This window comes from Desulfosalsimonas sp. (assembly GCF_055149105.1).
This window is the reverse complement of the sequence record NZ_JBSRLA010000007.1, coordinates 1-57671: the sequence shown is the minus strand read 5'-3', so window position 1 is coordinate 57671 and position 57671 is coordinate 1. Positions and strand designations below refer to the sequence as shown.

The window sequence follows — 57671 nt, the reverse complement described above, 5'->3', positions numbered from 1 at the left end:
AAAACACAAAAAAAGGGCTACGGTCAGAACCGTAACCCTTTGATTTTATTGGTCGGGGCGGCAGGATTTGAACCTGCGACTTCCTGCTCCCAAAGCAGGCGCGCTGCCAGGCTGCGCTACGCCCCGTAAATTTTCTGGCGCCGTTCTACCATCCTTTTGCCGGGCATGCAAGGCAAAGAAATCAACTTGACGCCGGCTTTCAGGAACCATGCTGCAAAAAATTCATGATTCCCGCAGCAAGCGCCCGGGCCAGGGATTCCAGGTAGGCCTGGTTTTCCAGTTTTTCGGCCATTGTCGGATGGGTGATGTATCCGGTTTCATAGATCACCGCCGGCATGTCCAGGCCATGAAGAAGCGCCATGGGGGCCTGCACCACATCAGCATCACCCGGCATTTGAATTTGATCGATCTGCGCCCGCAGATTTTCGACCAGCAAAGCCGATGCCCGGACATGCCTGTGCTGGATTCTGTCCCATTTACGGGGAATTGTGCTGTCATGATCCGCGGCTGCCGGCCCCTGATCCCCCCCGGGCGGCAGATCGTAATAAATGCAGTGTTTGTTGGCCGCTGAGTTGGTGCTTGCCCCGGTGTGCAGGCTGATGAGCACATCTCCCTGATGCCTGTTGGCCAGAGAGGCCCGCTGATCAACAGAGATGCCGTAATCATCTGTTCGGGTCATGATCACCTGCGCCCTTCCGTCCAGGACAGCTTCAAGCTTTTTGGCCAGCTCCAGGCACACCTGTTTTTCCAGCTGGCCGCCCGGGCCCTGCCCTCCTTTGTCATTGCCCCCATGACCGGGATCCACAAACACCACCGGCATATCCGCGGACCAGACCGGTGCGGCCCCGAAATATCCGTTGACAATTGCCGCTAAAACCAGAAGACAAACAAAGCCGGTCAGAAACGCCGGGCGCTGAAAACAGCAAGATTTATTGATTTTTGAATCTTTCCGCACCTTAATTTTCCTTGACACTATGGGCAATTAATATTATTTTAACAGGATACACATTTTAATTATGCTATAATTTCGGATAGTTGGTACTTGCCCGGACCCTGTGCGGCTTTCCTCGGCTCCGATGTCGGGATATTTATGCCCGCTTCCGGCATGCTATGGATGTCAATGGCAGACCGCCAATTCTGTTTACCGAAACCAACGCTGAAAATAAAGAAAAAATGTTTGCGAGAGTGGCGGAATTGGTAGACGCACTGGACTTAGGATCCAGCTCTTGAAAAAGAGTGGGAGTTCGAGTCTCCCCTCTCGCACCAATCCGATAACTTTCTTTCCGCAGAAAATGCGGGAACAGAATCTCAGACCCATATGGCTGGAAAGGAACATCATGCAGGTAAAAGTTGAAGACGTAAGCAGTGTCAAAAAGAAAGTCCACGTGGAGCTGCCCCGGCAGCAGGTCACCGATAAACTCGATGAAGCCTATAAGCAGCTCAAAAAAACCGCAAAGCTCAAAGGCTATCGTCCCGGCAAGGCCCCGCGTTCCGTACTGGAGCGGCACTTTAAAAAGGATGTGCATGCAGACGTGGCCTCTTCACTGGTCCAGGAATCGTTTCCCGAGGCTATAAAGGAGGCCGACCTGATGGTGCTGGAAACCTCGGATGTGGACGCTCCGGATCTTGACCCGGAAAGCGACTACAAATATGCGGCCACAGTGGAGCTCAAACCCGAGCTGCCAGAGGTGGAATACAAGGGCCTGAACCTGAAAAAAACGGTTTACCGGGTGGATGAATCCGAGATCGATTCCCAGATCGAGCGTCTTCGCCAGCACCTGGCCAGGTATGAACCCGTGGAGGAACAGCGCCCTGTGGTCAAGGATGATTATGTTGTCATTGATCACCAGGGATTCAAAGACGGCCAACCCGCAGATGACGCTCCCCTGACAACCGATGACACCATCAAGCTGGGGGCATCGGGTTTTCCCGAAGATTTCGACAAGGCCATCGAGGGCATGCAGCCCGGCGAGGAAAAGGAAATTACAGTAAAATTTCCCGAAGATTACCAAAAACCCGAGCTGGCCGGACAAGAAATCACATATCATGTGACTTTAAAGGAATTGCGCCAGGAAATCCTGCCGCCCGTGGACGACGAATTTGCCAAAAACTTCGGCGAATATGAAACCCTTGCGGACCTTCGCGCTGAAATCCGCAGCCATCTGGAACAGGGCTACCAGAAGCGGACAGACCAGGAACTGCAGGAACAGATATTCAATCAACTGCTCACCGAAGAATTTGAAATTCCCGAAGTTCTGGTGCGCTCTGAAATGGATGAAATCATCCGGGATGCAGAAATGAAATTCTCACAGAACGGACTTTCCATGGAGCAGCTGGGCCTGACCCGTGAGCACATGGAAGCCCAGTACCGGGGAGTGGCTGAACAGCAGGTACGGCGGCATCTTCTGCTCAACAAAATCATAGAGCAGGAAAATCTGGAGGTCACCGATGACCAGCTGGAGCCGGAATATGAAAAAATCGCCGAGTCCACCGGACAGCCCGCAGACATGATCAAGTCCTATTACAAGCAAAATCCCGAGCGTCTTGACGGTTTTAAGCATGCATTACTTGAAAAACAGGTCATCGATCTTATTATTAATCATGCAAACATCGAAGAAGTGGAACCCGAAACCGAAACCACGGATGAAAGCTGATGGCACCGTAAAAATTTGATTTCAGATGGTGCCGTAAAAAGTTCAATATCAAGGCTTGCGCAATTTCGAAGAATGCAGAGTGCTTAGCCGTACGTGAAATTCTGAGAAATTGCGCGTAACGCAGATATTGGACTTTTTACGGCGCCATCAAATCTTAACCTGTTAACAAGGAGGCATTACCTTGGCGTTAATCCCCATGGTCGTCGAACAAACCAGCAAGGGCGAACGGGCCTATGACATATATTCCCGGCTGCTAAAAGACCGGATTGTGTTTCTGGGCACCCAGATCAACGATGAAATCGCCAATCTGCTCATTGCCCAGCTGCTTTTTCTCGAATCCGAAGATCCGGACAAGGATATCAATTTCTATATCAATTCCCCGGGCGGATCCGTGACAGCCGGTCTGGCGGTGTATGATACCATGCAGTATATCAAGCCCGATATCGCAACGGTCTGCATCGGGCAGGCCTCTTCCATGGGCGCGGTACTGCTGGCGGCCGGTGCCGCTGGTAAAAGATACTCCCTGCCCAACTCGCGCATCCTGATCCACCAGCCCCTGGGCGGTGTTCAGGGACAAGCCGCGGATATCAAGATCCAGGCAGAGGAAATACTGCGTCTTAAACAAAGACTCAATGAAATCATTTCATTTCACACAAAGCAGGATTTTTCAAAGATTGAAAAAGACACGGACCGGGATTTTTTCATGAGCGGTCTGGAAGCGTCCGAATACGGGATCGTGGACCACGTAATCAACAACCGTGACGATCTCGATAAAATCAGTGATTAAGGAGGCATTACATGTCATCATATAAGGGCGGAGAAGGAAACGACAACCTCTTCTGCTCATTTTGCGGTAAAAACCAGCAGGAGGTCAAAAAACTGATTGCCGGCCCTGCGGTTTATATCTGCGATGAGTGCATCCAGCTGTGCAGCGAGATTATTGAAGAGGAAAACATCAAGGACATTGATATTTCCGACCGGATACTCACGCCCGCTGACATTAAAAACCAGCTCGATGAATACGTGATCCAGCAGGATCATGCCAAAAAGGTGCTGTCTGTTGCGGTTCACAACCATTACAAGCGGCTGGACTCGAAACTGGCCACCGATGAGGTGGAACTGCACAAAAGCAACATCATGCTCATCGGGCCAACCGGCTGCGGCAAAACGCTTCTGGCCCAGACACTGGCCCGGTTTCTGAATGTGCCGTTTACCATTGCTGATGCCACCAGCCTCACAGAGGCCGGCTATGTGGGCGAGGATGTGGAAAACATCATCCTGGCGCTGCTGCAGAATGCCGATTACGACGTGGAAAAAGCCCAGCGCGGCATTGTCTACATCGATGAAATTGACAAAATCGCCATGATGTCCGACAATCCCTCGATTACCCGGGACGTGTCCGGCGAGGGCGTGCAGCAGGCTTTGCTGAAAATCATCGAAGGCACCCAGGCAAGTGTTCCGCCAAAAGGGGGGCGCAAGCATCCCCAGCAGGATTTTGTCAAGGTGGATACAAGCAACATTCTGTTTATCTGCGGCGGCACATTCACGGGCCTGGACAAAATTATCGAGCGCCGCACGGGATCTCACATGATGGGCTTTGGCGCCAATATTGTCAGCCAGCAGGACCGCTCCACCAGTGACCTGCTGCAGATGGTGGAAACCGAGGACCTGATCAAGTTCGGCCTGATCCCGGAATTCATGGGTCGGCTGCCCATTGTGGCGACCTTGCAGGATCTCGACGAGCAGGCCCTGATCAAGATTTTGACGGAACCCAAAAATGCGCTTATAAAGCAGTTCCAGAAGCTGTTTGAAATCGAGGGCGTCAATTTGCGCTTTACTGACAGCGCCCTTGCCGCCATTGCCAATCAAAGCATGAAGCGAAATTCCGGCGCCCGGGGGTTGCGGGCCATTATCGAGTCCACAATGCTGGATATTATGTACAAGCTGCCCTCAATTCCCGGTGTAAAAGAATGTGTGGTGGGCGAAGAAGTTGTGCTCAACAGGGAGGAGCCGATACTGCTCTATGAGCAGGAATCCAAGAAACAGGCATAACCGTCCCTGCCTGAACACATCTTCTTTCCTCCTCCTTTCGCGTTTTCGATCCCAATGTGCAAAACCGCCGACAACCGGCGGTTTTGCACCAAACCCATGAAAGTGTCATCAAATAAACTTATGATCAATATACCCAAGATATTCAAAACCAGCGATCACCAGGAAGGCGGTGCGGTACTGCCGCTTCTGCCCCTTCGCGATATTGTGGTGTTTCCCCATATGGTCTCGCCGTTATTTGTGGGCCGGACCAAATCCATTAATGCGTTGTCCGAGGCCATGAACGACGAGGAAAAATACATTTTCCTGGCCACCCAGACCAATCCGGGAGAGGATCACCCCAAGCAAAAAGACATCAACCGGATCGGGACCGTGGCCAAGGTGCTCCAGATGCTGCGCCTGCCCGACGGCACGGTCAAAACCGTGGTGGAGGGCAAACATCGGGCGAGAATAACGGATTTTGAAACAAACGAAAGTTTCTTTAAAGTCCACCTGGAGCTTCTCGAAGAGCCTGACCTCGAGGAAGGCGAAAGAGAGGCATACCTGCGCAACGTGGTGGATGCCTTCAAGGCCTACACCCAGCAAAACAAAAACATATCCAAGGAAACCGTTGAGACCATCTCCAATCTCACCGATCCGGTGGAGCTGCTCTACACCGCTGCGGCCCAGTTTTCCTTCAAGGCCCGGGACAACCAGCAGCTGCTTGAAACCCAGTCGCTGACCGAACGGCTCACCTATCTCATCGAGCTGATCAATCAGGAGACCGTAATCCTCCAGACCGATCAGCGGATCAAAAACCGGATCAAAAAGCAGATGGAGCAGAGCCAGAAAAACTACTATCTCAACGAGCAGATCCGGGCCATTAAAAAGGAGATGGGCGAAGACGAGTCCGAGGACAACGAGTTAAAAGAGCTCGAAGAGCGGATTGAAAACAAAGAGCTGCCTGAAGAGGCAGAGGAAAAAGTCCGCCACGAGTTTAACAAACTCAAGCGCATGACGCCCATGTCAGCCGAGGCAACGGTGACCCGCAATTACATTGACTGGATTCTGAGCCTTCCTTGGTTTGAAAAAAGCGAAATTTCAGAAGACATTGACGAAGCCGAAAAAATTCTCGACGAGGACCATTACGGGCTGGAACGGCCCAAGGAGCGGATCCTGGAATACCTCGCGGTTCAGGCCCTGGTGAAAAAAATCCGCGGCCCGATCCTCTGCCTGGTGGGCCCGCCCGGGGTGGGCAAGACATCCCTGGCCAAATCGGTCTCCCGGGCCACGGGCCGGGAATTTGTCCGTCTTTCGCTTGGCGGCGTACGCGACGAGGCGGAAATCCGCGGCCACAGGCGCACCTATATCGGCGCCATGCCCGGCAAGATCATCCAGAGCCTGCGCAAGGCCGGTGCCAACAATCCGGTGTTCTGCCTGGATGAAGTGGACAAAATGAGCATGGATTTCCGGGGAGATCCCTCCGCAGCCCTGCTTGAGGTGCTGGATCCGGAGCAGAATTACGCATTCAACGATCATTACCTGGATATGGACTATGACCTGTCTGATATCCTGTTTATCACCACGGCCAACACCCTGCCCGATATTCCCGTGCCCCTGCAGGACCGGATGGAAATCATCCGCCTGCCGGGCTACACCGAATATGAAAAGTACAATATCGCTGAATTGTTTCTGGTGCCCAAGCAGATCCGGCTAAACGGCCTGGACGTGGAAAATGTCAAATTTTCCAAAAATGCCGTTTACACCGTTATCCGCAATTATACCCGGGAGGCCGGGGTTCGCAACCTGGAGCGCGAAATCGCCTCCATCTGCCGGAAAATCGCCCGCAAAGTGGCCAAGACCGGTGCGGACAAGGTCATCCATGTCAATTCCAGGTCCGTGGAAAAATACCTGGGACCGGTCCAGTACCGGCGGGGGCAATTAGAGGAAAAAGACCTGGTGGGCATTGTCACCGGTCTCGCCTGGACCCAGTTCGGCGGGGAGCTGCTTTACGTGGAAAGCGCCATTATGCCCGGCAAGGGCGATTTCAATGTCACCGGCAAACTCGGGGATGTAATGAAGGAATCGGCCAGGGCGGCCATCAGTTACGTGCGGTCCCGCTCCGGTCAGTTTAACATTGACCCGAAATTCTATGAAAAGTTCGATATCCACATCCATGTCCCCGAAGGCGCCACGCCAAAAGACGGACCGTCGGCGGGCATTGCCATGTGTACATCCATTATTTCCACCCTCACCCGTCTGCCCGTGCGCCGGGATCTGGCCATGACCGGCGAGATCACCCTGCGGGGCCGGGTGCTGCCTGTGGGCGGCCTGAAAGAAAAAATCCTTGCAGCCCACAGGGCGGGAATCCACAACGTGATCATTCCCGCAGACAATGAAAAGGATTTAAAGGAAATCCCGGCCACCATCATGCGCCAGATCCAGATTGTACCGGTGCAGCACATGGACGAGGTCATCGGCCGGGCCATTGTGGTGGAGGAAGGCAGCTATCTGTACCGCCGGGATGACAACGATGCGGAATTTCCAGACTTTCCGCCCCGGGATCCGGGAAAATCGTCCGACAATGACCGGCCGGCCATTGCCGATATTTAAAAACGCAAAACATGATTGCTTTTTGGCTTGACAGCGTCTTTGATAGTTGGTAGAAAGCAGATTCTGTTTGACGGTGATTTTTTTCAATGACCGGCCGCAGACAGGGGATCTCCGAACCGGAGGCCCGACAGGAACTGGACAAGGGGGGCGGGTAGCTCAGTTGGGAGAGCGACGGCCTTACAAGCCGTAGGTCACAGGTTCGAGCCCTGTTCCGCCTACCATTTCCTGGAAAAAAATGAATTGCCGTTATTCGGGGGCGTAGCTCAGTTTGGTTAGAGCGCCGGCCTGTCACGCCGGAGGTCGCGAGTTCGAGTCTCGTCGCTCCCGCCACAAATCAAAAAAAGGGGTGCTGTTGTCAGCACCCCTTTTTTTGTTTCCCTTACATCGTCTATTTCCGCAAAACGGGGCTTATATGCAGGACATTACCGAAAAACTGGCCCAAGCGGTTTTACAGCAACTGGAAGCCGGAATTGTTTTAAGCAGGGAGGTGATGCATTACCTGGAGTCCATGACCGGGGTATCCACCGCCCGGGATCTGGAACCGGAACTTGAATCCGGGGACGACTCTGAGTTGTGCAGCCTGCTGGAGCTGATTTTTTACCCGGACCGGGAAGGTCAGTGCGCCATAGAGCCTCTGCTTGAGAGGATGGAACCGGCAGAAGACGATATAAACCGGCTGCAGCAGAGCCTTTGTGAAAAAAACATCCACACCCTGCTGATATTTCCGGACAACACCATGACAAAAGCCATACCCGTGCCCCGGGACAGCCTGATGACCTACATCCGGCGCCTGAAGCTGAGCCGGCGCATGGACGATCAGGTTGTCTCTGCCATAAACCAGCATATTGCCGACCGCCGCGACGTCCTGCTGGCCCGTGTGATGCTGAGAAACAGCCGGATGGTATTTTTACCGCAGGTGGTATCGTTTTTGTGCAATTTTTTCCGCATCATGCCGGAAAAGGCGCAGGACTGGAAGGCATCCCTGGAATTGGCCATCCCCCTGCTCGAATCAGCAGCACCGGACACAGATATTTATACCCGGCTCATGGATCAAAAGCGGCATTATGCGGAAATGATCAAAAGGGCGGAAAACGCATCTGAACAATTAAAACAGGTTCCAGTGGAGGCTTTGATCATGCGGGGCACAAGCATTGCCAGCATAGGCGAGGACGAAGCCCGCACCCGGATGGCGCTCATTGACGAAACAGCCCTTTATGTATTCGGCCAAACTGAAATTGATGAATTTCCAGGTCCGCCGCTTATTCTGAACTTTTAGCCACTGATGGCGCCGTAAAAAGTCCAATATCTGCGTTACGCACAATTTCTCAGAATTTCACGTACGGCTAAGTACGCTGCATTCTTTGAAATTGCGCAAGCCTTGATCTTGAACTTTTTACGGCGCCATCTGAAATCTGACTTTTTACGGTACCATCAACCACTGCGTGACCGGTTTTTACCACATATTTCTGACTTCCTCCGCCTTCTGCCGCGCCTGGTCGGCCAGGGCGGAACCATCGGCAATGGCTGCGGCTTTCTTGTAGGCGTCTATGGCCTTGTGGTATTCATGCTTCCGGGTGTAGGCCCGGCCCAGATCCATGCAGATTCTGGCCGACTTTGGCGCGTTTTCTTTTGCCCGCTCCAGATATCGCACAGCCTTGTTTATATCACCGGTGGCCATATACACCTGCCCCAGACCGTGTAACGCTTTGGGAAAGTCATACTCCAGATCCAGGGCCTCGTTGTAATATTTTTCCGCCTTTTCGTATTCGCCGGTCTGGTAATAAATGTAGCCCAGATTGGTCAGCGGGTAAGATGGGGTGGTATAGAGCAGATCGTCTGCCACTTGCTCAAAGCATTCAGCAGCCTTATCCCACTGCTCAAGGGCGATGTAGGCAGCACCGAGATTATTGCGGGCCGGAGAATATTCGGAGCGCAGTTCCAGGGCCCGCTCCAGGTGCGAAACAGCCTTTTCCGGATTCTCCTTTGCCAGATAGGTCAGCCCCAATGCATTGTGAACACGCGGATCATTGGGATTTAAATGTTCGGCTTTCAACAACTCCCGCAATGCCCGGGTATAATTGCCGTCTGCCATATAGGCCTCCCCGAGGTTGCGGGCTGCATCGGCCTGCTGCTTCTTGGCCGTGGAAGCTCCGGTATGGGCACAGGCGCAAAACATGATACTGATACAAACAATCCCGAGCACCTTCACAAACGCCTTTGTTTTTTTTTCCATAGCCAGTTTCTTTCCTTTGCTCTTTTTCCTGGCAGTGATGTGTGGTCAGCGTATCCGGATCACGGAAATATCCTGCTGATCAAAATATGTAAGAAACTCCCGGGCAACCGGTACATCTGAGAGCAGTACCCGTTTTTCCCGGCCCTTATCCCGGCTGCTTACCAAAACTCCGGGCACCTGGAGGGAAATATTGTGAATACGGGGGCGATTGGCTGTCCAGAAAATGGGGTCATGCATGATTTCCAGATTCAATACATCCCCGAGCTGATCCAGAATCGCCGCCGGTTCAGAGCCTGACTGTATCTGCAGTATCCGAAAACCTGTTTTCTCAATGGCTTGAACGGCATCTCCCTGCAGATCTCCGTAATCAATCAGCATTTCTGCATTTTCCCCAAGTGACAGCAGGTTGGCCGTAGCCCGGACCTGAAAGCCGGCATAGGGAAAACAGACCTCAATGTCTTCATGATAAGTGTAGCCGAGCTTTTCCACCAAAAAACGCACCAGCCGGTCCGGACGCCGGGTCTGAACGGCCGGCGGCTCCGGGCGGCGGGCATTGGACGGCTCAGTATCATGGAGAATCCAGCCGGACTTTTCCGGGGTTTCCACCCAATCCCGCACCTTTACAGCCCGGGATTCGAGATAGGCGGATACAGACGCGGGGGTTTTCATCTCCGGATCAGAGAGAATATTTAAATAAATCGTGTCCCGGCCTTCCGACGGCTGATAAATGAACTGGCCCCGCAATACCGTGCTCAACCCTTTATCGTCGATTTCCATCCGGTTTTGATAACCATCGGGGTCCAGCTTTGGTATGAGCTTTTCCAGCAGCCAGGTCAGCGCCGGCTGTCTGGGGACAAACAACACCTCCAGGTTCCGCCAGTAGACCTGGAGCACGGCCTGATCGCCGGGGCTGATCCACTGGCGCCGGGTCAGCAGAAACTTTCTGCCATCAGATAATTCAAGCACCGGTGTTTTTGAAAGATCCAGGGACAAGTCCCTTTCCCCGGATCTGGGGAAAAAATAACGCCCCTGGTTAAAAATGCGCACATCTAAAATTTTCGCCGCCTTGGCCAGTACGGACAAGTCTGCAAACCACTGAACGGAAACCGACGTCCTGCCGGTTTTGGCATCGTTTTGGCTTTCTTCAATGGTATCGGCACTGATATTGGCGGCCCGGCCGGGCATGACGGGGTTATCTTTGTCAGAAGGCGCCGGTCCAGCCGAAGGCCGGGCCTGATCCATCACATCGGAATACCACGGCTTTTTTTTGATTTCCGGATCCGGCAGGCGGATCCGGGCACCGGCCCGCACCTTATCCGGGTCCTTGATTTCCGGGTTCATCATCTTAAACAGGCGCATGCCCCGATTGTAACCGTCTGAGCCATACCGGCCAAAGCGCTCGGATATGAGCCGGGAAATCCAGTCTCCGTATTGAACGGTATAGGGATCGGCAAATTGTTTGAGATTTTCAGACAGGCCGGTGATGGGAATGACCGGGATGGTCACCTGACCGGTCTCCTGGCCTGTCAGGGTCCCTGGCGCGAGGATGCGCAGCGGAATCAGAATCTGCTGATCCGGGTATATCAGGTCCATATCCCGGATACGGGGATTGATCCGCTTGAAAATATCGAGAAATTTCGGAAAATCCTTGTGTGCAATATCTCCCCGCTGCTTCAGAAGCCGGATAACATAATCATCTCTCTGCACCACATAAGGATCACACAGGATCTCCTTGTCCCTGTCCCGTTCCACCACGTAATGCTTCTGGTAAAACACCGCAAGGCTGCTGCCGGGAGCGAAAAACAAAATCACCCCGCAGAGGAGTACCGGCAGCATGCACAAGGCAAACAAACGATGCGGTTTCATCCGGATCACACCTTTTTCAAATCAAGGCGCATGGCAATATCTTCAGCAGTTCTTTGAACAAAATGGGACAAATCGTCTCCGGACAAGGGGCGGCCGGGCCGGGGAACTTTGTCCAGATCTTCAGGACAGACCAACTCCGGCGCATTGACCAGTTCGTCCCTGGGCATGATCCCGTATTCCGCGGGAAAGTTGTTGTCAAAATACATCTGCTGGAAATCGGCAAATTTCAGTGCATGTGCGGTTGAGTCCAGTATTGCGGTTTCGTCCGCGGCAATTTTGCCGCTCTTTTTGGCCGCCACCAGACCCGCCAGACATTCCCCACCGTGGGTGCAGACCACGTGGCCGTTTCGATTGGCCCGCAGCTGCCAGTCCATGATCTGCTGTTCGGTTACCTCCTCCACAAAAACCTTTTGCTGCCCTGCCCGCCTGTTGTATTCGGCCACCAGCCGGATGACCCGGGGCATGGACACGGGGTTTCCGATCATGGCGGCCTGGGCCACGCTGGGCTTGACCTGCACGGGCTCAAAACAGCGCTTTTCCGGATCCGGCTCCAGGTAATACTTGTAAACCGGGTTGGCATGCTCGGACTGGACCCCGATAATCCGCGGCAGATCCTCTATGATGCCCAGATCATGAAATTTGAGAAAGCCGCTCATGATAGCCGTAATGTTTCCGGCATTGCCCACCGGCGCCACCACGGCCTTGCCGGCCATGTCGTATTCAAAGCCCTGGGCGATCTCGTAAGAATAGGATTCCTGACCCAGGATACGCCAGGCATTTTTGGAGTTGAGCAGGGCCACGTTGTAATGCTCGGACAAGTGCTCCACGATTTTCATGCAGTCATCAAAGACCCCGGGCACTTCAAAGACCATTGCCCCGCTGCCCAGGGGCTGGGAAAGCTGCTGGGGGGTGACCCGCTTGTGAGGCAGCAAAACCGCGGACTTGACATCCGGGTGCAGAAACGAGGCATAAAGGGCTGCGGCTGCAGAAGTGTCTCCCGTGGAGGCGCATACCGCCAGTACGTCAGACACATATCCCTGCTGGAGCAGATAGCGGATATAGCTAAGGGCACTGGCCATCCCCCGGTCCTTGAAAGAAGCACTCGGGTTCTGGCCGTCGTTTTTAAAATAAAACCGGATTCCGGCTTTTTTCTGGAGCCGGGCGTTTGCCTCAACAACCGGGGTATGGCCTTCGCCGAGCCAGACTGCGGCACCCAGGGGCAGAACCGGACCGATCAACTCATGATACCGGTAAATGCCGTTTAAGGCGGGGATATTGAGCATCCTGCGGTAATCAAAAATCCGCCGCCACATGGGGCCGGGAATCTTTTTTAACCGCTCAAAATCGGTATCATAGAGCAAAAGCACATGCCCGCAGTCCGGGCAGGTATACAGCAGATGCCGGATGCCGAACTCCTTTTGACAGTTGAGGCATCGATATATCAAATCGCCGCCCGGCCCGGGAATCAGGTAGGGCTGAATGTCTTTGGGAAACTGATCGAGTCTCACAGGGTAATTTTTTCCTTGCCGCCCATATACGGCCGCAGGGCTTCGGGGATCACCACGCTGCCGTCGGCCTGTTGATAATTTTCCAGCAATGCAGCCAGTGTTCGGCCCACCGCCAGTCCGGAACCGTTTAGGGTGTGCACCAGTTCCGTGCCCTTGCGCCCCTTGCGCTTAAACCGGATACCCGCCCGGCGGGCCTGAAACGACTCAAAGTTGCTGCAGGACGAAATTTCCCTGTATTTCTGCTGGGCCGGCATCCAGACCTCGATGTCATAGGTCTTGGCCGATGCAAAGCCCATGTCTCCGGTGCACAGCAGCACCACCCGGTAGGCAAGCCCCAGGGCCTTTAAAACGGATTCAGCGTCTGAAAGCAGCTTTTCCAGCTCATCATAGGAATTTTCCGGGGCCGCAAACTTGACCAGCTCCACTTTATTAAACTGATGCTGCCGGATCAAGCCCCGGGTGTCTTTGCCGTAAGAGCCGGCCTCGGCCCGGAAACACGGGGTAAAGGCCGTGTAATAAACGGGCAGATCGGTTTCGTCAAGGATTTCATCCTGATGGATATTGGTTACAGGCACCTCGGCGGTGGGGATCAGAAAATAATCCCGGCCCTCGAGCTTAAACAAATCCTCTTCAAACTTGGGCAGCTGACCGGTGCAGGTCATGGAGTGGCGGTTGACGATAAACGGCGGCAGCACCTCTTTGTAGCCGTGCTCCAGGGTGTGCAGGCTGAGCATAAACGATATCAGGGCCCGCTCCATCAAGGCCGCATCGCCCATGTAGAGCGGAAACCGGGCCCCGGCAATCTTGGCGGCCCGTTCAAAATCCAGGATTCCCAGGTTCTCCCCCACGGTCCAGTGGGGCAAAGGTTCGAAATCAAACTCCGGCGGCCGGCCCACATGCCGGACCAGGGCGTTGTCATCTTCATCCCGGCCTTCGGGAACACTTTCATGGGGCATATTGGGAATCCGGATCATAATCTCGTTGATCCGGGATTCGTATTCGGCCAGGGACTGTTCGAGGGTCTTGACCCGGGTGCTGACCTCTTTCATCTGGGCAATCTGCTCATCTGCGCTTTGCCCCTGCTTTTTCATGGCCGCGATCTCATCGGAAACCACATTTCTGCGATGGCGCAGTTCCTCGAGTTCAGCCAATATCCGGCGGCGTTTCTCATCAGCGCCGGCAAAAGTTTCCAGATCCGCAGTATCCCCCCTTTTGGAAAGGGCATTGCGGACATCATCCAAATTTTGCCGAACATACTTGATTTCCAGCATAAGATCCCTATATTAAATATTTTAGATAATTCTTGGAGATTTCTTAATGATGGCAAACTTTAATTAATTACCATGACCCTGCCAATTCGTCAATGATTATTGCAAATTGCACGTTTTTAAGCTATGGTGTTTCAGCGGTTACCAGACTTGGAGAATGGTTATGGAAGATGTCAAAGACAAAAAACTGGCCCTTCGCAGAGAAACCCGGGAGCGGATCACTTCTTTAAACAGCCGGGAACTGGTGCAAAAACAGGCCCGGATCGAAGAGCAACTGCTGGAGTTTGCCAATTTCCAGGAATCTGAGATGGTGCTGTTTTATTTGAGCCGGGGCGTGGAAATCGACCTGTCGCGCATCATTGAGGCATGCCCGCGGCTTGGCAAGGAAGTGGTACTGCCGCTGTTTGATCACAAAAAACGCACCGGCTGCCGGCTGTTTAAGATCACCAGCATGGAAACAGAGCTTAAAGCCGCATCCGGACATGAATTTGAACCCGATCCTGACCAGTGCAAGCCGGTTTCCTTTGACAACATCGACATTGCCCTGATTCCGGGCGTCGCCTTTGATGAAAAGGGCGGGCGCCTGGGTGACGGCTCAGGACGGTATGACCGGCTGATTCCCCTTTTGCCCAACACCGCCCGAAAAGTCGGGCTTGCCCTTGAAAGCCAGGTCTATGGGGTGCTGCCCATGGAATCCCATGACAAAGCCGTTGATATTATCATCACTGAAAATCGTATCATTTATAAAATATAGGCTTTCATGAAACCTGTTGTCGCCATTGTAGGCCCTCCCAACGCGGGCAAATCCACGCTGTTCAACCGGCTGACCAAAACCCGCAGCGCCCTTGTTGACGATTTTCCCGGCGTAACCCGGGACCGTCACTACGCTGCTGCATCCTGGAATGATGTGGATTTTGACATTGTGGATACCGGTGGCTTTTTTGCCGCAGACAAGGACGCATTTGCCCAAAAAACCCATGACCAGATCCGCCAGGCCATTGCAGACGCCGATGCCCTGATTCTGCTGTTTGACGGTGCAAACGGCATTTCCGCCTTTGACCGGGACCTGGTGGACCTGGTGCGCGGATTTTCAATCCCTGTTTTTTTTGCGGTCAACAAAATCGATCATCCCGGCCGGGAAGAGCATCTCTACGAGTTTTACGCCCTGGGCGCAGAACCCCTGTATGCCCTGTCCTCTGCTCACGGACACGGGGTTGCCGGACTGCTCGACGACGTGACCGCCGCCCTGCCGGAAACCAAAACAGAAGCGGAAAGCGAGCCGGTCCGCATGGCGGTTGTCGGGCGTCCAAACGTGGGCAAATCATCGCTGATCAACCGGATCATGGGAGAAGACCGGGTTATTGTCAGCGAGCAGGCCGGCACCACCCGGGATTCCATTGACACCCTGTGCCGGGTCAGCGGCCGGCCCTACCTGCTCATTGACACCGCCGGGGTCCGCAGAAAATCCAGGGTCAAACAAAAAATTGAAAAGTATGCCATCATCAAGGCCATGGAAAGCCTGGACCGCTGCGACATCGCCCTGATCATGCTCGATGCGGCCGCCGGCATCACCGAACAGGACGTGCGCATTGCCGGATACGCCTTTGAAAAGGGAAAGGCCTGCATTTTTCTGCTCAACAAGTGGGACCTGGTGGAAAAATCCGACCGGGTTTTCAAGCAGATCAAGGAAGATATCCGCTATCAGGCCAAGTATTTGAGCTTTGCCCCGATTCTGACCATATCCGCGTTAACCGGCCGGCGGGTGCCCAAGATTTTTGAATTCGCGGATGCGGTATACGACCAGTACACCCGCCGCATCGGCACCGGCCCCTTAAACCGGATCATCGAGGCGGCCACCACCCGCACCGAGCCTTCCATGCACCACGGCCGCCGCCTGAAATTCTATTACGCCGCCCAGACCGGCACCCGGCCGCCTACGTTTGTCTGTTTCGTCAATTACCCGGAAGGCGTGCATTTTTCCTACCAGCGCTACCTGATCAACCAGATCCGGGAAGCGGCCGGCCTGGACATGGTGCCCATCCGGCTGTGGCTGCGAAAACGCGGCGAGCAGCGACCACGCAAGGCCCCGAAAAAGAAATCCGTCAAGACAAGATAAACCAACCAAAAATCCGGACGTATGCCCGCATATGTCCGGCAAGGTGTCTGAATTGGACCTGTTTGATTACCAGTCAGAAAAGTCAAACGCGGCCCACCGCCCCCTGGCCGACCGGATGCGCCCCATGGATCTCGATGAGTTCATCGGCCAGCAGCATGCCGTGGGGCCGGGTTCGCTGATTGGAAACGCCATTGAAAACGACCGGATCTTTTCCATGATCCTGTGGGGCCCGCCGGGCACCGGCAAAACCACCCTGGCCCGGATCATGGCGGCCCGGACCCAATGCCATTTCATCCAGTTTTCCGCCGTGTTAACCGGGGTCAGGGATATCCGGGAGGTCATTGACACGGCCCGGAACCAGAAAAAATACCACAACCGCCGCACCCTGCTGTTTGTCGACGAAATCCACCGTTTTAACAAGTCCCAGCAGGACGCGTTTTTGCACCATGTGGAAAGCGGGCTGATCACCCTGATCGGGGCCACAACGGAAAACCCCTCCTTTGAGGTCATCTCAGCGCTGCTTTCGCGCTGCCGGGTCATTGCCCTGGAGCGGCTCTCGGATGAAGAAATCAAAACCCTTGTCATGCGCGCCCTCTCCGATACCAAGCGCGGGCTTGGCGAGACGGGCCTGACAATCACGGATGAGGCTGCAGGCCATATAGCCGCCATTTCGGACGGAGACGGCCGGGCCGCGCTAAATGCGGTTGAAATTGCGGCCATGGACCTGGTGGGCGAAGACGGACAGGAAAGCCCTGTGCAGATCAGCCTGGATCACGTGGAAAAGGCTTTGCAGAGAAAGTCCCTGTCCTATGACAAGGCCGGGGAGGAACACTATAACCTGATTTCCGCATTTCACAAAAGCCTGCGGGGAAGTGATCCGGATGCCGGGCTTTACTGGCTGGCCCGGATGATGGCCGCAGGAGAGGATCCTTTCTACATTGCCCGGCGCATGGTGCGGTTTGCCTCAGAAGACATCGGCAACGCAGATCCCCGGGCCCTGACTGTGAGCATGGATGCCATGGAGGCCTACCGTTTTCTGGGCTCGCCGGAAGGCGATTTGAGCCTGGCCCAGGCTGCCGTGTATCTGGCCACCGCCCCCAAAAGCAACAGCATCTACACCGCATGGGGCGAGGCCAGACAAATGGTGGAAAAAACCGGGTCCCTGCCCGTGCCCCACCATATCCGAAACGCCCCCACAAGGCTGATGAAGGACATGGGCTACGGCCGGGGATACCGCTATGCCCACGACTACAAGGACGCTTTTGCCCCGCAGGACCATCTGCCCGACCAGCTCAAAGACTCCCTGGTTTACCATCCCACGGACCGGGGCGATGAAAAGCTGATCAAACAGCGGCTGGACAAATGGCGGGAGATGAAAAAACAGCAAAAAAAATGACAGCCCGCCCGGGCGGGTTTGGATCCTGCAGCCCGAATACCAGCGCCGGGGCCGGTTATTTTTTCAGCCGCAGCCTTGGGGTCTGGATACCGAATACAGCCAGCTGGATCCAGGCCATGCCCAGGCGCAAAAGCGCCACATCATCGGACTTGATCTTCAGCCGCAGGTCCTGCTTGACATGAAATCGTTTAAAAAAACTGCTTTCCAGCACAAACCGGCGAAACATATCCACATTATAGGCTGCCATAAACGCCATTTTGCCCTTTTGCCCGTCCGGGCCCTCCCCGCCCCAGGGGTCCTGGGAAAAAAGCCGCATCACCTGGGCCCATTCAATGGTCATTTGGTTGTAAAACGCCGCGTTCTGGTCCGCCTCCCATGATTTGGGGGTATGCGTGCGGCCTTCTTTGATGCCGCAGCAGAAATCCGGCGGACGGAGATAATGTATCAGCTTTGGCACGCCTTCCTTGAAATGCAGGGCCTGCTCCACGGGAAAGGCCCGGCAGGTCTGGGGGCGATCCGCATACACCCGGCATCCGGCTTCCGTGAGAAACGGGCAGGTTTTTTCCGCGTTTTCCGCCATGGCCAGCAGCACATGCGGGAAATGGCTGCCCTCGCGCAGCACCACGTGGGTATGGGTGTCAATGAATTCATCAGAGGATATGCCCAGGCTGTTTTTCAGCCGGATCACGTCATAGGGATAGAGATACAGGTTAAGGTTTCTGCAGCACTGATTAAAGCACGGCACCCCGGGATGGCAGTCAAGAGTAAAGGTTTCGTTTTCAGACAACTGGCGGCCGGGAATTTGATCGGGGTCTTGTTCAAGATATCGCATGGATGGGCACCTTGTCGTGGATCAGCATATCCGCCACGGTTTTTTTTGATTTTTCGGAAATTCCGAGTTTCTGTTTCAGGTCCTGTTCCAGCCCGGACATGCGGATGTAAAAGGGGGTCCGATCAAAGCCATGATAGGGCAGATGCCCGCACTGGCTGTCAAAGGCGGCGCATCCGTGATAAAAAACCATCCTCTGCCGCCCGGGCGGCTCCAGTTCGTGGGGAATGCCGTGGAGCCGGCAGATCATGGGCCGAAATGCATAAAGCACGCACCAGCCCTCCCGGTTTAGCGGGCACATCATGCGAAAGGGCGCGTCTGCGCCATTGCTTTGGGCACGCCGGAGCGCGTCTGCATATTGGAGGGCACTTTTTTTGATATCTGCGCGCATGGGCCCGGAAAGCTGCTCAAAACCCTTTCTCAGAAAAATATATTCCAGAAAGGTATGATGATAAAACCGGGTCAGGCAGCAGTTGTCGGCGCATCCGGTGCAGGAAAATCCATACCCGGCAGCAGCCTGATCATACTGCCGGTCCATTTCCGCATAAAGGGATTCAAGCTCTTTGACAACAGAGTCAATGCGCGGGTCTGCAGCCAGGTCTGCTACCGGAATCTGCCGCTCCATATGCATTACACCAGGGGCGTGGGGATAAAAATTTCATTATACAGCCGCAGCACGTAACGGTCGGTCATGCTGGCGATGTAATCGCAGATGATTCTTTCCACTGGCGTGGATTCAAAATAGCCCTCCTCCATTTCCAGACCGGTCATTTTTTCCCTGAGCTGATCCGGGTGATTGAGGAAATAGACATAGAGCTCGGATATGAGTTTTTTGGCCTTGATAAACTCGGCATGCACCGGCTCGGAACGATAAACGTTTTCATAGAGAAACTGGCGCAGCTCGCTCATGGCGGAAAACACCTCTTCTGAAAAAGCCAGTTCCAGATGATCGTCCAACACGCGGCTGGAAAAGATCAAATCCCGGATCATGGTGGTGGCCCGCTGGGCGTGGGTGCCTCCCAGGGTTTTGACACAGGCTGCGGGAATATCATTTTGGCGAACCACCCCGCTTCGCACGGCATCATCGAGATCATGGTTAAGATAGGCGATGATATCGGCAAACCGCACGATCCTGCCCTCAACCGTGGCGGCCATCTTGCCGGGATCGGCCGGAATGATGTCGCCAAACCCCTTGGAGTGCTTGAAAATCCCGTCTCTGACCTCACGGGTCAAATTCAGGCCCCTCCCGTTTCGCTCCAGCACGTCCACCACCCGCAGGCTCTGCTCGCTGTGGTTGAAATCCGTACTGAAAATCTCCTTTAACGCGGTTTCCCCGGAGTGACCAAAAGGGGTATGGCCCAGATCATGGCCCAGGGCCACGGCTTCTGCCAGGTCCTCGTTTAAGCGCATGGCCCGGGAGATGGTGCGGGCCACCTCTGCCACCTCAAGGGTATGGGTGAGCCGGGTGCGGTAGTGATCGCCAAGGGGGGACAAAAACACCTGTGTCTTGTGCTTCAGGCGCCTGAATGCATTGCAGAACACAATCCGGTCCCGGTCCTGCTGAAACACGGTTCTCACCGGGCAGGCCGGCTCGGGCTCCCTTCGCCCGGCAGATTCGGAAGCCTTGACCCCGTAAGGCGAGATAAAGGCGTCCTCCCGCTTTTCAAAATCTTCGCGTATGGTCATATTGCCCGGGTCCCAAAGCATCGCAAGTACCCTAAACAATCAGTATTTAATGATTTTTGGATTCAAAAACAAATAGCCATAATTTGTCGCACATTCGGACCGGTTTGTAAAGAGCCGATAAAGGGCCCGGCCCCGGTTCACTGAAACAGGTTGCGGTTGGGGACACTGCCCCGTGCGGCATCAGATGCGAAAAAAGCGTCGATTTCCCTGCGGGCCGCATCCATATCTTTGGCCCGGCGCACTTTTGAGGAAAACTGGTGGCCGTAGACAAAATTGGCGGCAAAATAAACAATCCATTTGCGAAAGCGCCGCATGGCATTGACCGGCTCATAGTAATGCGCCAGCAGATCCAGCATCCGGTGGGCGCATTCGGGATAAGTCTCTTCGTCAGGCACAAAGCCCCCGGTCCATTGCGCAAAAATCCAGGGCCGGGCCAGGGCCATGCGGCCCAGCGCCACCCCGTGGCAGCCGGTTTTGTCAAGCATGGCCCGGCAGTCTTTTTCCGAAAACACCTCTCCGTTGCCAAATACCGGAATATCCACCGCCTCTTTGACCGCCCGGATATAATCCCATTTCGGCGGTCTGGCGCGCAGATCCGGGGCCACCCGGGGATGAAAGGTCAGCGCGTCTGCGCCTGCATCGGCCAGACGACGCGCCATGTCCACGGCAGGGCCCGGATCATCCTGCCAGCCCGTACGGAATTTTACCATAACCGGGATATCGACCGCCCCGCGCAGAGCAGCCACAATATCAGCGGCCCTGTCCGGCTGCCGCAGCAGGGCCGCGCCCGCACCCTGCTTGCATATGGCGGCCACGCAGCAGCCCATGTTGACATCCACCCCGAAAAACCCCTCGGATTCAATCCGCCGGGCCGCCCGGGCCATTGTATCCGGGTCTGAGCCGAAAATCTGGCAGACCAGGTTTGGCAGTTCAGATGTCCGCCACTGAAATACGGGCGATACCCTGGGATTTTCCTGGGGCAGCGCTTTTGCGCTGCACATCTCGGTAAACATGAGTCCGTATCCCCCGTACCCGGCAGCCAGGTGCCGGAAGGCCACGTGGGTGAGACCGGCCATTGGCGCCATCAGCAGGCGCGAGTCCACCTGCCGGCCGCCGATATGGATGGATCGGCTCAGATCTGCTGTCAGTTGTGTCATTGATTTCCTGTTTTCATGGTTCGTCCCGGTTTTTTGAAGCAGTATACCACGACCGGCATGAAAACATAAGGGGACAATAAATGATAGAATGGCGGGATGGAAAGGAGATAAAAAGATGCCCGGAGCCAAACCGGCTGATTTGGCCCCGGGCAGTGGTTGCAGCCGGCCTACCAGCACCGGCCTCCCCTGTGGTAACCCCGTCCGCCGTAGCCGCGGGTTCCAACAGGTGCATTAATGCCGCGATCCCGGGCCTTTGCCCGGATCTGCTCCCGAATACTGTTCATTTCCTGCTGCAGCCGCGCGGCCTGCTTCGGGTCCGGATTGCTATTGGCCATCAGCGCATGATACTCCCCGCGCTTGCCTGCCAGTTCATTGCGAAGATCCGCGGTTTCATCAAGAAAAGCCCGATGCTGCGGCCCGAAGTTTTGGCTGTTATAACAGGGACCTGCATTTACTCCGGGTCCGTAGCCCTGATTGTAGCCGCCACGGGCGCCGCCCCAGGGCCCGGCAAATGCCACGCCTGCAATCAGACCGACCATTGCCAGCACTGTGAATATGGTAGCTGTCTTTTTCATCATTTTCTTTTCCTCCTTTGGGTTGTTGGGTTTTACAGTTTTTTTCACAAATGATCTGTTTGACAACATAGAAGCAACAGGTGTGCCAGTCTTTTAATAAACACAAAACCATTTGTTTTTTTTATAAAAACAAAGACAGACAAATCAAAAAAACATATTGCCATGGATTTTTCACAAATTTTTGTATATATTTTATACAAATCTGTAAAAAATATACTCACCAGGGGGCAAACAGGCTTTTTGCAAAGATTTAACTAACCGGTATTTTAATATATTTTTGCATTCGCCGCACAGGGCATTAAATTTGCTTTCATAAAATATGACCAACAAAAAGCACATAGGCCTCTACTCTTCCCCCTGGATGATTATCAGTGCGGCAGCCATCCTTCTGGTCATCGTAGTGTCTCTGGCCGTGAGCAACCACAACCGCGAAAAACAATACATGTCCCAGATTCTGCTGGAAAAAGGCGCTGCGCTGATCAAATCCTTTGAAGCCGGCACCAGAACCGGCATGCGGGCCATGGGCTGGAATGAAAACCAGGTTCAGTACCTGCTCCGGGAACTTGCTGATCAGGCTGATGTTCTCTACATTGCGATTACCGATACCAACGGCCGGATCCTTGCCCACAGTGATCCCGAACAGATCAATACCCGGTTTTTCAGCAAAACCGGCGATCAGGAGGTCCCGGATCCGGGAGAATCGGCCAAATGGCGGCTGACTGAAACACAAAACAGAATGCCGGCATTTGAGGTTTACGACTTTTTCAACCCCCTTTCCGGCCGAAATGCAAACCGCCGGCACCTGGGTCACATGCGCCAGTTTTCACCCCGTCCGGGCCGGGCTGAACAAGGCCGGTCCTGGCGCATCCCTGACAATTCTGAAGAAAACAAACAGATCATATTTATCGGATTTGACCGCACCCCGTTTATCAAAGCCCGGCAGCAGGACATAAAAATCACCGCCATAATTTCCTCAATACTTTTAATCCTGGGTTTTACAGGCATGGCCATCATGCTGATTACCCGCAATTACAGGACCACCCGGCAGCGGCTCCAGGATACCAGCGCCATGGCCGATCAGGTGGTGGCAAGCCTTCCCGTGGGCCTGATGGTAACCGACGCCCAGGGCGTTATTGTTTTGCACAACCCGGCAGCCGAATCCATCACCGGCCTGGATGCCGGATCCGTGCGCGGACAAGCTGCAGCCGAGGTTCTGCCGAAAAACCTGGCCCGGCTGATCTGCCGGCAGCAAACAGATGCCCAAATCATGGAGCATGAACTTGAATGTGTTTTTTTGCCTGGGCAAAAGCGAATTCCTTTGAGTGTGAGTTCTACGGGCATCATCAACGAAGACGGCGCCTTTATCGGCAGCATGGTGATTTTACGGGATCTCACCGAAATCAAGGATTTGCAGGAGACCATCCAACGCAAGGAAAAGCTGGCGGCAGTCGGCGAGCTGGCCGCGGGCATCGCCCATGAAATCAGAAATCCCCTGAGTTCGGTCAAAGGCATGGCCACTTATTTCAAAGCCAGGTACGCACAGGACCCGGAAGCACGGGATGCCGCAGCCGTCATGATCCAGGAAACCGACAGGTTAAACCGGGTGATTTCCGAGCTGCTGGAATTTGCCCGCCCCTCGGAAATCAACGCCCGGCCCGCGGACATCAACCCGGTCCTGGACCACTCCCTGCGCCTGGTGCGCCAGGACGCAGCAGAGAAAAACATTGATATCCAGCTTGTCAAAGGCCGGGACCTGCCGGCTGCAGACATTGATTCAGACCGGTTTATCCAGTGTCTTCTCAACCTGTACTTAAACGCCATTCAATCCATGGAAAGCGGCGGCATCCTTAAGGTGACAAGCAGCCACGGCGCAGAGAAAAACATCATCATCCAGGTTCACGACAACGGCCCGGGCATTGCCCGGGCGGATCTGGCAAAAATATTTGATCCGTATTTCACCACCAAGGCTTCAGGTACCGGACTCGGGCTGGCCATTGTTCATAAAATAGTGGAAAGTCACAACGGGCGCATCACTGTTAAAAGCTCCCCTGAGGAAGGCACGGTTTTTACCATCACCCTGCCGGCTTCGGCCAATGCGGAAACAAAAGAGGCATGACAAATGGAAGACAAAAACCCTGGCGAAATTCTGGTGGTAGATGATGATCCGGGCCATCGCACCACCTTAAAGACCATATTGAAAACCTGGGGCTACCGCGTGAGCGAGGCAGACAACGGCCGGGCCGCGGTGGACCACGTCAGACAAAGCCCGTTTGAGCTGATCCTGATGGATGTCCGCATGGCGGTGATGAGCGGCATTGACGCCCTAAAGGAGATCAAGGCCTACAATCCCGCCATCCCCATTGTCATCATGACGGCCTATTCATCGGTTCAGTCCGCAGTGGAGGCCATGAAGGCCGGGGCCTATGACTATCTGACAAAGCCTTTGGACTTTGACGAACTGAAGCTAACCATTGAACGGGCCCTTGAACACACCCGGCTCAAGCACGAAAACCAGAACCTGAAAGCCCGGCTGAAAAACCTTGCAGACAGCCGCCAGATTGTTTCGGCCAGCCCGCAGATGAAGTCCCTGCTCGATATGGTGGCCACCATCGCGCCTTCCGAGGCCACGGTTTTGATCACCGGGGCAAGCGGCACCGGCAAGGAACTCATTGCCCGGGCGGTTCACGCCAACAGCAGCCGCAGCAGCGGCCCCATGGTTTCGGTCAATTGCGCGGCCCTGACAGAGTCGCTTCTGGAATCCGAGCTTTTTGGTCACGAAAAAGGCGCATTCACCGGGGCGGACAAACGCAGGGAGGGACGGTTTGTCCGGGCGCACCAGGGCAGCCTGTTTTTAGATGAGGTCGGGGAAATGTCAATGGCCATGCAGGCCAAGCTCCTGCGGGTGCTCCAGGAGGGCGAAATCCAGCGCGTGGGCGGGGAAAACCCGGTTGCCGTGGATGTCCGGATTCTTGCGGCCACAAACAAGGACCTGGGGCAGATGGTGGCAGACGGCCAATTCCGGGAGGATCTGTTTTACCGGTTAAACGTGGTCAATCTCCACATTCCGCCCCTGGCCGAACGCACTGACGACATCGCCGCACTGGCCCAGCACTTCATCAACCAGTATGCCGGGCGGAACCGCAAGGCCATCAAGGGCTTTACCCCCAGAGCCATGGATGATCTGCTCAAATACCCGTGGCCCGGAAACGTCCGGGAACTGGAAAACGCGGTGGAACGCGCGGTGATCCTGTCGCCCGGCGAATACATCACGGAAAAAGACCTGCCCTTAAACATTTCGCAAAACAGCGGCCGGCAGCACCCGCAAGCTTCCACGCAAGCCGGTGCTGCCGGCGCTGATGAGGGCAGCTCCCTTGGCGAAATGGAAAAATCCGCCATTGCCGGCGCCCTGGAGCGCGCCAAGGGCAACAAGAGCGAGGCGGCCCGGCTGCTGGGCATCACCCGGAGAACCCTTTACAACAAGCTGGAAAAATACGGTCTCGGGTAAAGCCGGCAGCCGGGCCCTTTGCTCTGCGCCGGCAGCCGGGCCTGTTATGCGCCGCCGCCCTGTGCGGCCGCACTGCGTCCCGGCGCCTGCTTGTCTCCGCCAATGTCTTGTGCAAACAAGGCCATGCCCTTTTTCATGGCGCAGAAATCACCGCACATGGTACAGGTCTCGGCCTTTTCCGGGGCCCGGGAGTCCCTGATCCGCCTTGCCTCTTCAGGAAACATCAAAAGGCTTTCCAGATCCTGCCACTGCATGTCCCGCCTGGCCAAAGCCGCCATTTTCTCGCTTTCCCGCTGCTCCGGATATTTGGAGATATCGCCGATGCGGGCCGCCAGACGCGTGGCGCGCACCCCCTGACGGACATCTTCGGCATTGGGCAGGGCCAGGTGCTCTGCAGGGGTGATGTAACAGATCAGATCCGCCCCGTAGCGCGCAGAGCTGGCCGCACCGATTGCAGCGGTGATGTGGTCCAGGCCCGCGCCGGTATCGGCCGGAATCGGACCGAGCACGTAATAGGGGGCATTGCCTGACATCCGCTTTTCAAGCATGATATTGCCCTCGATTTCATCCATGGGCACATGGCCCGGGCCCTCCACCATCATCTGGCAGCCCGCGTCCCGGCCGATTTCGGCAAGCTCGCAGTTGACCACCATCTCTGCCACCTGGGCACGATCATGGCTGTCATGGATGGCCCCGGCCCGGATCCCGTTTCCAAGGGAAAGCACGGCGTCATATTTTTTCATGATCCCGCAAACCCGGTCAAATTGCTCGTATAAAGGATTTTCCCGGCCGGTTTTCTCCATCCAGGCCACCATGAACGTGCCCCCCTTTGAGGCCAGGCCGCCGTAGCGGAATTTCTGCCTGCGCAGCCGCTCGATGGTGTAGCGGTTGACCCCGCAGTGGATGGCCATGAAACTCAGACCGTCTGCAAGCTGTTTTTCAATGAGGTCAAACAGGTACTCGGGATCCAAGCGCGTGGGATCACCGGTTTTGCGTATGGTGTCGTGAAATGCCTGATACAGGGGCACGTTTCCCACCGGCAGGCTCGTGCTGTCGATTACCGCCCGGCGGATGGCGTCGAGATCGCCTGCGGCAGACAGCTCCATAAGGGTGTCTGCTCCCTCTGCTTCGGCCACCCGGGCTTTTTCCGCCTCCAGGGCGATATCGCAGATATCCGAGGATGTGCCGATGGAAGCATTGACCTTGGTGCGAAGGCCGCTGCCGATGCCCACCACCTTCTGGCCGGGCCGGGCGGGATTGTTGGGAATCACGATCCGGCCGGCTGCCACCTGACTGACAATCTGGTCCACGGGCAGGTTTTCGTCTTCAGCCACCTGCTGCATCAGGGGAGTGACCCGATTTTGCCGGGCCAGTTCAAGCTGGGTTTCCATGTTTTCTCCTTTTTAAAACAATTTTGATGAGTTCGGAAAAAATCGGCCCCGCCGATTTTCCGGTTCAAACAAAAACCCCGGCCAAATAAAAAAGGGCCCCGACCGGAGGTTTTCCTCCCGTCGGAACCCTTTGCCATCGGATTCCGATATCGCCTGTTGCAGGCACGTCTTCTGGCTTGCCGGATATCACCCGCCCCCGGGCCTTCCCGCAGGGGTTTAAGCCTGCAGTGGCCGCATCATTGATGCGAAAAGACGGTATTTCCGGTTACAGCGCCGGGTGCGCCGCGGATTTGCACCGCGTTCCGTTTGCCTGAACCGCAACATTTGCTGTTTCTGACTGTCGAAACATTTATAGCCCCTTTTGCCGCAGGTGTCAAGCCCGGCAAAAAGAGACAGAAAAGGATATATAAACAACCGCCCCGGCTCTCAATGGCCGGGAATATTTTGTTTCATGCTATTCCCGCGCCTCGATTTCCTCCCAGATCTTCTTCATGGTGTGTTGGACTATACGTTTCCGGTCGCGGTAACTGGTGTGGAGCAGGTCATGTGACTTGTGGGAACACGGTTTGCCCAAAAAGTCGTCATACAGTTTAATGATAAGCGGATTGTTATGGGACTGGCGCACGGGCGCTTGGCGATCTATATTATAGAGCGCTGCCTGGCGTGCCTGCCAGGAACTCTGGTATGCGTGTTTGCTCCGTGGCTGTCCACCGCCGCCCATGCAGCCGCCCGGACAGGCCATGACCTCCACGAAATGGTAATCTGCCTCTTTGTTTTTGACGGCCTCCACAACCTGCCTGGCACCCCGGAGGCTGTGGGCAATGGCAACCCGCACCGTGGGATTGCCTTCGCCCATATCAATGGTGGCCTCGCGGACGTGATCGAGTCCCCGAACCGCCTCCATCTCGATGGATTCCAGCTCAAAGCCGGTTACCTTCTTGTGGACCGTTCGCAGGGCAGCCTCCATGACACCGCCGGTTGTGCCGAAAATGGCCGCGGCCCCGGTGTATTCACCCATATAGATATTGTCAAAGCCCGAGGGTTCAAGCTCCGAAAGCTTTGTCCCTTCCCTTTTCAGCAACCGGGCGAACTCCCGGGTGGTGAGCACCACGTCCACATCCGGGACACCGTCGCGCATGAACTCCGGCCGTTGTGCCTCTTCCTTTTTTGCCGTACAGGGCATTATGGAGATCACCCGCATCCGCTTTTTGTCCACGTTCATTTTTTCCGCCAGGTAGGTCTTGGCGATAACGCCGAAGCACTGCTGGGGCGATCGGGTGGTGGAGATGTGGGGGCGCAGCTCCGGGTAGTTTTTCTCGGCATAATTGACCCACCCCGGACAGCAGGAGGTGAACATGGGCAAACGGCCGTTTTCCCCGAGCCTGCTGAGGAGTTCGGCGCCTTCCTCCATGATCACCAGATCGGCCGTGAAATTGGTGTCCAACACCACGTCCGCCCCAAGGTTTTTCAGGCCCGTGATGACCTGCCCCTCCACGTTAGCTCCCGGGGGCATGTGGAATTCCTCGCCCAGGGCCACCCTGAGGGCCGGGGCAAACTGGAATACCGTCACCACCTCGGGGTCGTAGAGGTAATCAATGACTTTTTCCGTGTCATCTTTTTCCGCAAGGGCCCCTACCGGACAGACCAGGATACATTGTCCGCAACTGACGCAATCCGAGTCGCCCAGGGGCAGCTGATCCCTGACGCTTATCTCCGTGGCCAGTCCCTTTTCCTTTATAACAAGCACGTCCGCCCCCTGGATTTCCCGGCAGACGGTTACACACCGGAAGCAGCGGATGCATTTGGACATGTCCCGTTCTATGGCGGTGGAGGAGCTGTCCTGTGTTCGCTCAAGGTAGAAGTGCGGGTAGTGATACCGGGTCTTCTGGAGTCCCACGAACTGTGCCACGTCCTGGAGCTCGCAGTTCCCGTGGCGGATGCAGGTGGCGCAGTCCTGGTTATGGTCGGCCAGAAGCATTTCCACCTGGAGCCGCTGTCTGGACCTCACCGCAGGAGTACGGGTGAGCACCGACATTCCTTCTTCCATGGGTGTGGTGCAGGATGTAACGATCTGGTGGTGAGGATCGTTTTTCCTCTGGATGTCGACCAGGCAGACCCGGCAGGTGCCCGGGACATGCCGGATGTCGGCCATCTCGCAGAGGGTGGGGATAAAATGGCCGGTTTTTTTGGCCACATTCAGCACGGTATCGTCGGCATTGAATTCAACCTTTTTGCCGTTGATATATCCAATCATGAAAAGCTCCTTATTGTTCGGTAATAACGGAATAGACCCGGTAGCAGCGCATGCACCGGCTTGCCTCGTGATACGCCTCATCAATGGAGATGGGTTCTTCCACCTCCTCGAAGATCCTTTTGCGGATTTCAGGATCCAGCTCCCTGACCTTGACCCGGTACTCGTGCTTGATGGGAATGGAGACGCCTTTTTTGATCATGGGCTGTATGGCATGCACCAGCCCGGACATCCGCAGGTCCGGGTTGAAACGAACCCGGCCGTGGGTAAGATAATTGTCGATACTCTCGGCACCACGCTCGCCCTGGGCCATGGCCTGGATAAGGGTGGCCGGTCCGGTGACGCAGTCGCCGCCGGCAAAGACCCCCTTGCGGGTGCTCATAAGGGCATCTTGTTTCACATCGATCATGCCCCACTTGTTGAAATCAACATTATCTTCGGGCAAAAGGAACCCGTGCTCGACCTGCTGGCCGATGGCCGGCACAACTGCATCGGTTTCAAGGCTGAATTCCGATCCCTCCATTGGTGTCACCGACCGCCGTCCGCTCTTGTCGGGTTCACCCAGTTCCATTTTGATCAGTTCCATACCCTTTACCCGGCCGTTTTCCGAAATGATTCTGGTGGGATGGGTAAGGAAATGGAAAATCACACCTTCTTTTTCCGCCCCCTCCACTTCCTCCTGGTCTGCGGGCATTTCGTTGCGGCTCCGGCGATACACCAGGTGGACTTCCCTGACCCCCATGCGCAGGGCCGACCGGACACAGTCCATGGCCACGTTGCCGCCGCCCACCACCACCATTTTCTCCCCGAGATCCATGGGGATGCCCCTGTCAATGTAATCATGGTTGATTTTAAGGAGCAGGTCGACGCCAAAGGCGTATCCTTTCAGCTTCGGGTCTTCTCCGATGGCTCCCATGGCCTTGCCCTTGTGAGTGCCCACCCCTAAAAACACCGCTTGATATCCGTCTGCGTAAAGGCTTTTCAGCGTAAAATCCCGGCCCATTTTCCGGTCGTAGAAAATCCTTCCGCCAAGGGTCTCGATGATACCGGTTTCCTTGCGCAGAACTTCCTTGGGCAAGCGGTATTCGGGAATTCCCGTGGCCGCCATTCCTCCCGGCACGGTTTTGGCCTCAAAGACGTCGACCGGATATCCCTTGAGCAAGAGATGATATGCCGCTGAAATGCCGGCAGGCCCGGCGCCGATGACCGCCACTTTCAGGTCGTCGGGTTTCTTTTCAGGGACCGAGTAGGCGGAGAACCAGTCGTTGGTGGTGTATTTTTCGTGATCAGCAACAAATCGCTTGAGCACCTTGATGCCAACGGCCTCGTCCACCTGGGTCCGGCGGCAGGCCATTTCGCAGAAGCGGACACAGACCCGGCCGCAGGTGGCGGCCATTGGGTATTTCTGAAGAATGACGCCCAGGGAGTGGGTGAACTTTCCGTCCTTGATATAGTCTATGTATCGCGGAACATCCACCCGGGAAGGGCATGCCTCGATGCAGGGGGCCGACAGATAAGTGGCCCCCGGCTGCCTGGCGGCGCCGTTTCGGTTCTCTATCTGGTGGAGGATCTCTTCTCTGAAATATCGCATCATTTCCAAAAGGGCCACAGTGGCTGTCTGGCCCAAACCGCACATGGAGGTTGATTGAATATGCTCGGCTATTGTCTCGATTTCATCGAGGGCCGATGCAGCGGCCTGGCCTGCGGCCATGGCCTCCAGTTTCGATTTGATGATCTGCGTGCCCACCCGGCAGGGTGTGCACTTGCCGCAGGATTCCCTGGCCACCCGTTCCATGTGCTGGAGCGCTGCATCCAGCAGGTCCACATCCTTTTCAAAGATGAAAAATCCGTGGCCGCCGAAAAATGCCTTGATTGGATTGCCTGGATTGAACTCGTCGAAATCCCGGAAAGCAGGATCTTCTTCGATTTCGTATATCTTCCGGTTCCGGTTGTCTATGACGTTGCCGTCCCAGGCCCCGAAAATGACCTTTGCCATGCGTGCCTCCGTATTGATTTGTTTAAAGAATTGGTTTCATAAACTATTATTTGGTTATCCGGTTAACTCCGGTTGCTTTACCATCTTTTATCTTCGTGCCCTTCGTGTACTTCGTGGTTCCAGTTCACACCACGAAGTACACGAAGAGCACGAAGAAATCAGAGGACCATATGGATGCCGGCTGCGACCTGGAGTTATTACTGGAGCGAACCGGATAACCAGGTATCTGGATTCATAAATTGCTGTTTTTCTGCATCGCCCGGTCGAGATAGATCTGGCGGGCCGCCGGAAACGGGCTGAGCGCGCGGTCAAAAATCCCGAGGGTATAGGCGATGGTCAGGCCGTAATTGGCCATGGGAACGCCGGATTTTCGTGCAAAAAGCTGTCTGGCAAGCATCTCCCGGCGGTTCCACATGCAGGCCCCGCAGTGAATGACAAGCTGATACCCACTTAGATCACCGGGGAAATCGTGGCCCCGGACAAAGGAAAATTCCAGTTTTCCGCCGACATATTCAGTCAGCCAGTTCGGGATCTTTACCCGTCCGATGTCTTCGTCAACCGGGTGGTGTGTGCATGCCTCGGCGATAAGAACATGGTCGCCCGGCCTGAGGGTTTCGATTGCCATTGCCCCTTCCACAAATGCCTCAAGATCTCCCTTGGCCCGGGCGAAGAGGATGGAAAAACTGGTCATGGCAATGGAATCCGGGGTGTCTGCCGCGACTTTGAGAAATGCCTGGGAATCGGTCACCACCAGAACAGGCGGGGTTTTCAAGAGATCCAGGGCGGCTGGCAGCTCGCTTTCTTTGACGACCATGGACAGCGCATTTCCGTCAAGAAGATCCCTGATCGACTGGACCTGGGGAAGGATCAGGCGTCCCTTAGGCGCTTCAATGTCGATGGGAGTGACCAGGATCGCAAGATTGCCGGGGGGGACAAGGTCAGCCACTATGGACGGTGCCTGCAGAAAACTGTCAGGGACCACTTTGATCAGGGCCTGCCGGAGATCGATCATCCCTTCGCCCCGGGTCGCCACTGCATGGACCAGGGCAATTCCCTGATCGGAAAGCTGCCGGCAGTACTGCTCGCCGGCTGATGACAGGTCGGATTTATTAAAAACCAGGATAACCGGGATTTCCCGCTGCTGCAGTTCCTTCAGGATCTCATCCTCAAAGCGGGTCCATTCACCGGCCGGGACAACCAGTATTGCCACATCCGTACGATCCAGTATCGCCCTTGTCCGGCTGACGCGCTGCCGGCCGAGGTCTCCGGAATCATCAATGCCCGCGGTATCAATAAAAAGAACCGGACCGATGGGAAGAAATTCCATGGGTTTTTCAACCGGGTCGGTCGTTGTTCCGGCAATATCGCTCACAATGCTGACCTGCTGACAGGTCAGGGCGTTGAGAATGGAACTTTTGCCCACATTTCGCCGGCCGTAAAGGCCGATATGCAGACGAAAACCTTTGGGCGTTTTGGCCATGCAGGCCCTCCTTTTCACTTTATTGCTATATAAGCAAAGCCCGCGTTCATGGAGCAGGATGAAAGCGGGCTTGTTCATACCATGATGATCCTGGCTCAAACGGATCAGAAATAAAAATCCCGTGCATCGCTGGTTTGAATTTGTTCAATCCTTTGGATAAGTTTGCGGCGTGTTGCATTGTCATCGAGCTGTGCAATTTCGTCATCGATCAGCTTTTTGCCCACAGCATGTGTCCTTTCCGACGCGTAATCGGTCAAATACTCGCTAAGCGTGGTCAGGGCATTGGGTGTGCAGAATCGTTTTATGAAACCGGGTATGGAAAATTCCATAAAATGTTCGCCCGTCCGCCCCAGGCGATAGCACGCTGTACAGAAACTCGGCAGGTATCCCTCCTCCAGAAGTTCGCGCATTATGGTATCAAGGGGCCGGATATCGCCGAGGGCAAACTGTTCGCGATCCATTTCCTGCACATCGCCGGACTCGGTGTAGCCGCCGATTTCAATCCGGCTGCCGGCATCGATCTGACTTACCCCGAATCCGAGAACAGTGCGGCGGACCTCGGCACGTTCACGGGCTGTGCAGATCAATCCCGTATAAGGGACAGCCAGGCGGAGCACGGCCACAAGATGATAAAAATCATCATCACTCACCAAATGGCCCTGTTGAAGATCCATGTTGCTGGCCGGCTGGAGGCGGGGAAAGCTTATGGTATGAGGGCCGACCCCGAAAGCGGCCTGGAGGTGGAGCGCATGCGCCACCAGTCCGAGTACCTCAAAGCGCCAGTCATAAAGTCCAAAGAGCGCCCCGATTCCCACATCGTCGCAGCCGGCAGCCATTGCCCGGTCCAGCCCGCCAAGGCGCCAGAGATAATCGCTCTTGCGCGTCCCCCGGGGATGTACCCGGGCATAGGTCCCGTGATGATAGGTTTCCTGGAAAATCTGATAAGTCCCTATGCCGGCTTCATGTACGATCCTGTATCCTTCTTCATCGAGCGGGGCGGCATTGATGTTGACTCTCCGGATTTCGTCGTGACCGCCCCGTGTTTCATAGACTGTCCGGACCGTGCGCGCGATAAAGTCGGCATCGTAGCGGGGATGTTCTCCATATACGAGGATCAGCCGCTTGTGGCCGACGGATTCCAGGGCTTTGACCTGTTTGCGGATTTCGCTGTCATCGAGGGTCCGCCGGACGGCTTCCTTGTTGCTGGATCTAAAGCCGCAGTAGGAGCAGTCGTTTATGCACTCATTGCCGATATAAAGCGGTGCGAACAAAACGATGCGTTTGCCGTAAACCCGATCTTTGAGCTCACGGGCGGTGTCATAGATCTCCTGTTTGAGATCAGGATCGCGGACAGCGAGCAATGTGGCTGTCTCATCCAGGTCAAGCCATTGCCTGTCAAGGCTCTTGGCCAGTATTTCCCGGATCCGGGAAGGCTCCGGCGCCGGTTTTTTCAGCAAGGTTTCAAAAAGGCCTTCATCGATAAAATCAATGCCCGGCCTTGCGTTGATGTTCATAATGTTTCTCCTGTTGCCATTCTGGCATCCCGGTTGGGCGAATCGCCGCGGCCGGTGCCGACATATCGGCCGATATTTTCTATCCGGAAGCGCTGTTCCGAAGATTCCAAAAGGCATGCCTTTGCCGGATAGATTTCATAATCGGCCCGATGGACCGCCGGCGTCATGTTGGGCATAAGCACGTTCGCTCCGCGCCGAAGTCCATGTTCGCGGCCGTTTTCTGTATTGACGGTGGCAAGGGCGGTGGTGCTGGCAAGGTTGCTTCGCGGGCAGGCAAGGCGGGCAAGGGCCATCATCTTGTAGGTCATTGTCTCGCTTGCCGCCACCCGTTCATGGGCGAAGTCATCCTGCAATTCCCCTCTGCCGAGGGGGGTTGATTCATGTTTAATCCATGGACCGATGCCGATCATATCCAGATCAAGTTCTGCAAACATCAAAATATCGTTTGCCAGGTCCATATGGGTTGAGCCGGGCAGTCCGACCAGGACCCCGCTTCCGACTTCGTAGCCGAGTTCCCGCAGCCACAGCAACTGGCGGAAACGTTCTTCCAGCCCCGGCGCGCCGGGATGGAGTTTGGCATAAAGCCCGGCATTGCTGGTTTCAAAACGCATCAGGTATCGATCCGCGCCGGCATCGCGCCAGAGCGCAAAGGCATCCCGGCCGCGTTCGCCCAGGCTCAGGGTCACCGCCAGGCCGGTTTGTTCCTTGATGGTCCGCACCAGCGACGCCACCCAGTGATCCGAACACCCCGGGTCCTCACCGCTCTGGAGAACAACCGTTCCATAGCCCAGATCCTTGGCCTGACGGGCGCAGTGAACGATCTCGTCAGGATCCATACGATATCGGCGGATTTTTTTATTGGCCGACCGAAGCCCGCAGTAAAAGCAGTTTCGCTGGCAATGGTTTGAAAATTCGACAAGGCCGCGCAGATGAACAGCATCACCTACATTCTCACGTCGTATCCGATCCGCCGCATGCCAGAGCATTTCCAGGCGATCTGTATCATCTTCCTGCAACCATGCAGAAATATGGCTCTTATCAAGTTCCATGACGATCTATGACTTTCCTGTTCATTATCCCTCGATGCATGGCCACAAAGATCATCATGGTGCGGACCTTTGCTTTTCCTCCGCTTCTGATGACTCCGCAGATGGGTGCCAGCGGTGCTGAAATCCGCCTCACCCTTCCGGCAGCATATCTCCGTATTGGATAAAATTGCGGTGCATTTCAAAGCAGCGCGTGAGATCATGGGGAATGTGGCCCAACGGTGCTTCACGGATATACTGATGCAAATAGTCCCGGTACCGGGGATGAGCGCAGTTGTCAATGATGGTTTTCGCGCGGCGCAATGGTCCCAGGCCTCGCAGGTCGGCAAGCCCCTGTTCGGTGACCACGATCTGTACCGAGTGCTCATTGTTGTCTATATGCGGACACATGGGCACTACGGCCGAAACCTTGCCCCCTTTGGCAGTTGAGGGCGTCATGAATATGGACAGATAACTGTTCCTGGTAAATTCCCCGCTGCCGCCGATACCGTTGACAATATGGGTTCCGCAAATATGAGAGGAGTTGACATTCCCATAGATATCCAGTTCAAGGGCCGTGTTCAGGGCAATAACCCCCAGGCGCCGGATCACGCCGGGGTGGTTTGAAATTTCCTGGGGCCGAAGCACGATCCGGGAGGCGAAAAAGTCCATGTTGTCCACGATTTCCCGAAGTTTGGCGGCAGTGACCGTCAGACTGCATGCGCTGATTCCCCGGATTTTGTTCTGGATCATAAGATCAATCATGGCATTCTGGCAGACTTCGGAATACATGCAGAACCCTGGAATATCCGGATTGGCGCCCAGGGCTGCCATTACACTGTTGGCCACGTTGCCCGCCCCGGCCTGCAGCGGCAGCAGGGTCGGGGGTATCCGGCCGGCACGCATTTCATTCAGCAAAAATTCAACAACGTTTTCGGCAATGCCGCGGCTGATTTCATCAGATCCGGAAAAATCCGGCACGGCGTCAGGCTCGTTGGTTTCCACAATGCCGATGACTTTTCGCGGATCCACCGTGGCATAGGGCACACCGATCCGGTTTAAGGGTTCATAGATCGGGATTGGCGTTCGGTGCGGAGGCAGCGGCATCGTATAGATGTCGGCAAACTCCCGCAGCCGCTGGGATTGGCCCTGATTGATCTCAATGACCACCTGGTCGGCATGGCGCAGATAAGTCGGGGAGGCGCCTATGGAGGTGGTCAGGTAGATCCGTCCGTCTGAGGTGATTTCCGTGGCCTCCACCACAGCCATGCGGATGCCGCCGAAAAAACCTTCGGTCACCATCTGGGGGACATGGGAGAGATGATGGTCCACATACTCAACTTCCTGGCGGTTGATCTGCCGGCGCAGGGTGTCGCCGGACTGATAGGGCGCCCGCCATGAAACGGCCTCTGCCCGGGCCAAATCTTCATCAATGCACCGCCCGCTCGAAGCCCCGGTCAAAACCCGGACCTTGAAGGGTTTTTCCTGCTCATGCTTCTTTCGGGCACGGGCGGCCAGCGCCAGAGGCACCGACTTTGCCCCGCCGGCCGGGGAAAAACCGCTGAACGAAATTGTATCTCCATGGCAAATGTCCGCAACAGCTTCTTCAGGTGAAAGCTTTGGAAAATTCATGAACCATATCCTCCTTTCTTCAGTGAATAGGAATGTAAAAAAAATTCACATTGCAAAAAATGGGCCATAGGAAAGCCGCGAGACAAGGACAGCCAGGACCCATGGAAAAGGGAAACAAACAGATTCAACCACCCTGTTGTGCTCAAGGGTTAAACAGTTTTTTTTTACACCCTGTAAACAGATGTGCCGCTACACAGAAGCGCCCGAGCCGACAACGCCAACTTTTTTGATGACACGATGAGCCCCTTTTGACACCTGTGTCACGGCCCTGGTGAAAAGAGACAGAAAAACTGTTTTCAACCGCTTTTAATTCCTGCTAAAAGAAGGGTCGTATGCTCCATGAAATTATAAAAAATGTGAAAACAATAGATTATCCAAATGACACCTGAAAATCTGCAACAATTCATCCGGGTTTTGGATGACGAAAAACAGCTTCACCGGGTCAGGGCCGAGGTTGATCCCCGCCTGGAGATCACTGAAATCGTGGACCGGGTGAGCAAGGCCGGCGGCCCTGCCCTGTTGTTTGAAAACGTGCGCGGCTCGGATTATCCCGTGCTGATCAACGCCTTTGGCAGCTACCGGCGCATGGAACTCGCCCTCGGGGATCAAAGCCCGGCACAGATCGCCGCCCGGGTTGAAAAACAGCTCCATCTCCGGCCGCCGGGCGATTTTAAGGAAAAAATCCGGATGCTTTTTTCCTTAAAGGAAATGGCCGACATTCTGCCAAAAAAGACAAAGCGGGCGCCCTGCCAGCAAAACATGGCCACCTCGGGCCCCCTGCTCGACAGCCTGCCGGTGCTCACCTGCTGGCCGGAAGACGGCGGTCCGTTTATCACCCTGCCCCTGGTGGCAACAAAGGACCCGGAAACCGGAATCCAGAACCTGGGCATGTACCGGATGCACAAATACGACAATACCTCCACCGGCATGCACTGGCAGTACAACAAGGACGGGGCCCGGCATTTCAGAAAATACAGGGAGCGCAAGGAAAAAATGCCCGTGGCAGTGGCCCTGGGCGGGTCACCGGCGGTGACCTATGCCGCCACCGCCCCCCTGCCCCCGGAGATCGACGAGCTGATGTTTGCCGGGTTTGCCGCCTCCCGGCCGGTTTCAGTGGTAAAGGCCAAAACCGTTGATCTTTTGGTTCCCGCGGAGTCGGACTTTGTCCTGGAAGGATACGTGGATCCCGGGGAAAGCCGCATCGAGGGACCTTTCGGCGATCACACGGGCTTTTATTCCCCGGCTGATGTCTATCCGGTGTTCCGTGTCACCTGCATCACATGGCGGGACAACCCGGTATACCCGGCCACGGTGGTGGGAAAACCGCCCATGGAGGACTGCTACATGGCCAAGGCCACGGAGCGGATCTTTCTGCCCATGCTGCAAATGCTGGTGCCTGAAATTGTGGACATGGAACTGCCCATGGAAGGGGTCTTTCACAACTGCGCCCTGATTTCCATAGACAAGACCTATTCCGGCCAGGCCAAAAAAACCATCAACGCGCTCTGGGGGCTGGGCCAGATGGCCTCCACCAAGTTCATCGCGGTCTTTGACAAGGACGTGGACCTGCGCGATTCGCCCACCGTTGTCTGGAAGCTGCTAAACAACGTGGATCCCAGGCGGGATGTGCTCATGTCCGAAGGGCCCCTTGACGCCCTGGACCATTCTGCCCCGTACCCGGACTACGGCGGCAAGATGGGCATTGACGCCACCCGAAAGACCCGGCAGGAAGGCATGGGCCGGGACTGGCCCGAGGAGATCACCATGGATGCGGCCACCATGGAAAAAGTCACACAGCGCTGGAAAGAGTATGGATTTTAGACGGTTTTCCGAACTCATCCTGGTCCGGCAGACCCTTTTTGCCCTGCCCTTTGCCTGGCTGGGCATTCTTTTTGCCGGGGGCGCGTCTTTTCTAACCTGGCTCTGGGTCACCGTCGCCCTGGCGGGTGCACGGACTGCGGGCATGGCTTTTAACCAGGTGATTGACGCGGGCATTGACGCCCAAAACCCGCGCACGAAAAACCGCCCGGTGGCCCGGGGCGACATACATCCGGCTGCGGTGTGGGCCCTTGCCGGGGCCTGTGTGCTGGTATTGGTTTTTGCCGCCCGGATGCTCAACCCGCTTTGCTTTTATCTGTCGTTTCCGGCCGCAATGATGCTGTTTGCATATTCCTATTGCAAACGGTTCTGGGCCGGTTCCCATTTTTTTCTGGGTGCAGTGGAGGCCGCGGCCCCGGTGGGGGGATATCTGGCCGTGACCGGCAGATTCGAGCTCCTTGCCCTGCTGCCCGGGGCGGTTATTCTGACCTGGATTGCCGGACTCGACATTGTATACGCCGTCCAGGATGAGGAATTTGACCGTGATTACGGCCTTTATTCCATTCCTGCAAGGCTCGGGGAAAAAAACGCGCTTCTGGTTTCAGCCGCTTGTTATGCAACCTGCCTGGCAGCCATGGTGTTAACCGGGATACTGACCCACATGGGGTTTTTATATCTCGCAGCCGTGTGCGCAATCGCCGTGATTTTTGCCCGGCAGCAGATCCTTGCCCGAAAAAAACCTGTTGGGCCGGCAATGCAGACAATTTTTTGGCTCAACATGTGGGTGGCCCCGATTCTGTTTCTGGGGGCCGCGGCTGACGTGCTGCGCGCATCCTTCTAAAAAGGGCAGGAGGCTGATGCAAAACAAAACAGACCAGAGAATCATTGTGGCAGTCACCGGCGCCAGCGGTCCGATACTCGGCATCCGCCTGATCGAAGAGCTGATCAGCGGCAACACTCCGGTCACCGGCATCGTATCCCAGGGGGCGTGGAAAGTCATCGGCCATGAAATGACCGGGGATTTCAGCGCCGGTCAAAGCCTTTCCCGGATTTTAACACAGCGGGGAAAAGTCAGGGATTTATCCCTTTTCCGGGAATCGGCCGATTCCGAAACCGACGCACCCGAAGCCAGCGGCACCACCCGGTTTTCAGCGGTGGTGATCATGCCCTGTTCCATGAAAACCCTTTCAGCCGTGGCCCACGGCCATGCAGGAACCCTGACGGCCCGGGCCGCGGACGTGGCATTGAAGGAAAGACGCGAATGCATTCTGGTGCCCCGCGAAACCCCGCTAAACCGCATTCACGTGGAAAACATGGGCCGGGCAATGGATGCCGGGGCCCAAATCGTGCCGCCCATACCGGCATTTTATACAAAAGGCCGGACAATGGACGACGCTGTTGACTTTATCGTTGGCAAAATTTTAAATCTGCTGGCAAAACCCCACCGGCTGTTTGACTCCTGGGAAGCCTTGCGGCAGAGCCCGGGCAAAAAACCCGCAACCGATTGATGAAACAGGGAAGACAAATGAGCATGCAGGATCCGGAGCGGCTTGTCTCCGGCATTTCCAATCCCCGCATCCGGCGGATTGCAGAGACGGTGTGCAGAAACGAGCCCGTGGACACCAGCGCCCTTGGAGAAATGCTGGCAACAGACGACATCCTGGAGCTGGGCGCGGTGGCCGATTTCCAGCGGCGGCGGCTTTACGGAAACCGCGTTTTCTACGGGGTCAACATGAATCTCAACTACACCAACATCTGCGAACTGCGCTGTCCATTGTGCGCATTTTCGTGCGACCCGGGTGATGAAACCGCATTCGTGCTGTCCTTGGATGAAATCGAAAACCGGGTATGCCGGGCCGTGGACCGGGGCGTGGACGAGGTCCACATTGTGGGTGGACTCAATCCGGAGCTGGGCCTTGACTACTTCGAGGAAATGATCCGCCGCGTGCGGGGCGTGAAAAACGATCTGGTGATCGTGGCTTTTACCGCCGTGGAATACGACTATTTTGCCCGGCAGAGCGCAATGCCGGTCTCAGATGTGATCGGCCGCCTGTCCGCAGCCGGGGTTGACGCCCTGCCCGGCGGCGGCGCGGAAATCTTTTCTCCGGACGTTCGCAAAATCATCGCGCCCAAAAAAATTTCAGGCCGGCAATGGCTCCGAATCATGGAAACGGCCCACGAACACGGGCTGAAAACCAATGCCACCATGCTCTACAACCACCGGGAAACCATCGCAGACATGGTGGATCATCTGGCCGCCATAAGAGAGCTGCAGGATAAAACAGGCGGGTTTAAAACCTTTGTCCCGCTTGCCTTCCACGGCGCAAACACGGGCATCCAACAGGCCAGGGCCCAATCCACGGGCTACGACGATATCCGGATTTATGCGGCCGCCCGGATATTTCTCCACAATGTGGCCCACATCAAGGCCCTTTGGATGTATCTCGGGGAAAAAACCGCACAGGTGCTGCTCAGCTTTGGGGTGGACGAGCTGGGCGGGACCTACTATGATGAAAAGGTGGTTCACTCAGCCGGGGCCCGGACCCCGGATTTCGGATCCGAGGCCCGGCTGCGAAAGATCATTGAAAACGCAGGGGGCCGGCCGGTACGCACAACAGCGCTTTACAGGGAAAGAACATGACCGGAAGGCAACTGACAATCGGCTGCATTGATTATCTCAACTGCTATCCCTTTTACCACCACATGCTTGCCCAAAAGCCCCTCAAGGGCGTGCACGTCAAACCCGGCCTCCCGGAGGACCTAAACCGGCTGGTAAAACAAGGGGTTTTGGATCTGAGCCCGATTTCTGCGGCCGCCTATCCCCCCCTCAGGGAGCAGATCGTGCTGCTGCCGTGGTTCTGTCTCAGCTCCGTGGGTTACGTGGGCTCGGTGATTCTTGCCAGCAAAGTGCCCATCGAGCAGCTCCACGGAAAACGGGTGGGTATTTCAAGGGCTTCGAAAACATCGGAAATTCTGCTCAAAATCCTGCTTGAAAAGCATTACGGCCTTGTGCCGCAATACTGCACCACCCCGCCCAGGCCCGCACTCGACGATACAGAAGCGGCCCTGATCATTGGAAACGACGCCATGGTGAACCTGGGCCGGCCGGTTTCCTACATCTACGACATCGGTGATCTGTGGCTCCAGAAAACCGGCCGGCCGGTGGTATTTGCGGTTTTTGCGGTGCAGAAAAAAGCGGTGGAAAAACAGGGCCGCATAATTTTGAAGGTGATTGATTCATTTTCCAACTCCCTTGCCCTCATGGCTGATGAAAAACAGGCGGTCATCAAAGCCGCGGCTGAAAAATACCCGGACATTGATTATGATATAAGCGCCTATTACGATCTGCTGCAGTTTGATTTCACCCCGGAGTTAAAAGCGGCCCTGGGCTATTATTTTCATGCAGCCGCAGACCACGGGCTCATAGAGCCGATCAACGCACTGGGCTTTCTTGACCGCAACCTTGAAATCACTGAATACCGACCGGGACATGACAAGGAAGGCACAGATGACAAGCCGCGCACAGTCCGCATCCCTGGAAGATAAAATCTACGGCCGCCAGCGGATCAACAACAGCGAAGCCGCGTCCCTGTTTGACTGGAACCTGACAGCTTTGGGCAGGGCCGCGGATTTCAGGCGCCGGGCAGTTGTCCCGGAGCAGCATGTGGGTTTTATCCTGGACCGGATCATCAATTTCACCAACGTCTGCCGGGCGCAATGCGCGTTTTGCGCCTATCACGCACGGGCCGGCCGGATTGCCGCATACCGCCTGAGCACAGACGAAATCTGCGGGCGGGTCCAGGAGCTGGCAGACGCCGGCGGCACCCAGGTGATGCTGCAGGGCGGCCTTGATCCGGAATACGGGTTAAATGATTACCTGGAAATGGTCAACGCTGTAAAAACCCGGTTTCCCGGCATCTGGCGCCACTGTTTTTCCCCGGCGGAAATCGTTCACATGGCCGACCAGAGCGGAAAACCCCTTGATGCGGTCATCTGCGCCCTGAAAGACGCGGGCCTGGATTCGGTGCCAGGGGCCTCGGATCTGCTGGTGGACCGGATCAGGCGGCAAGTCAGCCCCAAAAAACTGTCTGCGGCCCAATGGTGCGATGTCATGGAAGGCCTGCACGCCCACGGCATGAAATCGTCTGCCACCATGACCTACGGCATGGGAGAAACCATTGCCGAACGCATGGAGCATCTTGACACGGTCCGCCGGGTCCAGGACCGGACAGGCATCATCCAGGCCTTTATCCCCTGGTCTTTTTCCCCGGCTCAAACGCGAATGCCCGACATTTCTGCCGCAGACGGAATGGATTACCTCAAAACCGTTGCAGTCTCGCGCATTTACCTGGACAATGTCGAACACATCCAGGCCGGCTGGCTCACCGAAGGGCTAAAGCCCGCCCAGATCGCACTGGCCATGGGCGCTGACGACATGGGCGGGGTGCTCATGGAGGAAACCGTGGTCAAAGCCACCGGGGTCAGGCGGACCGCACACATGGAGCAGTTCATCGATTTGATCAGAAACGCCGGCAGGGTAGCAGTCCAGCGCGATTCGCAATACCGGATCATCAAACGGTTTTAAACCGTACAAGAGAAAAAACATGCAAAACATCGATATCGCCTTTTCCCCGTGTCCCAATGACACTTTTATATTCCATGCCATGATCAAAGGCCTGGTGGACACGGCCCCGTTTTGCTTCACCCCGCACCTGATGGATGTGGAAACCCTCAACAACAAGGCTTTTTGCGGAGAGTTTGCCGTAACCAAGCTGTCTTTTTTCGCCTTTTTGCTGCTGAAGCACAAGTATGAAATACTTGACGCAGGCGCAGCAATGGGCCACGGCTGCGGCCCCCTGGTGGTGGCAAAAGATCCTTTGGTCAATCTTTCCGGGGCGCGGGTGGCGGTTCCGGGCAAATATACCACCGCCCATCTGCTGTTCCGGCTCTGGTGCGGCGAGGCTGCCAATGTGGTGATCACCACATATGAAAAAATCCTTCCCGGCGTTTGCGACGGCACATGGGATGCCGGCGTGATCATCCACGAGGGCCGATTCGTGTACCCGCAGTACGGATGTGCCCAAATCATCGACCTGGGCCGGTGGTGGGAGGAAAAAACCCGGCTGCCGATTCCCCTGGGATGCATCGCCGTGCGCAAAGACCCGGAAATTCTGGCCCGCAAGGAGCATCTGGCGGCAATGATCCGTTCATCGATCTCCCATGCCCGCAAACACCCCGAATCCTGTCGGGATTTTATCCGGCAGCACGCCCAGGAGATAGACGACCGGGTCATGGAGCAGCACATCCGGCTCTATGTCAACGACTACACCCTGTCGCCCGGCAAAGCCGGCAGGCAGGCCATTGAAAAACTGGAGCAAACCGCCAGATGCCAAAACATCATCGAATCGGCCTGATCATGGCCACTTATATCGAGGCCAAGCCGTTTGTGGAAAAAATCAACTGGCTGGACTCTGAAAAAAAGCCGTTTCCGGTTTATTACGGAAACCGGGTGATCCTTGTGGTCTCAGGCATGGGCAAGGCAAACGCGGCGGCCGCGTGCGCATGGCTCTGTGCGTGCGAATCTGTTGAATTTATTGTCAACACGGGCGCTGCCGGGGCAAACCAACAGGGCCTGCCTCCGGGCGGGATTCATCATATCAGCGCGGTGCTGGAAACCGACCGCAGGCATTTTCAAACCAACGCGCCCTTCTGCCACAAGCCCTCTGTTATGGAGGGGTTTTCAACCCTGCGCCTGGCCACCCGGGAAGAGGCGGTCATTGATCCGGACCAGCGGCGGCAGACTGCAGCCATTGCCGAGCTTTCGGACATGGAAGGCGCCGCCGTGGTCCAGACCGCGAACAAATTTGAAATCCCGTGCTTTTTGTTCAAATTTGTCAGCGACACCCCGGATGATACCCAGGGCAGCCGGATCGTCGCAAACATCCGCCAGTACCGGGATCTGAATTTTGATTTTTTCACCCAAACCTTTATCCAATAAACCGACTTTATTGCCCGGGTCCGGTGCACAGGGGCATTTCAGCACTTGCCGCTGCAGCCGCAATCCTGGTCACATCCCGTGCAGCCGCATCCGCTCTGGCCTTTTGTCTTGAATTTTTTGTACATGCTGCGGCCCGTAAATCCCAGGGCTGCGGCAACAATGGCAAATACGATGATTTCTTGAATCATTTCAAACTCCTTTTTTGATATCCTACCCCAGTCCCAGCAGGCTTCCGGCCTGATAGACCGATACAGCCAGCACAAAGGCCAGCACCGTGTTAAAGGCCATTGAAAACACCGCCCATTTCCATGAACCCGCTTCCCGGGCAATGCAGACCACGGCCACAAAGCAGGGCGAGTAAAACATCACAAAAACAATCAGGGCAAAAGCCGTCAAAGGCTTCCATTGGGGGGATTGCGCAAGCCGCTGGGAAAGGCCGGAAGCCGCTTCCGCATCGGTTTCACCCATGGAATAGGCCGTTCCCAGGGTGGAGACAATCACTTCCTTGGCCGCAAACCCGCCCACCAGGGCGATGTTGGTGCGCCAGTCAAAACCGGCCAACTCGGTGACCGGTTCAAGGGATGTGCCGATGCGCCCGGCCACTGAATGCCGAAGCTCTGCCCCCGCAAGGGCCGCCTCCTGTCCGGGCCCGAAGTGGTCAGCCTGATCAGCCGGAAGATTGGGAAAGCTCATCAGGGCCCAAAGCAGGATGGATATGGCCAGAATCACCGTACCGGCCTTGCGGATGTACTGCCAGGTCCGCTCCCAGGCGTGGATGAGCACGCCGCGCACCGTGGGCAGCCGGTACGGTTTAGCGGCAGCGGTCATGAGCTCCTTTTTGCCGGTGCCGTTTCTGGCTACCGTGGGCACCACGGGCACGCCGAGCAGGGCCGAAAGCCTGGGGGCGTCAATGCGGACCCCGCGGCTTTTGGCCACATCCATCATGTTGAGGGCAATGCAGACCGGCACGCCCATTTCAATAATCTGCAGGGTGAGATAAAGATTTCTCTCCAGATTGGCGGCATCCACAATATCGACCACCACAGCCGGTTTTTGGGTGGCGATAAAATCCCGGGCAATGACTTCCTCAAGGGAATAGGCGGTCATGGAATAGGTTCCCGGAAGATCCACCAGGGAAAATTCCCGGCCATCGATTTTGTAAACACCGGTCTTTTTTTCAACCGTTACCCCGGGGTAATTGCCCACCTGCTGGCGGGCCCCGGTCAATGCGTTAAACAATGTGGTTTTGCCGGAATTGGGATTTCCGGCCAGTGCGATTGTGTGAACCATGGCCAGTTATTCCACCTCCACTTCGATAAAGTCGGCTTCACTGTTTCTCAGGGTCAGGGTAAAACCGGCGATGCGCAGGGCTACCGGGTCTTTTAAGGGCGCGCGGCCCTTGACCGAAAAGTCGGTTCCCGGAACCAGCCCCATGTCCCGGATTCTGCGGCCCAGCTCCCCCCGGGCCTTTATGGCTTTGATTTTACCGGATTGCCGTTCTTTCATCTCCCGCATATTGATAAGCTGCATTGAATGCCTCCTTGAAAAGAAATTGTCAAATTGATTTGCTTTGTTTGGTATACCAAACTTTATTCACTGTCAATACATTATTTAAAAATTTTTCCTTTTGTTTGCCTGCAGCAAAAAAATCGGTTATAGATAGAAACGATTCACTCACCAAGGAGGGGCCATGACAGGAGTCGATTTATCTGAAAATCTGGAGGATTACCTGGAAACCATCCTGGAGCTGGAAAAGACCCAGAAGGTGGCCCGGGTAAAAGATATTGCCGAAATGCGGGGGGTATTGCGCGGTTCGGTGACAGGTGCGTTAAAAAGCCTGGCTGAAAAGGGTCTGATCAATTACGAGCCCTACAGCTTTATTACCCTGACCCGCAAAGGCACGGCTGTTGCCGGAGAAATCAACCGACGGCACCGGGTGATCAAAAACTTTCTCACCCATGTGCTCCAGCTCGACCCGCAGATTGCCGAAGACAATGCCTGCCGCATGGAACATGCCATGGACCGGGCGGCCGTGGACAGGATGGTGGCCTTTATCGACTACATGGAAGCCTGCCCCAGAACCGATGCGAGCTGGATTCAGGGCTTTGCCAGACACCGGCAGGGAAAAGATGACGACAGCAGGCCCGACTGCAAAGACTGCATGACCAGAAGCGCTGAAAAACATGCACAGAACAAAAAATGATGGCACCGTAAAAAGTCTGATTTCAGATGGTGCCGTAAAAAGTTCAAGATCAAGGCTTGCGCAATTTCGAAGAATGCAGCGTACTTATCTGTACGTGAAATTCTGAGAAATTGCGCGTAACGCAGATATTGGACTTTTTACGGCACCATCAAAAATAAGAACAAATATTTCCGGGAGGCCAGATGAGCCAGTATGAATTCTACGAAGTGATCAAAACACCGCCGGTGGCATGGGTCTATTTGAACCGGCCGGACAAGAAAAACGCCATGAACCCGCCGGCCTGGAAAGAAAGCATCCCCATTTTTGAAGACATTGACAAGGACCCTGACATCCGGGTGGCTGTGATTGCCGGCAGGGGTCCGTGCTTTTCCGCGGGCATCGACCTGATGGGCATGGCCGGCGAGATGCCCGAACTAATGGAGGCGGACCAGAAAGGCGGGGTCAAGTGGTCTCTTTTGAAAAAGATTTCCGCCATGCAGGACGCCATCAGCTGCATCGAGCGGTGTCGAAAGCCTGTTATCGCGGCCATTCACGGCCATTGCATCGGTGCGGGATTGGACATGGCAACCGCCTGTGACATCCGGATCTGCTCGGCTGATGCCGTGTTCTGCCTAAAAGAAGCCGCAGTGGGATTTGTGGCCGACGTGGGCGTGCTCCAGAGAATCCCGAGGATCGTCGGCCAGGGCTTTGCCCGGGAGCTGGCCTATACGGCAAAAACCATTGACGCGCAAAAGGCCGCGCAAATGCTGCTGGTAAACGAAATATTTCCGGATGCTGCAGCCGTCATGGAAGGCGCGGAAAAACTGGCTGCACAGATTGCCCAAAACCCGCCCCTGGCCGTGCAGGCTTCAAAGGACGTCCTTAACCACGGGGCGGAGAAATCCGTGGAGGATGGTTTGAAATACGTGGCCTCGGTGAGCGCCAACATCATTCCCTCAAAAGACCTGATGGAAGCCATTGCCGCTTTTTCCGAAAAACGCAAACCGGTATTTACCGGAGAATAAGGCCGCGGCTGTCCTATGCGCATATATCTTTCAACCCTGGGCTGCGCAAGAAACCAGGTGGACAGCGAGGTCATCAGCGGCCGGCTGTCGGCAGCAGGCCACGAGATGGCCGGGCTGGCAGAAGACGCCGAAGTCATCATCGTCAATACCTGCGCCTTTATCGAGTCTGCCGCAGACGAGGCCGTCGAACAGATCCTTGAGCTGGCCGAATACAAGCACCACGGCGTGTGCAAAAAACTCATCGTGGCCGGCTGCCTGCCCCAGCGCTACGGACAGCAGACCGCAGAAGCCCTGCCGGAAGTGGATTTGTTTCTGGGAACCGGTGCCTATGACCGGATCACAGATGCGGTCATAGACTCAGAAGCTGCAGGCAAATGCGTCATCCCACCGCCCGAACACACCGCCCTGGCCGGCCCGGATGCGCCAAGGAACCGGGCCCCGGGACCGGTTGCCTATGTCAAGATCATGGAAGGCTGCGGCAGGCACTGCACCTATTGCATCATTCCGGCGCTTCGCGGGCCCCTGCGCAGCCGGCCGGCCGCAGACATTGCCGGCGAGGCCCGGCGCCTTGCCGGCCAGGGCGCTGCCGAAATCGTGCTGGTGGGCCAGGACACCACATCATGGGGCATGGATCAGAACCCGCAGGGCCGGTTTTCCGATTTGCTGGCACAGGTGGCACAAGCCGTGCCCGACTGCTGGGTCCGGTTTTTATACGGCCATCCCGACCAGATCCATGACCGGCTCCTGGATACCATGGCGGCATACCCAAACATATGCCGGTATCTCGACATTCCGGTCCAGCATGCCAGCAGCCGGGTATTAAAACGCATGGGCCGCGGCCATGACAGCAAGGCACTGGCTGCGATCTTTGACCGCATCCGCTCGGCCATGCCGGATGCTGCATTGCGCACCACGGTTCTGGTGGGCTTTCCGGGAGAAACAGATGATGATTTTGCCGAACTGCTCGAATTCATGGAACAGTTGCGGTTTGATCACCTTGGCGCATTTGTCTACTCTGACGCCGAAGACCTGCCCTCCCATCGCCTGGACGGACACGTGCCCGCCCAGATTGCCCAGGACCGCCATGACGTGGTCATGATGCGCCAGGCAGACATTTCCCTTGCCAAAAACCGGGAAAAAATCGGCCAATGCACGGAAGTTCTGGTTGAAGACCGTGCAGAAGACGGCCGGCTTTACGGCAGGACCCGGTTGCAAGCCCCGGAGGTCGACGGTGTTACATTTATCGATAACCCGGGCAAATCCGCCGCCCCGGGCAAAACTATGAAAATCCGCATCACGGATGCAGATGAATACGACCTGACAGGAGTTCCGGTATGACCGGGATCAAACAGCAGCTGCTTGAGAGACTAAATCCGGACCTGGCCGCAATCGAGATGGCCCTGGTGGAAAACCTTGACCCCCACCTGGACCTGGTCAAACAGACGGCCGGACATTTGATCTTTTCCGGCGGAAAACGCCTGCGGCCGCTCCTTGTTGTGCTAAGCGCCAGGGTCTGCGGTCATGAAAGCCCGTTTGTCACCAAATTTGCCACCACATTTGAATTTCTGCACACAGCCACGCTCCTGCACGATGATGTGATCGACGGTGCAAACATGCGCCGGGGAAAACAGGCCGCCCATCATGTTTACGGCGCGCCGGTCACCGTGCTGGTGGGCGATTTTCTGCTGGCCCGGGCCATATGCATTGCCGCTGAAACCGAAAACCCCGGAATCATCCGGGTGGTGGCCTCACTGACCGAGCAGATGTCTGAAGGGGAGATTTACCAGCTCATCAAAAAGGGGCAGACAGATCTCACGGAAGCCGAATACATGGATATCATCCGGCGCAAGACCGGGGTGCTCATTGAAAGCGCATGCAAAAGCGGCGCGATTCTGGCACAAGCCACCCAAAAACAGGAAAGCGCCCTGACGGCATACGGCAAACACCTGGGCCTGGTTTTCCAGATTGCAGACGACATCCTGGACTACACGGCCGATGCCGAGGAACTGGGCAAAAACGTGGGCGCGGATCTGAGGGAAGGAAAACTCACCCTGCCGGTGATCTACGCCCTGTCCCGGGCCCGGGGCGCGGACCATAGGCGAATAAAAACCATTATCAGCAATTCTAAGTTTACCCAAAGCGATTTTGCCGAACTATTGGGCCTGCTTGAAAAGTACCAGGGAGTCGCGTATGCTCAGCAAAAAGCCCTTGATCACGTGTTAAAGGCAAAGTCTGAGCTTCAGGGCTTCGTCCCCTCGGCCACCCGGGACATTCTCGATCTGCTGGCGGATTACGCGCTCAGACGCACATCATAAACCTGGTTTTGGGCACTGTGTGCCGTTTTTTACAGTCATAAGCCGCATTCTGACCCGATAAGAAACAAAAAAAGGAAACGCATTGCCATGATATTTTTTCACAATACACCAACATGGTGCCGGCATCTGCTGAAAACAACTGCCTGTGTGCTGCTGCTGGCTTTATTTTTTCCTTCCCCTGTTGCTGCGGCCCCTTCCGCAGACAGTGAAACCATTGTCGGTTTCGGCCACAGCCGCATACATAACGACCCCTCTGCAGCCAAAAAACAGGCCGTATCCGGGGCGCTTCTCAATACAGTCCGGGCTGCGGCCCTGAAAATGATATCCGCACCCGACATCAGCGATCATTTCGAGCTGATTGCCACTGTAATCGACAAGCACCAGGATGCCTTTATCCAGGATTACCGAATCTTGGAAGAATTTCACACGGACAAAACCTATCAGGTGCTTGTGCAGGCCACGGTTTCCACCCGAAAAATGGAAAAAGCCCTTGCCGATGCCGGATTTCACCTTACCCCCGAAGATCTGCCGGCGGTGCTGGTCATGGTTGCGGAAAAAGGAATTGATGATCTTGGTTTCAATTACTGGTGGAAGCAGGGATATGCAGGCTTTGAGAGTACGACCGCCGGTTCGGTGATCCGACAGGCCCTTTCCCGGGCTGGATTTTCGGTGATTTCCCCGGACCCGGACAACGGCGCACTCGACGACGAAAGACTGGCCTCGGGCATCAGCGCCGAACCGGCGGACTACCAGGCCGCCCTCCTGGCAGAACGCATGGGCGCAGACTTTGTGGTTACAGGCCGGGCCGAAGCCAAGGCCCTGAGCAACAGGATGGGCAAAGATGTCCGCACTTTCAGGGCAGACCTCCAGCTCCATGTAATCGACGCAAAATCCGGCGAAAAAATGACCACCCTATCTGAAAAGGCTTTGACCGTAAGCGAGGATCCGGAACAGGGAGGCCGGAACGCCCTTGCAGACGCCGCCTACACAGCTGGTTCCAAATTGTCCGAACAAACGGCTTCCCTTTGGCGCAACGCAGCCGAAACCAGAGAAAAATTTCATATCCGCGTCCAGGGAAGACGGGTTCTGCCTTATCTGGAACGGCTGCGCCGGGCAATCCGGCAGCACCCCGGTATCTCGGACTTGCAGACCACGGAAATGACATCGGAAAACGCCGTGCTGGAAATGAAATACTCGGAATCCGCCCAACAGCTGGGCAATCACCTGCTGATGCAGTCCTTTGACGGATTTGCCATCAATATCATGGAAATTTCCCCCAAGACCATGAACATCGAAATGGTTCCCGAGTAAAACCCACGGAACCGACGATAGAATAAAGACATCGACGTTTTTTGATATATGAACAATATTCATTTAAATGAATTGATATTTATAAATTTATACTTGTTTTTTGTTTAAAACAATATTATCAATTTTAGAAAAATCATAAGCTGTTTTATCCAAAACTTCCAGTTAACGATAACAAGAACTAAAGACGATTTCCGGCGGCAACGCCGGCTGAACCGTTTTCGAAAAACACAGGAGACAAATTGCCCATGGAACTGACCCGGGAACAATTGATGATTCAGAAAATGGCCAGGGAATTTGCCAGAAAGGATCTGGGCCCCCAGGCCGCGGAAAGGGATCAAAAGCACGAGTATCCGGCAGAAAGCTTAAAGAAGATGGGAGAGCTCGGTCTGCTCGGAATGCTGGTGCCCGAAGAATACGGCGGCGAGGACATGGACACGGTATCCTACGCCCTGGCCATGAGCGAGGTGGCCTATGCGTGCGCATCCACGGCCGTGATCATGTCCGTGCACAACTCCATCTGCTGCGGCAGCCTGCTGCGGTTCGGCTCAGAAGAACAGAAGCAGCAATACCTGGTGCCCATGGCCAGGGGCGAATTTATCGCCTCCTTTGCCCTGTCCGAGCCGGAAGCCGGCTCGGATCCGGCCTCGATGACCACCACAGCGGAAAAAGACGGGGATTTTTACGTGTTAAACGGCACCAAGCGATGGATCACCGGCGGAGCCACCTCGGAGCTGTTTATCGTGCTGGCCAAAACCGATCCGGATGCCGGGCACAAGGGGATTTCAGCGTTTCTGATCACCCGGGATCTGCAGGGATTTTCCACCGGCCGCCTTGAGGACAAAATGGGTCAGTGCGCCTCGGACACCACGGACCTGCTTTTCTCGGACTGCCGGGTGCCTGCCGACCGCATGCTGGGCAAAGAAGGCGAAGGCTTTATCGTTGCCATGTCCGGGCTGGATGACGGCCGCATCGGCATTGCCGCCCTGTCCCTGGGACTGGGCCAGGCCGCCCTGGATGAGGCGGTGAACTACAGCAAGCAGCGGGTGCAGTTCGGCCGTCCCATTGCCGACAACCAGGGCTTGCGCTGGATGGTTGCCGACATGGCCACAGATGTTGAAGCCGCCCGGCTGCTGGTGCTCAATGCAGCGGCCAAAAAGGACAGAAAGGAAAAATGCAGCAAAGAGGCCTCCATGGCCAAGCTGCATGCCTCGGAAATGGCCAACCGGGTCACGGGCCAGGCCCTGCAGATTCACGGCGGCTACGGCTACACCAGGGAATTTCCCGTGGAACGCTTTTACCGGGACGCCCGGGTGCTGACCATCTATGAAGGCACCTCTCAGATCCAGAAAATCGTCATTGCCAACGAAGTGCTCGGGGACAAAAAAAAGCGGCCGAAAAAATAGGCGCTGTTTTGCGCTTAAAAATCGCCCTGCCGGGAACGGATCACCAGGCGGTCGCCCGGGTGGATATTTTGCCTGTGATCCAGGTCGTTCCATATGATCAAAGCCGGCAGGGGGACATTGAACCGCTCGGCAATGGCAGAGAGGTTATCGCCCTGTTTGACGACATAAACCCGGTTTTCTTGATCTTTGTCCCAAGTTTTCATCAATGATTGAAACCGTTTGTCAAAGCCCTTGGCCGAGCCTTCGGGAACATGGATCAAGTGTTGACCGGCGGCCAGATAGTGACCTCTTAGCTGGGGATTGAGGTCCTTGATCACTTTAAAACTCGTATCAGCGGCTTTTGCAACAATGGCAACCGGGGTCAGGTCAAAACACATGACCGAAACTTCTTTGTATGCCAGGGGCGGATAAAGATCCCCTGGCAAAAAGTCAAACCCGTACTGCTCGGGCTCGGTCATGATCCGTTTGGCCGCAAGAATCCGGAACACATACTGCTGGGTTTCCAGCGAGAGATACAAATCATAAAAATCACTGTTCTCCTGAACCATGATTTCCGCCTGCAGTCCATGCTCGCCCATGTTATAGGCGGCCGCAGCCAGGGTCCAGGACCCGAAAACCCTGTAGAGCGTCTTTAAATAGGATATGGCCGCATCCGTGGACTGAAGAATATTTCTGCGTTCATCTTTTTGCGAATCAATCTGCAAACCGTATTTCTCACCCGTTGACCGGGTAAACTGCCAGAACCCCACAGCCCCCCGGGCTGATCCCGCATGAGGCCGCAGGCCACTTTCAACCAGTGCAATGTATTTTAAGTCTTCGGGCATTTCATTTTCCTTCAATTTCTGCTCTATGACAGGGAAATACCGGTTTGCCCGCTTGATCCACAGCACCACCTGGGGCCGGTTCCACAGGGTCAAAAGCATTTGCTTTTCCATGCGCTGCCTTGTGTCATTTCGGTCCAGCTCCGCTTTTTCGCCGCAAAACGTCATATCCCTGTCAATGCGCGCGGCATGAAACAAGGACGGGATATCCGAAGACGCCCCGGCCCCGGCACTGGAAGTCAAACCACAAAAAAGGCCAAAAAGGCAAAAAAGAATCAATGAAATCCGTTTTCCCATCACATGCTCCTTTAAAATAAAAAAACCGGACTGCCTTTGATACAATGGCAGTCCGGCCGTCTTTGAACCGGTGCGGACAAGCAGCCGGTATCCAAAGCACCCGTGACATTCCGTCCCAATCTCACGACTGGTTTGGCTTTTTCATATTTTCTGTATGAACAAAGACCCGCTGCACGTCAAATGGTTTTTTCAGCCGATTGCCGGTTTTTCACAATTTTCCGGTTTCATTGAATCGTCACCAAATCTTTTTAAAAATGCCAGCTCCCCCGTCATGGTGCTGCCGTCAACGCCCTTTATCCCCCAAAGCATCAATGATTCGGATTCGGGCGGCGCCCCGGCGCCTTGCCATTGCCCATGTGCCGGCCTGCCCCTTGTTTGGCATCAATCACAGACGCACTTTTGCTCATTTTGAAAAAATGCTTATGCTGCAATAAACCGCTCCAGTTTTTCCCGTGTAACACTCGTGGGCTCCAATCCGAGCCTGCGGCCGGAAAGTCCCATGCTCAGTCCCAGCAGCTGCGGATACAAAATATTGGGGATCGCGGTTTCGGGCACCGCTGCAAACTTGTTCTGGCAGTAAGTACATGCCGAACATATGAGATCCGCACCGGAATCCACAGCGCTGGAAATTTTGCGCTCTGCCAGCCTGCGCGAAAGCTCGGGGCTGCTTTCGGCCAGAGGCTGGCCGCAGCATTCCAGACGCTTTTCCCAGTCCACGCATTCGGCACCGGTCACCCGGATCAGGCTTTCAAATATGGTGGGCGAAAAGGGATTGTCAAATTGCACCACTGAACTGGGGCGCAGTGCATGGCAGCCGTAATGTGCTGCGACTTTCATTCCGTGGTACGGCTTGCGGACATGCGCGCTGATTTGCGCAGCGCCCACGTCCTCGGCAAGCACGGAGAGCAAATGCCGGACCCGGGAGGCCCCCGTGTATTTTCGTTGCTCGGGTGCGAGCATCTGATTGATCTCAGCGCGCAGCCCGTGATTCTCATCGAGTATGTGCCGGGCGTGGGACATGGTGCCGAAGCAGCATTTACACGGAGTGACAATATCCATACCGCCTTGCTCGGCAATGGCAAAATTGCGCGCCGACTGGAGAAGAAAGGCCTTCAGGTCGAAATTGCGCACGGAATAACCGCAGCAGTTAAACTCCGGTTCCACAAAATCGACCCCCAGCGACTTTAAAACCGCCTTTGTGGAGGTCCCGTAATGGGAACAAAAATACGGGATCTTGCAGCCCGGAAAAAACGCCAGTGTCATATTTGATTCATTCCTTTTAATTGGGCGAATACCTGTTTGCCTGCCTGTAGGCAAGATTTTTCAGGCCGTAAAAGATATCGGTAATTCTGACACCCTGCGGACAATGCTCCTGGCACAGGTAGCATGTGGCACAAGACCAGATCATGCGTGAGCTCAGCACTGCATCCCCCATCCCCAGGCTCAGGGCATGCATCATCTGGTGCGGCAGCAGATCCAGCTCACCCAAGGGGTCATCTGCGGCATCCACCACAGGACACGCATTTGTACAGGTCTTGCATTTAAAACATCCGGAAAAGTCTTCCTGGTGAACCGCAACCGCTGCCAGGCTGTTCAGGAGATCCGTATCACTTGAGAGTTTCTGCTGTGCAGATGGCAAATCCCGGACAAAGGAATCCGGGATCCATCTGGCCGCCGGGCTGTATCCCTGTTGTGCGAACTGGGCTTCAGCGGCCAGCCATATGTCCTGCAGATCTATGCCTGCGGGGCAAAGCCGGGTGCAGCGATAGCACTTCGTGCATAGCTGCCCGCCTTCGACAATCTGCTCAAGTTGTCCAGGCGTCATGGGGTTTCCGGCGGCGAGTTTTTTTAAGACCGACAAACGTTCGGATGGGAAAATATATCGGTTTTCAATTCTGGCAAAAATCGGCGCCACAGAGCAATGAACGCTACAGGTGCCACAGTTGGTGCATGCATCCAACTCCATGGCCCGGCGGTTGAGGCGATCCGCGGCTTCTTCCCGGGCCGGCGGGCCCGAGGAGTTGACCAGCAGGCTCAGGGGGGTGGTGATCACATGAAAAAACTTGGTAAACGGCAACAGGGCCAGCCCGATAAAACAGGCCAGAAAATGCACATGCCACAGAATCACGTCCATCCGAACGCTGTCGAGAAATCCGGCCGCCGGATACATCACCCTGGAGGCGGGATAGGAGACAAACGCCCATTGCGGCCGGGCATGACAATAGGCGCAGTAGTTGACATGCATGTCCTTGCCTTGTTCCATTATTTTCGGGGTTTCGGGCAGGGCTTCCCCCGGAAAGGCCACGCCGTAATACGCCTGCCAGTAAGACTTGATCGGATCACTGCCCTCGGCTTCCATGGAGTAACCCGAATAATTCCGGAGCATGGTCCCGAATACCGAGGGTGAAATGATTTTTGCGGCCTCCAGCAGAAATCCCGAGACCATGATCACCAGCAGCAGGGCAATGGCAATCCGGTCGGCCCGGGTGGTGATCCGCTTTAAGGTGCGGCTGGCCCGCCTGCGGTATATGGCAATGCCCAGGCCGATGAGCACGAGCAGTCCAAAAAGGTTGCGCAGAAACATAAACGGATTGACCGTGGAATGATAGGCGGAAAACAGCTCGCGGGAAACCTGATCCTCCAGGGCGTGCAGCAGCAGCAGCGCCATGAACCCGGCAAAAATAAAAAAATGCATAACCCACCTGAGCGGGTCTTTTCGCAGAATGTGTGCCTGCAGGATGACATCATATATCAGGCTGAAAACGAGCCTGAAAATCCGGTAGCTGAAAACGGTCCGCACCACGGCCCGCAAGGCATATCCGAGGCGGTTCCATACAGAAAAACTGGGCTTTTGCGGACCGATTCGGTATGAAAACCAGGGGCGCACCTTGCAAAAAATACCAAATAGACAAATAAGACATGCTGCGTAAAACGTATATGTGAAAATCACGGAGGTTACCTGTTGCTCAAATGTTTGTATGCAATCAATCCAAAATCCGGCTGCTCTAAAATCCCGCCATTCGCCCAATACCGAGGGGTCCCGGGATTTGATGGGGTATGTCCTGAAACGCTTGTTTTAACTGTGACTGCCAAAACAGCTGCCAAATTTCCGAAATAAATTGGCGAACTATACTGGATGATCAGAATAATTGAGCAGTTTTGGGGGCTTTTTTATGCAAAAAAAACGGCAAGTGCTGGTGGCACTCGACCGCCCGAAAACAAGAGTCTGTAGGCTCACAACAATTATTCAATCCGGTTGAATAATCCATGTTGTTGTATGATTCAAGCAAATTTTTCGTCTCGGGCGCAATGATCCACGGCTGCGTCCAAAGCGTTGCCCGCGATGCCCTTGTTTTAAGGAGGTTGTCCGGAAAGATTTACGTGGATATCGGGGCTGCGTTCAGGGGCAGGCATTTTGAAACCACCGCCGGAGAGTCCGACCGGCCATTCCGGTTGATTTCGGCCGCCCGCCATAACCCCTTTTCCAGATGTCATTGAATTGTCACCAAATCTTTTGCAAAATTGCATTTCCCCGTCAAAATGCTGCCATCAAGGCCCATTATCCTCCAAAGCATCAATCATTCGGATTCGGGCGACGCCGGAGGACTTCCTCTTATAAAAACATCGGGCAATGCAAAAAGCTTTTTTCAAAAAAACAAAAGAAAGAGATGACAATGACCAGCAATTCACGGTGACCAATAAGAGCCCCCAATGATGGGGAGGCCGGCTTCTTCCTTTCGCAATGTTTTGCTTGTCGTTTTTTTGCATCACAGAGAAA

47 protein-coding genes, 4 tRNA genes and 2 riboswitches are annotated in these 57671 nt (G+C 55.3%); of the genes, 27 read left to right on the top strand and 24 right to left on the bottom strand.

Going from position 1 to position 57671, the window contains the following annotated elements; genetic code table 11:
- Window positions 1-49: 49 nt before the first annotated feature.
- A tRNA-Pro gene (locus ACTCIA_RS02915) sits at window positions 50-126 on the bottom strand.
- A 73-nt stretch (window positions 127-199) separates the two neighbouring features.
- A complete protein-coding gene (locus ACTCIA_RS02910; RefSeq protein ID WP_463000307.1) occupies window positions 200-955 on the bottom strand; it encodes an N-acetylmuramoyl-L-alanine amidase family protein in 756 nt (251 codons plus the stop codon).
- Window positions 956-1179: 224 nt separating this feature from the next.
- On the opposite strand from ACTCIA_RS02910, the gene ACTCIA_RS02905 reads away from it, so the two are divergent.
- The 8 genes from ACTCIA_RS02905 (at window position 1180) to ACTCIA_RS02870 (ending at window position 8571) form a co-directional block, all read left to right on the top strand.
- A tRNA-Leu gene (locus ACTCIA_RS02905) sits at window positions 1180-1266 on the top strand.
- 71 nt (window positions 1267-1337) lie between these two features.
- Window positions 1338-2654: a trigger factor gene (tig, locus tag ACTCIA_RS02900; RefSeq protein ID WP_463000306.1), complete on the top strand. Its 1317-nt coding sequence runs from the start codon at window positions 1338-1340 to the stop codon at window positions 2652-2654.
- A gap of 181 nt (window positions 2655-2835) precedes the next feature.
- Window positions 2836-3441 (top strand): ATP-dependent Clp endopeptidase proteolytic subunit ClpP, encoded by a 606-nt coding sequence (clpP, locus tag ACTCIA_RS02895; protein ID WP_463000305.1) that lies wholly within the window; start codon window positions 2836-2838, stop codon window positions 3439-3441.
- Window positions 3442-3452: 11 nt separating this feature from the next.
- Window positions 3453-4706: an ATP-dependent Clp protease ATP-binding subunit ClpX gene (gene clpX / locus ACTCIA_RS02890; protein ID WP_463000304.1), complete on the top strand. Its 1254-nt coding sequence runs from the start codon at window positions 3453-3455 to the stop codon at window positions 4704-4706.
- A 120-nt stretch (window positions 4707-4826) separates the two neighbouring features.
- A complete protein-coding gene (gene lon / locus ACTCIA_RS02885) occupies window positions 4827-7295 on the top strand; it encodes an endopeptidase La (protein WP_463000303.1) in 2469 nt (822 codons plus the stop codon).
- A 145-nt stretch (window positions 7296-7440) separates the two neighbouring features.
- A tRNA-Val gene (locus ACTCIA_RS02880) sits at window positions 7441-7516 on the top strand.
- 31 nt (window positions 7517-7547) lie between these two features.
- A tRNA-Asp gene (locus ACTCIA_RS02875) sits at window positions 7548-7625 on the top strand.
- Between the two features lie 82 nt (window positions 7626-7707).
- Complete coding sequence (locus ACTCIA_RS02870; RefSeq protein WP_463000302.1) at window positions 7708-8571, top strand: hypothetical protein; 864 nt, start codon at window positions 7708-7710, stop codon at window positions 8569-8571.
- Window positions 8572-8748: 177 nt separating this feature from the next.
- On the opposite strand, the gene ACTCIA_RS02865 is transcribed toward ACTCIA_RS02870, so the two are convergent.
- From ACTCIA_RS02865 to serS, 4 genes are read right to left on the bottom strand one after another with little or no spacing between them, the layout of a single operon-like run.
- Entirely contained in the window at window positions 8749-9528 is a 780-nt protein-coding gene (locus ACTCIA_RS02865) for a tetratricopeptide repeat protein (RefSeq protein ID WP_463000301.1), read from the bottom strand.
- 45 nt (window positions 9529-9573) lie between these two features.
- Window positions 9574-11394, bottom strand: a complete 1821-nt coding sequence (locus ACTCIA_RS02860; RefSeq protein WP_463000300.1) for a hypothetical protein — start codon at window positions 11392-11394, stop codon at window positions 9574-9576.
- A gap of 5 nt (window positions 11395-11399) precedes the next feature.
- Window positions 11400-12902 (bottom strand): threonine synthase, encoded by a 1503-nt coding sequence (thrC, locus tag ACTCIA_RS02855; protein WP_463000299.1) that lies wholly within the window; start codon window positions 12900-12902, stop codon window positions 11400-11402.
- The gene (serS, locus tag ACTCIA_RS02850) at window positions 12899-14173 is read right to left on the bottom strand and encodes a serine--tRNA ligase (protein WP_463000298.1); all 1275 of its coding nucleotides are present in this window, start codon (window positions 14171-14173) and stop codon (window positions 12899-12901) included. Before serS ends, thrC begins: the two co-directional genes overlap by 4 nt.
- A 160-nt stretch (window positions 14174-14333) precedes the next feature.
- Between serS and ACTCIA_RS02845 the strand changes: the two genes are divergently transcribed.
- Genes ACTCIA_RS02845 through ACTCIA_RS02835 form a run of 3 tightly spaced genes read left to right on the top strand, consistent with a single transcriptional unit; the run spans window position 14334 to window position 17682 of the window.
- The gene (locus ACTCIA_RS02845) at window positions 14334-14924 is read left to right on the top strand and encodes a 5-formyltetrahydrofolate cyclo-ligase (RefSeq protein WP_463000297.1); all 591 of its coding nucleotides are present in this window, start codon (window positions 14334-14336) and stop codon (window positions 14922-14924) included.
- 6 nt (window positions 14925-14930) lie between these two features.
- A complete protein-coding gene (der, locus tag ACTCIA_RS02840; protein ID WP_463000296.1) occupies window positions 14931-16286 on the top strand; it encodes a ribosome biogenesis GTPase Der in 1356 nt (451 codons plus the stop codon).
- A gap of 31 nt (window positions 16287-16317) precedes the next feature.
- Complete coding sequence (locus tag ACTCIA_RS02835) at window positions 16318-17682, top strand: replication-associated recombination protein A (protein WP_463000295.1); 1365 nt, start codon at window positions 16318-16320, stop codon at window positions 17680-17682.
- A 55-nt stretch (window positions 17683-17737) separates the two neighbouring features.
- On the opposite strand, the gene ACTCIA_RS02830 is transcribed toward ACTCIA_RS02835, so the two are convergent.
- From ACTCIA_RS02830 to ACTCIA_RS02810, 5 genes are all read right to left on the bottom strand, one after another.
- The gene (locus tag ACTCIA_RS02830) at window positions 17738-18514 is read right to left on the bottom strand and encodes a YkgJ family cysteine cluster protein (protein WP_463000294.1); all 777 of its coding nucleotides are present in this window, start codon (window positions 18512-18514) and stop codon (window positions 17738-17740) included.
- Window positions 18501-19136, bottom strand: coding sequence for a hypothetical protein (locus ACTCIA_RS02825; protein WP_463000293.1), 636 nt, complete (start codon window positions 19134-19136; stop codon window positions 18501-18503). The genes ACTCIA_RS02830 and ACTCIA_RS02825 overlap by 14 nt, the downstream gene beginning before the upstream one ends.
- 5 nt (window positions 19137-19141) lie before the next feature.
- The gene (locus tag ACTCIA_RS02820) at window positions 19142-20197 is read right to left on the bottom strand and encodes a deoxyguanosinetriphosphate triphosphohydrolase (RefSeq protein WP_463000292.1); all 1056 of its coding nucleotides are present in this window, start codon (window positions 20195-20197) and stop codon (window positions 19142-19144) included.
- A gap of 137 nt (window positions 20198-20334) precedes the next feature.
- Window positions 20335-21354, bottom strand: coding sequence for a tRNA dihydrouridine synthase (locus ACTCIA_RS02815; RefSeq protein ID WP_463000291.1), 1020 nt, complete (start codon window positions 21352-21354; stop codon window positions 20335-20337).
- A 167-nt stretch (window positions 21355-21521) separates the two neighbouring features.
- Complete coding sequence (locus ACTCIA_RS02810; protein ID WP_463000290.1) at window positions 21522-21932, bottom strand: periplasmic heavy metal sensor; 411 nt, start codon at window positions 21930-21932, stop codon at window positions 21522-21524.
- Between the two features lie 316 nt (window positions 21933-22248).
- On the opposite strand from ACTCIA_RS02810, the gene ACTCIA_RS02805 reads away from it, so the two are divergent.
- Entirely contained in the window at window positions 22249-24045 is a 1797-nt protein-coding gene (locus ACTCIA_RS02805; RefSeq protein ID WP_463000289.1) for an ATP-binding protein, read from the top strand.
- A gap of 3 nt (window positions 24046-24048) precedes the next feature.
- Complete coding sequence (locus ACTCIA_RS02800; protein WP_463000288.1) at window positions 24049-25434, top strand: sigma-54-dependent transcriptional regulator; 1386 nt, start codon at window positions 24049-24051, stop codon at window positions 25432-25434.
- Between the two features lie 44 nt (window positions 25435-25478).
- Here the strand turns inward: ACTCIA_RS02800 and thiC are convergent, their stop codons facing one another.
- From thiC to ACTCIA_RS02765, 7 genes are all read right to left on the bottom strand, one after another.
- Window positions 25479-26825: a phosphomethylpyrimidine synthase ThiC gene (gene thiC / locus ACTCIA_RS02795; protein WP_463000287.1), complete on the bottom strand. Its 1347-nt coding sequence runs from the start codon at window positions 26823-26825 to the stop codon at window positions 25479-25481.
- A 144-nt stretch (window positions 26826-26969) separates the two neighbouring features.
- A riboswitch (cobalamin riboswitch) is annotated at window positions 26970-27154 on the bottom strand.
- Between the two features lie 125 nt (window positions 27155-27279).
- Window positions 27280-29079 carry a [FeFe] hydrogenase, group A gene (locus tag ACTCIA_RS02790; protein ID WP_463000286.1) on the bottom strand — a complete coding sequence of 600 codons (1800 nt, stop codon included), beginning with the start codon at window positions 29077-29079 and terminating at the stop codon, window positions 27280-27282.
- A gap of 10 nt (window positions 29080-29089) precedes the next feature.
- Window positions 29090-31072 (bottom strand): FAD-dependent oxidoreductase, encoded by a 1983-nt coding sequence (locus tag ACTCIA_RS02785; RefSeq protein WP_463000285.1) that lies wholly within the window; start codon window positions 31070-31072, stop codon window positions 29090-29092.
- Window positions 31073-31304: 232 nt separating this feature from the next.
- The gene (gene hydF / locus ACTCIA_RS02780; RefSeq protein WP_463000284.1) at window positions 31305-32552 is read right to left on the bottom strand and encodes a [FeFe] hydrogenase H-cluster maturation GTPase HydF; all 1248 of its coding nucleotides are present in this window, start codon (window positions 32550-32552) and stop codon (window positions 31305-31307) included.
- Window positions 32553-32656: 104 nt separating this feature from the next.
- On the bottom strand, window positions 32657-34066 hold the full coding sequence (gene hydG / locus ACTCIA_RS02775) for a [FeFe] hydrogenase H-cluster radical SAM maturase HydG (RefSeq protein WP_463000283.1): 1410 nt from the start codon (window positions 34064-34066) through the stop codon (window positions 32657-32659).
- On the bottom strand, window positions 34063-35115 hold the full coding sequence (gene hydE / locus ACTCIA_RS02770; protein ID WP_463000282.1) for a [FeFe] hydrogenase H-cluster radical SAM maturase HydE: 1053 nt from the start codon (window positions 35113-35115) through the stop codon (window positions 34063-34065). Before hydE ends, hydG begins: the two co-directional genes overlap by 4 nt.
- A gap of 129 nt (window positions 35116-35244) precedes the next feature.
- On the bottom strand, window positions 35245-36723 hold the full coding sequence (locus tag ACTCIA_RS02765; protein ID WP_463000281.1) for a succinate CoA transferase: 1479 nt from the start codon (window positions 36721-36723) through the stop codon (window positions 35245-35247).
- Between the two features lie 378 nt (window positions 36724-37101).
- On the opposite strand from ACTCIA_RS02765, the gene ACTCIA_RS02760 reads away from it, so the two are divergent.
- Genes ACTCIA_RS02760 through ACTCIA_RS02725 form a run of 8 tightly spaced genes read left to right on the top strand, consistent with a single transcriptional unit; the run spans window position 37102 to window position 44539 of the window.
- A complete protein-coding gene (locus ACTCIA_RS02760) occupies window positions 37102-38544 on the top strand; it encodes a menaquinone biosynthesis decarboxylase (protein WP_463000280.1) in 1443 nt (480 codons plus the stop codon).
- Window positions 38534-39382: a UbiA-like polyprenyltransferase gene (locus tag ACTCIA_RS02755; protein WP_463000279.1), complete on the top strand. Its 849-nt coding sequence runs from the start codon at window positions 38534-38536 to the stop codon at window positions 39380-39382. The genes ACTCIA_RS02760 and ACTCIA_RS02755 overlap by 11 nt, the downstream gene beginning before the upstream one ends.
- Window positions 39383-39398: 16 nt before the next feature.
- A complete protein-coding gene (locus tag ACTCIA_RS02750) occupies window positions 39399-40049 on the top strand; it encodes a UbiX family flavin prenyltransferase (protein ID WP_463000278.1) in 651 nt (216 codons plus the stop codon).
- Between the two features lie 17 nt (window positions 40050-40066).
- A complete protein-coding gene (locus ACTCIA_RS02745) occupies window positions 40067-41182 on the top strand; it encodes a CofH family radical SAM protein (RefSeq protein WP_463000277.1) in 1116 nt (371 codons plus the stop codon).
- The gene (locus ACTCIA_RS02740; RefSeq protein WP_463000276.1) at window positions 41179-42087 is read left to right on the top strand and encodes a menaquinone biosynthesis protein; all 909 of its coding nucleotides are present in this window, start codon (window positions 41179-41181) and stop codon (window positions 42085-42087) included. The genes ACTCIA_RS02745 and ACTCIA_RS02740 overlap by 4 nt, the downstream gene beginning before the upstream one ends.
- Window positions 42050-43126, top strand: coding sequence for a CofH family radical SAM protein (locus ACTCIA_RS02735; RefSeq protein WP_463000275.1), 1077 nt, complete (start codon window positions 42050-42052; stop codon window positions 43124-43126). Before ACTCIA_RS02740 ends, ACTCIA_RS02735 begins: the two co-directional genes overlap by 38 nt.
- Window positions 43127-43145: 19 nt before the next feature.
- Complete coding sequence (locus tag ACTCIA_RS02730) at window positions 43146-43955, top strand: 1,4-dihydroxy-6-naphthoate synthase (RefSeq protein WP_463000274.1); 810 nt, start codon at window positions 43146-43148, stop codon at window positions 43953-43955.
- Window positions 43928-44539: a phosphorylase family protein gene (locus ACTCIA_RS02725; RefSeq protein ID WP_463000273.1), complete on the top strand. Its 612-nt coding sequence runs from the start codon at window positions 43928-43930 to the stop codon at window positions 44537-44539. The genes ACTCIA_RS02730 and ACTCIA_RS02725 overlap by 28 nt, the downstream gene beginning before the upstream one ends.
- A 38-nt stretch (window positions 44540-44577) precedes the next feature.
- Here the strand turns inward: ACTCIA_RS02725 and ACTCIA_RS02720 are convergent, their stop codons facing one another.
- From ACTCIA_RS02720 to ACTCIA_RS02710, 3 genes are read right to left on the bottom strand one after another with little or no spacing between them, the layout of a single operon-like run.
- Window positions 44578-44727: a FeoB-associated Cys-rich membrane protein gene (locus ACTCIA_RS02720; protein ID WP_463000272.1), complete on the bottom strand. Its 150-nt coding sequence runs from the start codon at window positions 44725-44727 to the stop codon at window positions 44578-44580.
- A gap of 22 nt (window positions 44728-44749) precedes the next feature.
- Window positions 44750-45829: a FeoB small GTPase domain-containing protein gene (locus tag ACTCIA_RS02715; protein ID WP_463000271.1), complete on the bottom strand. Its 1080-nt coding sequence runs from the start codon at window positions 45827-45829 to the stop codon at window positions 44750-44752.
- Window positions 45830-45835: 6 nt separating this feature from the next.
- Entirely contained in the window at window positions 45836-46069 is a 234-nt protein-coding gene (locus ACTCIA_RS02710) for a FeoA family protein (protein ID WP_463000270.1), read from the bottom strand.
- A 160-nt stretch (window positions 46070-46229) separates the two neighbouring features.
- On the opposite strand from ACTCIA_RS02710, the gene ACTCIA_RS02705 reads away from it, so the two are divergent.
- From ACTCIA_RS02705 to ACTCIA_RS02680, 6 genes are all read left to right on the top strand, one after another.
- The gene (locus tag ACTCIA_RS02705; protein ID WP_463000269.1) at window positions 46230-46742 is read left to right on the top strand and encodes a metal-dependent transcriptional regulator; all 513 of its coding nucleotides are present in this window, start codon (window positions 46230-46232) and stop codon (window positions 46740-46742) included.
- Between the two features lie 182 nt (window positions 46743-46924).
- Window positions 46925-47746 carry a crotonase/enoyl-CoA hydratase family protein gene (locus ACTCIA_RS02700; RefSeq protein WP_463000268.1) on the top strand — a complete coding sequence of 274 codons (822 nt, stop codon included), beginning with the start codon at window positions 46925-46927 and terminating at the stop codon, window positions 47744-47746.
- A gap of 15 nt (window positions 47747-47761) precedes the next feature.
- Window positions 47762-49084, top strand: coding sequence for a 30S ribosomal protein S12 methylthiotransferase RimO (gene rimO / locus ACTCIA_RS02695; RefSeq protein WP_463000267.1), 1323 nt, complete (start codon window positions 47762-47764; stop codon window positions 49082-49084).
- Complete coding sequence (locus tag ACTCIA_RS02690; RefSeq protein WP_463000266.1) at window positions 49081-50061, top strand: polyprenyl synthetase family protein; 981 nt, start codon at window positions 49081-49083, stop codon at window positions 50059-50061. The genes rimO and ACTCIA_RS02690 overlap by 4 nt, the downstream gene beginning before the upstream one ends.
- 87 nt (window positions 50062-50148) lie before the next feature.
- Window positions 50149-51372, top strand: a complete 1224-nt coding sequence (locus tag ACTCIA_RS02685) for a hypothetical protein (protein WP_463000265.1) — start codon at window positions 50149-50151, stop codon at window positions 51370-51372.
- A gap of 245 nt (window positions 51373-51617) precedes the next feature.
- Window positions 51618-52775 (top strand): acyl-CoA dehydrogenase, encoded by a 1158-nt coding sequence (locus tag ACTCIA_RS02680; protein ID WP_463000264.1) that lies wholly within the window; start codon window positions 51618-51620, stop codon window positions 52773-52775.
- A gap of 14 nt (window positions 52776-52789) precedes the next feature.
- Here the strand turns inward: ACTCIA_RS02680 and ACTCIA_RS02675 are convergent, their stop codons facing one another.
- From ACTCIA_RS02675 to ACTCIA_RS02665, 3 genes are all read right to left on the bottom strand, one after another.
- Window positions 52790-53893 (bottom strand): lytic transglycosylase domain-containing protein, encoded by a 1104-nt coding sequence (locus tag ACTCIA_RS02675; protein ID WP_463000263.1) that lies wholly within the window; start codon window positions 53891-53893, stop codon window positions 52790-52792.
- Between the two features lie 43 nt (window positions 53894-53936).
- A riboswitch (cyclic di-GMP riboswitch) is annotated at window positions 53937-54040 on the bottom strand.
- A gap of 273 nt (window positions 54041-54313) precedes the next feature.
- On the bottom strand, window positions 54314-55156 hold the full coding sequence (locus tag ACTCIA_RS02670; RefSeq protein ID WP_463000262.1) for a CoB--CoM heterodisulfide reductase iron-sulfur subunit B family protein: 843 nt from the start codon (window positions 55154-55156) through the stop codon (window positions 54314-54316).
- Window positions 55157-55172: 16 nt separating this feature from the next.
- Window positions 55173-56693: a 4Fe-4S dicluster domain-containing protein gene (locus ACTCIA_RS02665; RefSeq protein WP_463000314.1), complete on the bottom strand. Its 1521-nt coding sequence runs from the start codon at window positions 56691-56693 to the stop codon at window positions 55173-55175.
- Window positions 56694-57671: the final 978 nt, after the last annotated feature.

Coding starts and splice junctions, on each gene's coding strand:
- tig (WP_463000306.1), top strand. CDS start 1,338: ATGCAGGTAAAAGTTGAAGACGTAAGCAGTGTCAAAAAGAAAGTCCAC.
- clpX (WP_463000304.1), top strand. CDS start 3,453: ATGTCATCATATAAGGGCGGAGAAGGAAACGACAACCTCTTCTGCTCA.
- lon (WP_463000303.1), top strand. CDS start 4,827: ATGATCAATATACCCAAGATATTCAAAACCAGCGATCACCAGGAAGGC.
- ACTCIA_RS02870 (WP_463000302.1), top strand. CDS start 7,708: ATGCAGGACATTACCGAAAAACTGGCCCAAGCGGTTTTACAGCAACTG.
- ACTCIA_RS02865 (WP_463000301.1), bottom strand. CDS start 9,528: ATGGAAAAAAAAACAAAGGCGTTTGTGAAGGTGCTCGGGATTGTTTGT.
- ACTCIA_RS02860 (WP_463000300.1), bottom strand. CDS start 11,394: ATGAAACCGCATCGTTTGTTTGCCTTGTGCATGCTGCCGGTACTCCTC.
- serS (WP_463000298.1), bottom strand. CDS start 14,173: ATGCTGGAAATCAAGTATGTTCGGCAAAATTTGGATGATGTCCGCAAT.
- ACTCIA_RS02845 (WP_463000297.1), top strand. CDS start 14,334: ATGGAAGATGTCAAAGACAAAAAACTGGCCCTTCGCAGAGAAACCCGG.
- der (WP_463000296.1), top strand. CDS start 14,931: ATGAAACCTGTTGTCGCCATTGTAGGCCCTCCCAACGCGGGCAAATCC.
- ACTCIA_RS02835 (WP_463000295.1), top strand. CDS start 16,318: ATGTCCGGCAAGGTGTCTGAATTGGACCTGTTTGATTACCAGTCAGAA.
- ACTCIA_RS02830 (WP_463000294.1), bottom strand. CDS start 18,514: ATGCGATATCTTGAACAAGACCCCGATCAAATTCCCGGCCGCCAGTTG.
- ACTCIA_RS02825 (WP_463000293.1), bottom strand. CDS start 19,136: ATGGAGCGGCAGATTCCGGTAGCAGACCTGGCTGCAGACCCGCGCATT.
- ACTCIA_RS02820 (WP_463000292.1), bottom strand. CDS start 20,197: ATGACCATACGCGAAGATTTTGAAAAGCGGGAGGACGCCTTTATCTCG.
- ACTCIA_RS02815 (WP_463000291.1), bottom strand. CDS start 21,354: ATGACACAACTGACAGCAGATCTGAGCCGATCCATCCATATCGGCGGC.
- ACTCIA_RS02810 (WP_463000290.1), bottom strand. CDS start 21,932: ATGATGAAAAAGACAGCTACCATATTCACAGTGCTGGCAATGGTCGGT.
- ACTCIA_RS02805 (WP_463000289.1), top strand. CDS start 22,249: ATGACCAACAAAAAGCACATAGGCCTCTACTCTTCCCCCTGGATGATT.
- ACTCIA_RS02800 (WP_463000288.1), top strand. CDS start 24,049: ATGGAAGACAAAAACCCTGGCGAAATTCTGGTGGTAGATGATGATCCG.
- thiC (WP_463000287.1), bottom strand. CDS start 26,825: ATGGAAACCCAGCTTGAACTGGCCCGGCAAAATCGGGTCACTCCCCTG.
- ACTCIA_RS02790 (WP_463000286.1), bottom strand. CDS start 29,079: ATGATTGGATATATCAACGGCAAAAAGGTTGAATTCAATGCCGACGAT.
- ACTCIA_RS02785 (WP_463000285.1), bottom strand. CDS start 31,072: ATGGCAAAGGTCATTTTCGGGGCCTGGGACGGCAACGTCATAGACAAC.
- hydF (WP_463000284.1), bottom strand. CDS start 32,552: ATGGCCAAAACGCCCAAAGGTTTTCGTCTGCATATCGGCCTTTACGGC.
- hydG (WP_463000283.1), bottom strand. CDS start 34,066: ATGAACATCAACGCAAGGCCGGGCATTGATTTTATCGATGAAGGCCTT.
- hydE (WP_463000282.1), bottom strand. CDS start 35,115: ATGGAACTTGATAAGAGCCATATTTCTGCATGGTTGCAGGAAGATGAT.
- ACTCIA_RS02765 (WP_463000281.1), bottom strand. CDS start 36,723: ATGAATTTTCCAAAGCTTTCACCTGAAGAAGCTGTTGCGGACATTTGC.
- ACTCIA_RS02760 (WP_463000280.1), top strand. CDS start 37,102: ATGACACCTGAAAATCTGCAACAATTCATCCGGGTTTTGGATGACGAA.
- ACTCIA_RS02755 (WP_463000279.1), top strand. CDS start 38,534: ATGGATTTTAGACGGTTTTCCGAACTCATCCTGGTCCGGCAGACCCTT.
- ACTCIA_RS02750 (WP_463000278.1), top strand. CDS start 39,399: ATGCAAAACAAAACAGACCAGAGAATCATTGTGGCAGTCACCGGCGCC.
- ACTCIA_RS02745 (WP_463000277.1), top strand. CDS start 40,067: ATGAGCATGCAGGATCCGGAGCGGCTTGTCTCCGGCATTTCCAATCCC.
- ACTCIA_RS02740 (WP_463000276.1), top strand. CDS start 41,179: ATGACCGGAAGGCAACTGACAATCGGCTGCATTGATTATCTCAACTGC.
- ACTCIA_RS02735 (WP_463000275.1), top strand. CDS start 42,050: ATGACAAGCCGCGCACAGTCCGCATCCCTGGAAGATAAAATCTACGGC.
- ACTCIA_RS02730 (WP_463000274.1), top strand. CDS start 43,146: ATGCAAAACATCGATATCGCCTTTTCCCCGTGTCCCAATGACACTTTT.
- ACTCIA_RS02725 (WP_463000273.1), top strand. CDS start 43,928: ATGCCAAAACATCATCGAATCGGCCTGATCATGGCCACTTATATCGAG.
- ACTCIA_RS02720 (WP_463000272.1), bottom strand. CDS start 44,727: ATGATTCAAGAAATCATCGTATTTGCCATTGTTGCCGCAGCCCTGGGA.
- ACTCIA_RS02715 (WP_463000271.1), bottom strand. CDS start 45,829: ATGGTTCACACAATCGCACTGGCCGGAAATCCCAATTCCGGCAAAACC.
- ACTCIA_RS02710 (WP_463000270.1), bottom strand. CDS start 46,069: ATGCAGCTTATCAATATGCGGGAGATGAAAGAACGGCAATCCGGTAAA.
- ACTCIA_RS02705 (WP_463000269.1), top strand. CDS start 46,230: ATGACAGGAGTCGATTTATCTGAAAATCTGGAGGATTACCTGGAAACC.
- ACTCIA_RS02700 (WP_463000268.1), top strand. CDS start 46,925: ATGAGCCAGTATGAATTCTACGAAGTGATCAAAACACCGCCGGTGGCA.
- rimO (WP_463000267.1), top strand. CDS start 47,762: ATGCGCATATATCTTTCAACCCTGGGCTGCGCAAGAAACCAGGTGGAC.
- ACTCIA_RS02690 (WP_463000266.1), top strand. CDS start 49,081: ATGACCGGGATCAAACAGCAGCTGCTTGAGAGACTAAATCCGGACCTG.
- ACTCIA_RS02685 (WP_463000265.1), top strand. CDS start 50,149: ATGATATTTTTTCACAATACACCAACATGGTGCCGGCATCTGCTGAAA.
- ACTCIA_RS02680 (WP_463000264.1), top strand. CDS start 51,618: ATGGAACTGACCCGGGAACAATTGATGATTCAGAAAATGGCCAGGGAA.
- ACTCIA_RS02675 (WP_463000263.1), bottom strand. CDS start 53,893: ATGGGAAAACGGATTTCATTGATTCTTTTTTGCCTTTTTGGCCTTTTT.
- ACTCIA_RS02670 (WP_463000262.1), bottom strand. CDS start 55,156: ATGACACTGGCGTTTTTTCCGGGCTGCAAGATCCCGTATTTTTGTTCC.